The sequence below is a fragment of the Bacillus sp. 5RYD7K genome, assembly GCF_059831465.1.
Genome location: NZ_CP191200.1, coordinates 690,818 through 742,500, shown reverse-complemented (window position 1 = coordinate 742,500; position 51,683 = coordinate 690,818). Strand labels below are relative to the sequence as shown.

65 protein-coding genes, 1 pseudogene and 2 other annotated features (1 of these 68 cut by a window edge) are annotated in these 51,683 nt (G+C 44.8%); all 66 genes and pseudogenes read left to right on the top strand.

All coding sequences use genetic code 11. From position 1 onward, the window contains the following. On the top strand, window positions 1–934 hold the 3' portion of the coding sequence (gene mcsB, locus ACQE26_RS03705) for a protein-arginine kinase McsB (protein WP_003156398.1). Its footprint begins 158 nt before the window's first position; the window shows 934 of its 1,092 coding nt (coding positions 159–1,092); the start codon falls outside the window, past its left edge; its stop codon occupies window positions 932–934. Further along, window positions 931–3,366 (top strand): ATP-dependent protease ATP-binding subunit ClpC, encoded by a 2,436-nt coding sequence (clpC, locus tag ACQE26_RS03700; RefSeq protein ID WP_047477921.1) that lies wholly within the window; start codon window positions 931–933, stop codon window positions 3,364–3,366. The genes mcsB and clpC overlap by 4 nt, the downstream gene beginning before the upstream one ends. Window positions 3,367–3,459: 93 nt before the next feature. Next, window positions 3,460–4,839, top strand: coding sequence for a DNA repair protein RadA (gene radA, locus ACQE26_RS03695; protein ID WP_016935915.1), 1,380 nt, complete (start codon window positions 3,460–3,462; stop codon window positions 4,837–4,839). A gap of 3 nt (window positions 4,840–4,842) precedes the next feature. Beyond that, on the top strand, window positions 4,843–5,925 hold the full coding sequence (gene disA / locus ACQE26_RS03690) for a DNA integrity scanning diadenylate cyclase DisA (protein ID WP_003156401.1): 1,083 nt from the start codon (window positions 4,843–4,845) through the stop codon (window positions 5,923–5,925). Window positions 5,926–6,038: 113 nt separating this feature from the next. Further along, on the top strand, window positions 6,039–7,139 hold the full coding sequence (locus ACQE26_RS03685) for a PIN/TRAM domain-containing protein (protein WP_016935914.1): 1,101 nt from the start codon (window positions 6,039–6,041) through the stop codon (window positions 7,137–7,139). A 13-nt stretch (window positions 7,140–7,152) separates the two neighbouring features. Then, the gene (gene ispD / locus ACQE26_RS03680) at window positions 7,153–7,851 is read left to right on the top strand and encodes a 2-C-methyl-D-erythritol 4-phosphate cytidylyltransferase (protein WP_438421077.1); all 699 of its coding nucleotides are present in this window, start codon (window positions 7,153–7,155) and stop codon (window positions 7,849–7,851) included. Next, window positions 7,844–8,320: a 2-C-methyl-D-erythritol 2,4-cyclodiphosphate synthase gene (gene ispF / locus ACQE26_RS03675; RefSeq protein ID WP_016935912.1), complete on the top strand. Its 477-nt coding sequence runs from the start codon at window positions 7,844–7,846 to the stop codon at window positions 8,318–8,320. The genes ispD and ispF overlap by 8 nt, the downstream gene beginning before the upstream one ends. 91 nt (window positions 8,321–8,411) lie before the next feature. Further along, the gene (gene gltX, locus ACQE26_RS03670) at window positions 8,412–9,863 is read left to right on the top strand and encodes a glutamate--tRNA ligase (RefSeq protein ID WP_438421078.1); all 1,452 of its coding nucleotides are present in this window, start codon (window positions 8,412–8,414) and stop codon (window positions 9,861–9,863) included. 2 nt (window positions 9,864–9,865) lie between these two features. Further along, window positions 9,866–10,099: a binding site (T-box leader), on the top strand. 74 nt (window positions 10,100–10,173) lie between these two features. Next, a complete protein-coding gene (gene cysE / locus ACQE26_RS03665; RefSeq protein ID WP_007410393.1) occupies window positions 10,174–10,827 on the top strand; it encodes a serine O-acetyltransferase in 654 nt (217 codons plus the stop codon). Further along, window positions 10,824–12,224 carry a cysteine--tRNA ligase gene (gene cysS, locus ACQE26_RS03660; RefSeq protein ID WP_016935910.1) on the top strand — a complete coding sequence of 467 codons (1,401 nt, stop codon included), beginning with the start codon at window positions 10,824–10,826 and terminating at the stop codon, window positions 12,222–12,224. Before cysE ends, cysS begins: the two co-directional genes overlap by 4 nt. Before the next feature lie 4 nt (window positions 12,225–12,228). After that, window positions 12,229–12,660, top strand: coding sequence for a Mini-ribonuclease 3 (locus ACQE26_RS03655; protein WP_016935909.1), 432 nt, complete (start codon window positions 12,229–12,231; stop codon window positions 12,658–12,660). Then, window positions 12,644–13,393, top strand: coding sequence for a 23S rRNA (guanosine(2251)-2'-O)-methyltransferase RlmB (gene rlmB, locus ACQE26_RS03650; RefSeq protein ID WP_064777789.1), 750 nt, complete (start codon window positions 12,644–12,646; stop codon window positions 13,391–13,393). Before ACQE26_RS03655 ends, rlmB begins: the two co-directional genes overlap by 17 nt. 6 nt (window positions 13,394–13,399) lie before the next feature. Next, window positions 13,400–13,912, top strand: a complete 513-nt coding sequence (rae1, locus tag ACQE26_RS03645; RefSeq protein ID WP_013350802.1) for a ribosome-dependent mRNA decay endonuclease Rae1/YacP — start codon at window positions 13,400–13,402, stop codon at window positions 13,910–13,912. A 62-nt stretch (window positions 13,913–13,974) separates the two neighbouring features. After that, entirely contained in the window at window positions 13,975–14,631 is a 657-nt protein-coding gene (gene sigH / locus ACQE26_RS03640) for an RNA polymerase sporulation sigma factor SigH (protein WP_003156415.1), read from the top strand. Between the two features lie 89 nt (window positions 14,632–14,720). Next, on the top strand, window positions 14,721–14,870 hold the full coding sequence (gene rpmG, locus ACQE26_RS03635; protein WP_003156421.1) for a 50S ribosomal protein L33: 150 nt from the start codon (window positions 14,721–14,723) through the stop codon (window positions 14,868–14,870). Window positions 14,871–14,902: 32 nt separating this feature from the next. Beyond that, window positions 14,903–15,082 carry a preprotein translocase subunit SecE gene (gene secE, locus ACQE26_RS03630; protein WP_003156422.1) on the top strand — a complete coding sequence of 60 codons (180 nt, stop codon included), beginning with the start codon at window positions 14,903–14,905 and terminating at the stop codon, window positions 15,080–15,082. A 164-nt stretch (window positions 15,083–15,246) separates the two neighbouring features. Next, window positions 15,247–15,780 (top strand): transcription termination/antitermination protein NusG, encoded by a 534-nt coding sequence (gene nusG / locus ACQE26_RS03625; RefSeq protein WP_003156423.1) that lies wholly within the window; start codon window positions 15,247–15,249, stop codon window positions 15,778–15,780. Between the two features lie 167 nt (window positions 15,781–15,947). Beyond that, window positions 15,948–16,373, top strand: coding sequence for a 50S ribosomal protein L11 (rplK, locus tag ACQE26_RS03620; RefSeq protein ID WP_003156430.1), 426 nt, complete (start codon window positions 15,948–15,950; stop codon window positions 16,371–16,373). A 94-nt stretch (window positions 16,374–16,467) separates the two neighbouring features. Then, window positions 16,468–17,166: a 50S ribosomal protein L1 gene (gene rplA, locus ACQE26_RS03615; protein WP_045514073.1), complete on the top strand. Its 699-nt coding sequence runs from the start codon at window positions 16,468–16,470 to the stop codon at window positions 17,164–17,166. Window positions 17,167–17,214: 48 nt separating this feature from the next. Continuing rightward, window positions 17,215–17,357 (top strand) — a sequence feature (ribosomal protein L10 leader region). A gap of 63 nt (window positions 17,358–17,420) precedes the next feature. Continuing rightward, on the top strand, window positions 17,421–17,921 hold the full coding sequence (rplJ, locus tag ACQE26_RS03610) for a 50S ribosomal protein L10 (RefSeq protein ID WP_003156433.1): 501 nt from the start codon (window positions 17,421–17,423) through the stop codon (window positions 17,919–17,921). Between the two features lie 41 nt (window positions 17,922–17,962). Next, window positions 17,963–18,334, top strand: a complete 372-nt coding sequence (rplL, locus tag ACQE26_RS03605) for a 50S ribosomal protein L7/L12 (RefSeq protein ID WP_045927006.1) — start codon at window positions 17,963–17,965, stop codon at window positions 18,332–18,334. A gap of 91 nt (window positions 18,335–18,425) precedes the next feature. Then, window positions 18,426–19,031, top strand: a complete 606-nt coding sequence (locus ACQE26_RS03600) for a class I SAM-dependent methyltransferase (RefSeq protein WP_438421081.1) — start codon at window positions 18,426–18,428, stop codon at window positions 19,029–19,031. A 243-nt stretch (window positions 19,032–19,274) separates the two neighbouring features. Then, entirely contained in the window at window positions 19,275–22,856 is a 3,582-nt protein-coding gene (gene rpoB, locus ACQE26_RS03595) for a DNA-directed RNA polymerase subunit beta (protein ID WP_003156440.1), read from the top strand. Between the two features lie 62 nt (window positions 22,857–22,918). Next, window positions 22,919–26,518: a DNA-directed RNA polymerase subunit beta' gene (gene rpoC, locus ACQE26_RS03590; protein WP_016935905.1), complete on the top strand. Its 3,600-nt coding sequence runs from the start codon at window positions 22,919–22,921 to the stop codon at window positions 26,516–26,518. A gap of 168 nt (window positions 26,519–26,686) precedes the next feature. Beyond that, on the top strand, window positions 26,687–26,935 hold the full coding sequence (locus ACQE26_RS03585; RefSeq protein ID WP_045927004.1) for a 50S ribosomal protein L7ae-like protein: 249 nt from the start codon (window positions 26,687–26,689) through the stop codon (window positions 26,933–26,935). Between the two features lie 115 nt (window positions 26,936–27,050). Beyond that, window positions 27,051–27,467, top strand: a complete 417-nt coding sequence (gene rpsL, locus ACQE26_RS03580) for a 30S ribosomal protein S12 (protein WP_003156445.1) — start codon at window positions 27,051–27,053, stop codon at window positions 27,465–27,467. A gap of 39 nt (window positions 27,468–27,506) precedes the next feature. After that, the gene (rpsG, locus tag ACQE26_RS03575) at window positions 27,507–27,977 is read left to right on the top strand and encodes a 30S ribosomal protein S7 (protein WP_003156447.1); all 471 of its coding nucleotides are present in this window, start codon (window positions 27,507–27,509) and stop codon (window positions 27,975–27,977) included. Window positions 27,978–28,029: 52 nt separating this feature from the next. After that, a complete protein-coding gene (gene fusA / locus ACQE26_RS03570; protein WP_060963747.1) occupies window positions 28,030–30,108 on the top strand; it encodes an elongation factor G in 2,079 nt (692 codons plus the stop codon). 119 nt (window positions 30,109–30,227) lie between these two features. Then, complete coding sequence (tuf, locus tag ACQE26_RS03565; protein WP_003156451.1) at window positions 30,228–31,418, top strand: elongation factor Tu; 1,191 nt, start codon at window positions 30,228–30,230, stop codon at window positions 31,416–31,418. A gap of 103 nt (window positions 31,419–31,521) precedes the next feature. After that, window positions 31,522–32,487 carry an alpha/beta fold hydrolase gene (locus tag ACQE26_RS03560; protein ID WP_500470696.1) on the top strand — a complete coding sequence of 322 codons (966 nt, stop codon included), beginning with the start codon at window positions 31,522–31,524 and terminating at the stop codon, window positions 32,485–32,487. 248 nt (window positions 32,488–32,735) lie between these two features. Next, window positions 32,736–33,044 (top strand): 30S ribosomal protein S10, encoded by a 309-nt coding sequence (rpsJ, locus tag ACQE26_RS03555; protein WP_003156464.1) that lies wholly within the window; start codon window positions 32,736–32,738, stop codon window positions 33,042–33,044. A gap of 39 nt (window positions 33,045–33,083) precedes the next feature. Beyond that, window positions 33,084–33,713 carry a 50S ribosomal protein L3 gene (gene rplC, locus ACQE26_RS03550; protein WP_007410402.1) on the top strand — a complete coding sequence of 210 codons (630 nt, stop codon included), beginning with the start codon at window positions 33,084–33,086 and terminating at the stop codon, window positions 33,711–33,713. A 27-nt stretch (window positions 33,714–33,740) separates the two neighbouring features. Then, a complete protein-coding gene (gene rplD, locus ACQE26_RS03545) occupies window positions 33,741–34,364 on the top strand; it encodes a 50S ribosomal protein L4 (protein WP_016935901.1) in 624 nt (207 codons plus the stop codon). Then, entirely contained in the window at window positions 34,364–34,651 is a 288-nt protein-coding gene (gene rplW, locus ACQE26_RS03540; RefSeq protein WP_003156467.1) for a 50S ribosomal protein L23, read from the top strand. Before rplD ends, rplW begins: the two co-directional genes overlap by 1 nt. A 31-nt stretch (window positions 34,652–34,682) precedes the next feature. Continuing rightward, window positions 34,683–35,516: a 50S ribosomal protein L2 gene (gene rplB, locus ACQE26_RS03535; RefSeq protein WP_003156470.1), complete on the top strand. Its 834-nt coding sequence runs from the start codon at window positions 34,683–34,685 to the stop codon at window positions 35,514–35,516. 57 nt (window positions 35,517–35,573) lie between these two features. After that, window positions 35,574–35,852, top strand: coding sequence for a 30S ribosomal protein S19 (gene rpsS / locus ACQE26_RS03530; protein ID WP_500470693.1), 279 nt, complete (start codon window positions 35,574–35,576; stop codon window positions 35,850–35,852). A 16-nt stretch (window positions 35,853–35,868) separates the two neighbouring features. Continuing rightward, window positions 35,869–36,210, top strand: coding sequence for a 50S ribosomal protein L22 (rplV, locus tag ACQE26_RS03525; protein ID WP_014662532.1), 342 nt, complete (start codon window positions 35,869–35,871; stop codon window positions 36,208–36,210). Between the two features lie 3 nt (window positions 36,211–36,213). After that, window positions 36,214–36,870 carry a 30S ribosomal protein S3 gene (gene rpsC, locus ACQE26_RS03520; protein ID WP_003156476.1) on the top strand — a complete coding sequence of 219 codons (657 nt, stop codon included), beginning with the start codon at window positions 36,214–36,216 and terminating at the stop codon, window positions 36,868–36,870. A gap of 1 nt (window position 36,871) precedes the next feature. Continuing rightward, window positions 36,872–37,306, top strand: a complete 435-nt coding sequence (gene rplP, locus ACQE26_RS03515) for a 50S ribosomal protein L16 (RefSeq protein WP_003156478.1) — start codon at window positions 36,872–36,874, stop codon at window positions 37,304–37,306. Beyond that, window positions 37,296–37,496 carry a 50S ribosomal protein L29 gene (gene rpmC, locus ACQE26_RS03510; RefSeq protein WP_003156482.1) on the top strand — a complete coding sequence of 67 codons (201 nt, stop codon included), beginning with the start codon at window positions 37,296–37,298 and terminating at the stop codon, window positions 37,494–37,496. Before rplP ends, rpmC begins: the two co-directional genes overlap by 11 nt. A gap of 22 nt (window positions 37,497–37,518) precedes the next feature. Next, on the top strand, window positions 37,519–37,782 hold the full coding sequence (gene rpsQ / locus ACQE26_RS03505; RefSeq protein WP_016935900.1) for a 30S ribosomal protein S17: 264 nt from the start codon (window positions 37,519–37,521) through the stop codon (window positions 37,780–37,782). Between the two features lie 40 nt (window positions 37,783–37,822). Next, the gene (gene rplN, locus ACQE26_RS03500) at window positions 37,823–38,191 is read left to right on the top strand and encodes a 50S ribosomal protein L14 (RefSeq protein WP_007410404.1); all 369 of its coding nucleotides are present in this window, start codon (window positions 37,823–37,825) and stop codon (window positions 38,189–38,191) included. Window positions 38,192–38,227: 36 nt separating this feature from the next. Then, window positions 38,228–38,539, top strand: coding sequence for a 50S ribosomal protein L24 (gene rplX / locus ACQE26_RS03495; protein WP_014469620.1), 312 nt, complete (start codon window positions 38,228–38,230; stop codon window positions 38,537–38,539). A gap of 26 nt (window positions 38,540–38,565) precedes the next feature. Next, window positions 38,566–39,105 (top strand): 50S ribosomal protein L5, encoded by a 540-nt coding sequence (gene rplE / locus ACQE26_RS03490; RefSeq protein ID WP_003156487.1) that lies wholly within the window; start codon window positions 38,566–38,568, stop codon window positions 39,103–39,105. Between the two features lie 22 nt (window positions 39,106–39,127). Further along, the gene (gene rpsN, locus ACQE26_RS03485) at window positions 39,128–39,313 is read left to right on the top strand and encodes a 30S ribosomal protein S14 (protein ID WP_003156488.1); all 186 of its coding nucleotides are present in this window, start codon (window positions 39,128–39,130) and stop codon (window positions 39,311–39,313) included. 31 nt (window positions 39,314–39,344) lie between these two features. Continuing rightward, a complete protein-coding gene (gene rpsH, locus ACQE26_RS03480; RefSeq protein ID WP_003156489.1) occupies window positions 39,345–39,743 on the top strand; it encodes a 30S ribosomal protein S8 in 399 nt (132 codons plus the stop codon). Window positions 39,744–39,773: 30 nt separating this feature from the next. Then, window positions 39,774–40,313 carry a 50S ribosomal protein L6 gene (gene rplF / locus ACQE26_RS03475; protein ID WP_060963745.1) on the top strand — a complete coding sequence of 180 codons (540 nt, stop codon included), beginning with the start codon at window positions 39,774–39,776 and terminating at the stop codon, window positions 40,311–40,313. A 33-nt stretch (window positions 40,314–40,346) separates the two neighbouring features. Further along, window positions 40,347–40,709, top strand: a complete 363-nt coding sequence (gene rplR / locus ACQE26_RS03470) for a 50S ribosomal protein L18 (protein ID WP_013350816.1) — start codon at window positions 40,347–40,349, stop codon at window positions 40,707–40,709. A gap of 24 nt (window positions 40,710–40,733) precedes the next feature. Next, window positions 40,734–41,234, top strand: coding sequence for a 30S ribosomal protein S5 (gene rpsE / locus ACQE26_RS03465; protein ID WP_003328273.1), 501 nt, complete (start codon window positions 40,734–40,736; stop codon window positions 41,232–41,234). A 13-nt stretch (window positions 41,235–41,247) separates the two neighbouring features. Then, on the top strand, window positions 41,248–41,427 hold the full coding sequence (rpmD, locus tag ACQE26_RS03460) for a 50S ribosomal protein L30 (RefSeq protein ID WP_003156497.1): 180 nt from the start codon (window positions 41,248–41,250) through the stop codon (window positions 41,425–41,427). Between the two features lie 30 nt (window positions 41,428–41,457). Beyond that, window positions 41,458–41,898 (top strand): 50S ribosomal protein L15, encoded by a 441-nt coding sequence (rplO, locus tag ACQE26_RS03455; RefSeq protein WP_003156499.1) that lies wholly within the window; start codon window positions 41,458–41,460, stop codon window positions 41,896–41,898. A 1-nt stretch (window position 41,899) separates the two neighbouring features. Further along, entirely contained in the window at window positions 41,900–43,195 is a 1,296-nt protein-coding gene (secY, locus tag ACQE26_RS03450; RefSeq protein ID WP_016935898.1) for a preprotein translocase subunit SecY, read from the top strand. Window positions 43,196–43,246: 51 nt separating this feature from the next. Further along, a complete protein-coding gene (locus ACQE26_RS03445; RefSeq protein ID WP_045927001.1) occupies window positions 43,247–43,900 on the top strand; it encodes an adenylate kinase in 654 nt (217 codons plus the stop codon). Continuing rightward, window positions 43,897–44,643 (top strand): type I methionyl aminopeptidase, encoded by a 747-nt coding sequence (gene map / locus ACQE26_RS03440; protein ID WP_003156505.1) that lies wholly within the window; start codon window positions 43,897–43,899, stop codon window positions 44,641–44,643. Before ACQE26_RS03445 ends, map begins: the two co-directional genes overlap by 4 nt. Before the next feature lie 64 nt (window positions 44,644–44,707). After that, a pseudogene (locus ACQE26_RS03435) lies at window positions 44,708–44,990 on the top strand (KOW domain-containing RNA-binding protein). Continuing rightward, on the top strand, window positions 44,968–45,186 hold the full coding sequence (gene infA, locus ACQE26_RS03430; protein ID WP_003156508.1) for a translation initiation factor IF-1: 219 nt from the start codon (window positions 44,968–44,970) through the stop codon (window positions 45,184–45,186). Before ACQE26_RS03435 ends, infA begins: the two are co-directional and overlap by 23 nt. Before the next feature lie 33 nt (window positions 45,187–45,219). After that, window positions 45,220–45,333 (top strand): 50S ribosomal protein L36, encoded by a 114-nt coding sequence (rpmJ, locus tag ACQE26_RS03425; RefSeq protein ID WP_003156543.1) that lies wholly within the window; start codon window positions 45,220–45,222, stop codon window positions 45,331–45,333. Window positions 45,334–45,355: 22 nt separating this feature from the next. Continuing rightward, complete coding sequence (gene rpsM, locus ACQE26_RS03420) at window positions 45,356–45,721, top strand: 30S ribosomal protein S13 (RefSeq protein WP_003156545.1); 366 nt, start codon at window positions 45,356–45,358, stop codon at window positions 45,719–45,721. Between the two features lie 24 nt (window positions 45,722–45,745). Further along, a complete protein-coding gene (gene rpsK, locus ACQE26_RS03415) occupies window positions 45,746–46,141 on the top strand; it encodes a 30S ribosomal protein S11 (RefSeq protein ID WP_003156547.1) in 396 nt (131 codons plus the stop codon). A gap of 176 nt (window positions 46,142–46,317) precedes the next feature. Then, complete coding sequence (locus ACQE26_RS03410; protein ID WP_003156549.1) at window positions 46,318–47,262, top strand: DNA-directed RNA polymerase subunit alpha; 945 nt, start codon at window positions 46,318–46,320, stop codon at window positions 47,260–47,262. A 77-nt stretch (window positions 47,263–47,339) separates the two neighbouring features. After that, window positions 47,340–47,702, top strand: coding sequence for a 50S ribosomal protein L17 (gene rplQ, locus ACQE26_RS03405; RefSeq protein ID WP_003156550.1), 363 nt, complete (start codon window positions 47,340–47,342; stop codon window positions 47,700–47,702). 131 nt (window positions 47,703–47,833) lie between these two features. Further along, window positions 47,834–48,679, top strand: a complete 846-nt coding sequence (locus ACQE26_RS03400; protein WP_500470690.1) for an energy-coupling factor ABC transporter ATP-binding protein — start codon at window positions 47,834–47,836, stop codon at window positions 48,677–48,679. Next, window positions 48,655–49,524 carry an energy-coupling factor ABC transporter ATP-binding protein gene (locus tag ACQE26_RS03395; RefSeq protein ID WP_500470689.1) on the top strand — a complete coding sequence of 290 codons (870 nt, stop codon included), beginning with the start codon at window positions 48,655–48,657 and terminating at the stop codon, window positions 49,522–49,524. Before ACQE26_RS03400 ends, ACQE26_RS03395 begins: the two co-directional genes overlap by 25 nt. Beyond that, window positions 49,521–50,318: an energy-coupling factor transporter transmembrane component T family protein gene (locus ACQE26_RS03390; RefSeq protein ID WP_500470688.1), complete on the top strand. Its 798-nt coding sequence runs from the start codon at window positions 49,521–49,523 to the stop codon at window positions 50,316–50,318. The genes ACQE26_RS03395 and ACQE26_RS03390 overlap by 4 nt, the downstream gene beginning before the upstream one ends. A gap of 12 nt (window positions 50,319–50,330) precedes the next feature. Continuing rightward, entirely contained in the window at window positions 50,331–51,074 is a 744-nt protein-coding gene (gene truA / locus ACQE26_RS03385) for a tRNA pseudouridine(38-40) synthase TruA (RefSeq protein ID WP_016935893.1), read from the top strand. Window positions 51,075–51,233: 159 nt separating this feature from the next. Beyond that, on the top strand, window positions 51,234–51,671 hold the full coding sequence (gene rplM, locus ACQE26_RS03380; RefSeq protein WP_003156556.1) for a 50S ribosomal protein L13: 438 nt from the start codon (window positions 51,234–51,236) through the stop codon (window positions 51,669–51,671). Window positions 51,672–51,683 lie beyond the last annotated feature (12 nt).

Sequence of the window (51,683 nt, the reverse complement as noted above, 5' to 3'; positions counted from 1 at the left end):
TATTCAGCAATTCGAAGATCATTTTTCAGGGAAAGAACTGCCTGATATCGGTCAATTTCATTTAATCAGAATGAGTGAAGCTCAGCCTTTGGAAAAACGGGTGCTGATGGAAAAGCATCTGATCAGCCCGAATTTAACGGAATCACCGTTTGGCGGCTGTCTGCTTTCTGAAAATGAAGAAGTCAGCATTATGTTAAATGAAGAAGATCATATCAGAATTCAATGTCTCTTCCCCGGCTTCCAGCTTCTCAACGCCATAAAAGCGGCAAACCAGGTTGATGACTGGATTGAGGAGAAAGTGGATTACGCTTTTGGAGAGAAGAGAGGATACTTAACAAGCTGTCCTACAAATGTAGGGACGGGACTAAGGGCTTCGGTCATGATGCATTTGCCGGGTCTTGTGCTAACTAGGCAAATGAATCGAATTATACCGGCAATTAACCAATTAGGTTTAGTTGTTAGAGGAATTTACGGGGAAGGCAGCGAAGCATTAGGAAATATCTTTCAAATTTCAAATCAAATTACACTTGGAAAATCAGAACAGGACATCGTCGATGATTTGAATAGTGTGGCTGCCCAGCTGATTGAGCAGGAACGCTCAGCCCGAGAAGCACTTTATCAAACCTCGAAAATTGAATTAGAGGACCGGGTATTCAGATCTTACGGAGTTTTATCCAACTGCCGAATGATTGAATCGAAGGAAACGGCGAAATGCCTTTCTGACGTTCGGCTGGGGATAGACCTGGGGATCATTAAAGGGCTATCAAGCAATATACTTAATGAACTGATGATTTTGACACAGCCCGGTTTTCTCCAGCAATATTCGGGCGGCGCATTACGGCCGAACGAAAGAGACGCGAGAAGAGCGGCTCTTATCAGGGAAAGGCTGCATTTAGAAATGAGTGCAAATAGACAGGAGGATGATTCGATATGATGTTTGGAAGATTTACAGAGCGGGCTCAAAAGGTATTGGCACTGGCACAGGAAGAAGCACTGCGCTTAGGCCATACAAATATCGGAACTGAACATATATTATTGGGGTTAGTCCGTGAAGGTGAAGGGATAGCATTTAAAGCTTTAGAAGCGCTTGGCCTCAATTCAGATAAAATGCAGAAAGAAGTGGAAAGTTTGATTGGCCGAGGACAGGAAAGCACCACCTCTGTCCCTCATTACACGCCTCGAGCCAAAAAGGTAATAGAACTATCAATGGATGAAGCCAGAAAGCTGGGTCATTCTTATGTAGGAACAGAGCACATACTTCTTGGGCTGATTCGTGAAGGTGAGGGAGTCGCCGCGAGAGTTCTGAATAATCTGGGTGTCAGTCTCAATAAGGCGAGACAGCAGGTTCTGCAGCTTCTCGGAAGCAATGAAACAGGGACATCCGGAGCAGGGACAAATAGCAGCGCAAACACGCCGACGCTTGACAGTCTGGCGCGTGATTTAACCGCGATTGCGAGGGAAGACAGCCTTGATCCGGTTATCGGCCGAAGCAAAGAAATTCAGCGTGTTATTGAGGTATTAAGCCGCAGAACAAAGAATAATCCCGTTCTGATTGGAGAACCGGGTGTAGGTAAAACTGCGATTGCTGAAGGTCTCGCACAGCAGATCATCAATAATGAAGTGCCGGAAATTTTACGTGATAAACGCGTAATGACATTAGACATGGGAACGGTTGTAGCCGGCACGAAATACCGCGGAGAATTTGAAGACCGTTTGAAAAAAGTAATGGATGAAATACGTCAGGCCGGCAATATCATTTTATTCATTGACGAATTGCACACACTGATCGGAGCTGGCGGAGCAGAAGGCGCGATTGACGCGTCGAATATTTTAAAACCTTCACTCGCTCGCGGTGAGCTTCAGTGTATCGGTGCGACAACGCTTGATGAATACCGCAAATATATCGAAAAAGACGCAGCTCTGGAGCGCCGCTTCCAGCCGATTCAGGTGGATGAGCCGTCAGTCGATGAAAGCATTCAGATCTTAAAAGGGCTCCGTGACCGCTATGAAGCGCATCACCGCGTATCCATTACCGATGAAGCGATCGAAGCGGCGGTTAAATTGTCTGACCGTTATATTTCTGACCGCTTCCTTCCGGATAAAGCGATCGATTTAATTGACGAAGCCGGTTCAAAAGTGCGTCTCCGTTCCTTCACAACGCCTCCGAACTTAAAAGAGCTTGAGCAGAAACTCGATGAAGTTCGCAAGGAAAAAGACGCTGCCGTTCAAAGCCAGGAGTTTGAAAAAGCGGCTTCTCTTCGTGATACGGAGCAGCGCTTGAGAGAACAGGTGGAAGATACGAAAAAAACGTGGAAAGAAAAACAAGGCCAGGAGAACTCCGAAGTTTCTGTAGAGGATATCGCAATGGTGGTATCCAGCTGGACCGGGGTGCCTGTATCTAAAATCGCGCAAACGGAAACAGATAAGCTTCTCAATATGGAAAGCATTCTGCACTCCCGCGTCATTGGCCAGGATGAAGCCGTTGTAGCCGTTGCGAAGGCTGTCAGACGTGCAAGAGCCGGTTTGAAGGATCCGAAACGTCCGATCGGTTCATTCATCTTCTTAGGCCCTACAGGCGTAGGGAAGACAGAGCTGGCAAGAGCGCTGGCGGAATCTATTTTCGGTGATGAAGAAGCGATGATCAGAGTGGATATGTCCGAATATATGGAGAAACATTCGACTTCACGTCTTGTCGGTTCTCCTCCGGGATATGTCGGCTATGATGAAGGCGGTCAGCTGACGGAAAAAGTGAGAAGAAAACCTTACTCTGTCGTACTGCTTGATGAAATTGAAAAAGCGCATCCTGATGTGTTTAACATTCTCCTGCAAGTGCTTGAAGACGGACGCTTGACTGATTCAAAAGGACGCACTGTTGATTTCCGCAACACGATTCTGATTATGACGTCAAACGTCGGAGCGAGCGAGCTGAAACGCAACAAATATGTGGGCTTCAATGTGCAGGATGAATCACAAAACCATAAAGACATGAAAGACAAAGTTATGGGAGAGCTGAAGCGTGCCTTCAGACCTGAATTTATCAACCGGATTGACGAAATTATCGTCTTCCACTCCCTTGAGAAAAAACATCTTACAGACATCGTGTCGCTTATGTCTGACCAGTTAACAAAACGTCTGAAAGAACAAGATCTCTCTATAGAGCTGACGGATGCTGCAAAAGCAAAAGTAGCAGACGAGGGCGTCGATTTGGAATACGGCGCACGTCCGTTAAGAAGAGCGATTCAAAAGCATGTGGAGGACCGGTTATCAGAAGAGCTTCTCAGAGGCAATATTGATAAAGGCCAGCACATCGTTCTTGATGTTGAAGACGGCGAATTTGTCGTAAAAACAACTGCTAAAACGAACTAATATAGTGACAAACATGAGGCATACGTAAGCAAGTGTATGCCTCACTTTGTTATATAGAGAAATATTCGATAAGGAAGAGGTCTTACAGCATATATGGCTAAATCAAAAACAAAATTCATCTGCCACTCATGCGGTTATGAATCTGCTAAATGGATGGGGAAATGCCCGGGCTGCGGGGCTTGGAATACAATGGTGGAAGAAACCATCAAAAAAGCGCCGGCGAATCGGCGGGCGGCTTTCTCCCACTCCGTTCAAACCGTCCAGAAACCATCACCCATTACATCAATTGAAACATCAGAAGAACCCCGTGTTCAAACCAAGCTCGAAGAATTCAACAGAGTGCTTGGCGGCGGCGTTGTGAAGGGCTCGTTAGTATTAATCGGCGGCGACCCCGGCATCGGGAAATCAACGCTCCTTCTTCAAGTATCCGCACAATTAGCAGACACGGCCGGCAGCGTGCTTTACATTTCCGGGGAAGAATCCGTGAAGCAAACGAAGCTGCGCGCCGACAGGCTTGGAATCAACAGCCAATTGTTACATGTTTTATCTGAAACCGATATGGAGTATATTTCGTCTGCTATACAAGAGATGAAACCCGCATTTGTTGTTGTAGACTCCATTCAGACCGTTTACCAAAGTGACATTACCTCAGCTCCCGGCAGTGTATCACAAGTAAGAGAGTGTACGGCTGAATTGATGAAAATCGCGAAAACAAACGGCATTCCGATTTTTATCGTCGGACACGTCACAAAAGAAGGATCGATCGCTGGGCCAAGATTGCTTGAGCATATGGTCGATACCGTTCTATACTTTGAAGGAGAGCGGCACCATACATTCCGTATTTTGCGGGCTGTAAAAAACCGTTTCGGCTCAACAAATGAAATGGGCATCTTTGAAATGCGGGAAGAGGGGCTTACAGAAGTGCTGAACCCTTCGGAAATTTTCTTGGAGGAGCGTTCTGCCGGGGCTTCGGGTTCGAGTATCGTTGCGTCAATGGAAGGAACGAGACCGATCCTGGTTGAAATTCAGGCGCTCATATCACCGACCAGCTTTGGAAACCCGCGCCGCATGGCCACAGGGATTGACCACAACAGGGTGTCGTTAATCATGGCTGTGCTTGAGAAGCGGGTGGGGCTATTGCTTCAGAATCAAGATGCGTACTTAAAAGTCGCCGGCGGGGTCAAACTGGATGAACCGGCGATTGATTTGGCAGTAGCCGTCAGCATTGCTTCAAGCTTCAGAGATACACCGCCGAATCCTGCAGATTGCTTTATCGGTGAAGTGGGTCTGACAGGAGAAGTCCGCAGGGTGTCAAGAATCGAACAGCGCGTAAAAGAAGCGGCGAAACTCGGCTTCAAGCGTATGGTCATACCTGAGGCGAATGCAGGCGGATGGACAATACCAAAAGGGATTGAGGTTGTCGGAGTAGCAAATGTTGCAGAAGCGCTTCGTACTTCATTAGGAGGATCATAATAGATGGAAAAAGAGAAAAAAGGGGCGAAACAAGAGCTTGACCTGTCTGCAATTCTGCAGTTCGTTGCACCGGGCACGCCGCTCAGAGCCGGGATAGAGAATGTACTTCGGGCAAATACAGGCGGCCTGATTGTTGTCGGATACAATGATAAGGTAAAGCAAGTCGTGGATGGCGGTTTTCATATTAATACATCATTTGCGCCCGCTCACCTATACGAGCTGGCCAAAATGGACGGTGCCATTATTTTAAGCGATTCCGGCCAGAAAATTCTTTATGCGAATACACAGCTTATGCCGGAAGCGACCATTTCTTCTTCAGAAACGGGAATGAGGCACCGTACGGCGGAACGGGTGGCGAAGCAGACCGGCTGTCTCGTCATCGCCATTTCTGAACGCAGAAATGTCATTACGTTATACCAGGACAGCATGAAATACACACTGAAGGACATAGGATTTATTTTAACAAAAGCAAACCAGGCCATTCAAACGCTAGAGAAGTATAAAACCATTTTAGACAAAACGATTACGGCTTTAAACGCTTTAGAGTTTGAGGAGCTCGTGACATTCAGTGACGTGCTGTCCGTTATGCACCGCTATGAAATGGTGCTCCGTATAAAAAATGAAATCAACATGTATATTAAGGAACTCGGAACGGAAGGCCACTTAATCCGTCTGCAGGTGATTGAACTGATTACGGATATGGAAGAAGAAGCGGCTCTTTTCATCAAAGACTATGTGAAAGAAAAAATCAAAGATCCGTTCGTGCTGTTAAAAGAGCTTCAGGATATGTCCAGCTATGATCTGCTTGATGATTCCATTCTGTTTAAGCTGCTTGGATATCCCGCTTCTACCAACCTTGATGATTATGTGCTGCCGAGAGGGTACAGGCTGCTGAATAAAATTCCGCGTCTGCCGATGCCGATTGTTGAAAATGTGGTTGAGGCGTTCGGATTTTTGCCAAGCATAACGGAAGCCACTGTTGAAGAGCTGGATGATGTAGAAGGCATCGGCGAGGTGCGCGCCCAAAAAATCAAAAAAGGTTTAAAACGTCTTCAAGAAAAACACTATATAGATAGACAGCTTTAAGTATCGCTTAAACCTGTCAGAATTCGGGTATATTATTGTTAGTTTTTGTTTATTCTGATATTTGTAGGCTTTGACAGCCTGCTGAAAAATGTTACTTAAAAGGAGGTGGAGGTATGTTAAAACGAATAGTTCAGGCGTTCTTCATTATTGTGGGCGGCGTTGTCGGTATCTTTTTAATACCTGAATTGTTTGTACTGTCAAATATACAGGACATACCTTTAATAACAAACGCATATACGTCTGCTGCAATTGGTGCTATTATCTTTTTTCTCATCAGTATATGGACGACAGAATATGTGATTAATTGGGTGAAATGGATTGAAGATTCTTTGCTGAGAGCTCCGGTGCCGGATCTGTTATTCGGAAGTCTCGGATTGGTTTTTGGACTTATCATCGCATATCTCATTGTAAACGTGATTCCGCTGGACAATATTCCGTACCGTATATTCAGCACCATCATCCCGGTCTTTTTGGCTTTCTTTCTCGGTTATCTGGGCTTTCAGGTCGGATTTAAGAAAAAGGATGAACTGATCGGTCTGTTCTCCATTTCTGCAAGAATGCAGAAGAAAAAGGGAAGTGCCGATGAGGAGCAGGAGGAACAGGAGAAAAGGCTGAAAATCTTGGATACAAGTGTTATTATTGATGGGAGAATTGCAGATATTTGTCAGACGGGCTTTTTAGAAGGCGTCATTGTCATTCCTCAATTTGTGCTTGAGGAATTACAGCATATCGCTGATTCTTCAGATGTTTTAAAACGCAACAGAGGACGCCGCGGACTGGATATTTTGAATCGCATTCAAAAGGAACTGGATATTACGGTTGAAATTTATGAAGGCGACTTCGAAGACATTCAAGAGGTTGACAGCAAGCTTGTCAAACTTGCGAAGCTGACATCCGGTGTCGTTGTGACGAATGATTTTAATTTAAATAAAGTATGTGAGCTTCAGAAGGTTGCGGTACTGAATATTAATGACCTTGCAAACGCGGTGAAGCCGGTTGTGCTCCCGGGTGAAGAAATGAATGTGCAGGTGATTAAGGACGGGAAAGAGCATAATCAAGGTGTGGCTTACTTGGATGACGGAACAATGATCGTTGTGGAAGAAGGCCGCAATTATATAGGGAAACATATTGATGTGCTCGTAACCAGCGTGCTGCAGACAGCGGCGGGGCGAATGATTTTTGCCAAGCCTAAGCTGCTTGAGAAGGCTCTTTAAGAGGGAGTTAATGATGGAGTATGTCGTAGTCATTCCGGCTGCCGGACAAGGGAAACGGATGAAGGCCGGGAAAAATAAGCTGTTCATCGGCTTAAAGGGTGCGCCTGTTATTATACACACACTGCGGGTTTTTGAAAGCCACGCACCTTGTCAGAAAATAATCCTGGTGATAAACGAGAGTGAACGGGAAGATTTTCGTCAGCTGCTTGCCCAGTTTCCGGTCAAAGCGGAAATTGAGCTTGTCACCGGCGGGGCGGAGCGTCAGCATAGTGTATACGAAGGACTGAAAGTGATTGATGAGGAGTCCGTCGTTCTTGTTCATGACGGGGCGCGCCCGTTTGTCACGCATCAGCATATCGATAAACTCGTTGAAACAGCAGAAGAGACGGGAGCGGCTGTCCTGGCTGTTCCTGTGAAAGACACGATAAAACGGGCGGAAGGCTCCCGGGTTGCGGAGACCTTTGACCGTTCAAGCTTGTGGGCCGTTCAAACGCCGCAGGCTTTTCGTCTTTCTTTATTGAAAAAGGCGCATAGGGAAGCGGAAAACAAAGGCTTCTTAGGTACGGATGACGCCAGTCTCGTCGAGCGTCTTGATGGCTATCAGGTGAGTATCGTTGAAGGCAGCTATACCAATATTAAGCTGACAACGCCGGATGATCTGATATCAGCGGAAGCAATCATGAAAGCGGAAAGTGGGAATCATAATGTTTAGAATCGGACAAGGATTTGACGTGCATCAACTAACGGAAGGCCGTCCTCTCATCATCGGCGGAATTGAAATTCCTTATGAAAAAGGGCTGCTCGGGCATTCCGATGCGGATGTATTGCTGCACACGGTTGCAGATGCGTGCCTCGGAGCGGTGGGTGAAGGAGATATCGGCAAGCATTTCCCGGATACTGATCCGGAATTCAAGGATGCGGATTCTTTTAAGCTGCTTCAGCATGTCTGGAACATTGTCAAAGAAAAAGGGTACGTACTCGGAAATATAGACTGCACGATTATTGCGCAAAAGCCGAAAATGGCGCCGCATATTGATGCGATGAGAAAACGAATAGCGGAAGGCCTTGAGGCAGACGTCTCTCAAGTAAATGTAAAAGCGACAACGACAGAAAAGCTCGGGTTTACCGGAAGAGCCGAAGGAATTGCCGCTCAGGCGACCGTTCTGATCCAAAAAGCCTGATCATTATTTTGATGCCCGGTCTATTTGGTGGTAGAATAGATACATATATTCGGCTAGAGGCTACAGATGAGATGAAAGGAAGTATTTGAACATGGGAAATGAAGTACGCGTCCGCTATGCACCGAGTCCGACCGGACATTTGCATATCGGTAACGCCAGAACGGCGCTTTTTAACTATTTATTTGCCCGCAGCCAAGGCGGAAAGTTTATTATCCGGATTGAAGATACGGACAAAAAGCGAAATATCGAAGGCGGAGAGCAAAGCCAGCTTAACTATCTGAAATGGCTCGGCATAGACTGGGATGAAAGTGTGGATGTCGGCGGAGAATACGGCCCGTACCGCCAGTCTGAACGGAATGACATTTACAAAGAGTACTATGAGGCGCTTCTTGAAAAAGGGCTTGCTTATAAATGTTTCTGTACGGAAGAAGAACTTGAGAAAGAACGTGAAGAGCAGATCGCCCGCGGGGAAATGCCGCGCTATTCAGGCAAACACAGAAACCTGACTCAGGAAGAGCAGGAGCAGTTTTTAGCCGAAGGAAGACAGCCGAGCATCCGTTTCCGCGTGCCGGAAGGAAAAATCATCACTTTTAACGATATCGTAAAAGGCGAGATTTCTTTTGAATCAGACGGTATCGGCGACTTCGTCATCGTTAAAAAAGACGGTACACCGACGTATAACTTTGCTGTCGCAATTGACGATTACCTAATGAAAATGACGCACGTGCTCCGCGGTGAGGACCATATTTCAAATACACCGAAACAAATCATGATCTTCCAGGCGTTCGGCTGGGATATTCCTGAATTCGGACATATGACGCTTATCGTGAACGAAAGCCGCAAAAAATTAAGTAAACGTGATGAATCAATTATTCAGTTTATTGAGCAGTATGATGAGCTGGGTTACCTGCCTGAAGCGCTGTTTAACTTTATCGGACTTCTCGGCTGGTCTCCTGTCGGTGAAGAAGAGCTCTTCACAAGAGAACAATTTATTGAAATTTTTGATGTGAATCGTTTATCTAAGTCACCGGCTCTGTTTGATATGCATAAACTGAAATGGGTCAACAACCAATACGTCAAAGCGCTGGATCTTGATCAAGTTGTTGAACTGACCCTGCCTCACCTGCAAAAAGCAGGAAAAGTCGGCACTGAGCTTTCTGCTGAAGAGCAGGAATGGGTGCGTAAGTTAATCTCTCTTTACCATGAGCAATTGAGCTACGGTGCTGAAATTGTCGAGCTGACTGATTTGTTCTTTAAGGATGAGATCGAGTATAATCAAGAGGCAAAAGCCGTTCTGGCAGAAGAACAGGTGCCTGAAGTGCTCAGCGCATTTGCTGCGAAGCTTGAAGAGCTTGAAGAATTCACGCCAGAGCAGATCAAAGCCTCAATTAAAGCCGTTCAGAAAGAAACAGGCCATAAAGGCAAAAAGCTGTTCATGCCGATTCGTGTAGCGGTTACCGGCCAGACGCACGGTCCGGAGCTTCCGCAGGCTATTGAGCTGATCGGCAGAGAAACAGCCGTAAAACGCCTGAAAAGCATTTAAATATACGATTGTTGACAGGGAAGAGTATAAAACAATGACCATTACAGAAAGAATCTTCATCGGCTGAGAGAGATTCATGCGTTATGTTTTAGAAGTGCGCCCTTAAGACCTTTGAAGAACATTTCTGCGGAAATCAGTATTTAAAGGCGGCCGCCGCCGTTACCGGCTTTAAAGTTGGGAAAACAGCGTTTTGTTTTTCAAACAGAGTGGAACCGCGCGGTAAAAGCGTCTCTGTCATGTTTACATGCAGAGGCGCTTTTTTTATAGGCGGAAAAACAGACTGGAGCGGGGAGAGAATGGGGGGAAGCATGTGTTTTTTAAAATGCTAAAAGAAGACATAGATACAGTGTTCGATCAAGATCCGGCAGCAAGAAGCTATTTTGAAGTTGTTTTAACTTATTCTGGTTTACATGCTATATGGGCGCATCGGATTGCACATGCTTTATATAAACGGAGATTTTTCTTCCTTGCGCGCCTGATATCACAGATTGCCCGTTTCTTTACCGGAATTGAAATCCATCCCGGCGCGACCATCGGGAGAAGGTTTTTCATTGATCACGGTATGGGGGTCGTCATAGGGGAAACATGTGAAATCGGCAATAACGTGACGGTATTCCAAGGTGTCACTCTCGGGGGAACGGGAAAAGAAAAGGGAAAGCGGCATCCGACCATTAAAGATGATGCTTTAATTGCAACGGGGGCGAAGGTGCTCGGCTCTATAACAGTCGGGCAAGGCTCTAAAGTAGGGGCCGGCTCCGTTGTGCTGCGTGATGTTCCCGACTTTTCAACCGTTGTCGGCATACCTGGAAAAGTCGTCATTCAGAACGGAAGAAAGATCAAACGCGATCTCAATCACCAAGACTTGCCCGATCCGGTTGCTGACCGGTTAAGAGCATTGGAGCAGCAGATTTTTGAGCTGCAGGCTGAACTGGAAGATAAAAAAGAAAGGATCAACCAAAAATGACCATTACACTTTATAATACATTGACACGGAAAAAGGAAACATTCGTTCCTCTTGAGGAAGGAAAAGTAAAAATGTACGTGTGCGGACCGACTGTATACAACTATATTCATATCGGAAACGCCCGTCCGGCGATTGTTTATGATACCGTACGCAACTATTTGGAGTATAAGGGATACGATGTTCAATACGTATCGAATTTCACAGATGTTGATGACAAATTGATTAAGGCGGCTAATGAGCTCGGCGAGGACGTTCCGACCGTTTCTGAGCGGTTTATTAAAGCTTATTTTGAAGATGTGGGCGCCCTCGGATGCCGGAAAGCGGATCTTCACCCTAGAGTCATGGAGAACATGGACGCCATTATTGAATTTGTCAGCGAGCTGATTAAAAAAGGCTACGCTTATGAATCGGAAGGCGACGTCTATTTCAAAACAAGAGCCTTCGAAGGCTACGGCAAGCTTTCACAGCAATCAATTGATGAACTCAGATCGGGCGCCCGTATCCGTGTCGGTGAGAAGAAAGAGGATGCGCTGGACTTTGCTCTTTGGAAAGCCGCTAAAGACGGAGAAATTTCATGGGATAGCCCTTGGGGAAAAGGCCGCCCGGGCTGGCACATTGAATGCTCCGCAATGGTGAAAAAATATTTGGGTGACGAAATCGATATTCATGCCGGCGGTCAGGACCTGACATTCCCGCACCATGAGAACGAAATCGCCCAATCTGAAGCATTAACAGGCAAGACATTCGCAAAATACTGGCTTCACAACGGTTACATCAATATAGATAATGAAAAAATGTCAAAATCGCTCGGCAACTTTGTTTTGGTGCACGATATCATTAAGCAGTATGACCCGCAGCTTTTGAGATTTTTCATGCTGTCCGTCCATTACCGCCACCCGATCAACTATTCGGAAGAGCTGCTTGAGAAAACAAAAAACGCGTTTAACCGCCTGAAGACGGCCTACAGCAATTTAAACCATCGTTTGATTAGCAGCACGAATCTGACTGACAATGATGATGAATGGCTCGCTAAAATCGAAGAGCACCGCGCTGCATTTGAAGAAGCGATGGATGATGATTTTAATACGGCGAATGCGATTTCCGTTTGGTTTGATTTGGCGAAGCTTGCCAACTACTACATGCAGGAGGACAATACGGCGGATCACGTCATTAAAGCCTTCATCAGCATGTTTGACCGAATCGGATCCGTTCTCGGACTTACGCTCGGCGAAGAAGAGCTTGTCGATGAAGAGATTGAAGAATTGATCGAGAAGAGAAATGAAGCCCGCCGCAATCGCGATTTTGCTTTGTCAGACCAAATTCGCGATCAGCTGAAAAGCATGAATATCATTCTTGAAGATACGGCTCAGGGAACTCGCTGGAAGCGGGGAGAGTAAGCGGATGCTTCAATTTGAACAAATCAAAGATTCAAAGCAGTTAAACGGTCTTGCGCTCGCTTATATGGGTGATGCCATTTTTGAAATATATGTCCGGCATCACCTGCTTAAGCAGGGCCATACGAAACCGAATGACCTTCATAAGAAGGCGAGCCGGATCGTATCGGCAAAATCACAGGCAGACATTCTGTTCCGCCTACAGGAAGAATCCTTTTTCACGGAGGAAGAGGAAGCCGTGGTGAGAAGGGGAAGAAACGCGAAATCAGGGACGACGCCTAAAAACACAGATGTACAGACGTACCGCCATAGTACAGCTTTTGAGGCTTTGCTCGGATATCTTTTTCTTGAGAAAAGAGAAGAAAGACTGAATCAGCTGATTACAGAAGCTATACAAGTCGGGACGTCAGGGAGGAAAACAAATGAGTCAGCAACATGATTACGTCATAGGAAAAAACGCGGTAATTGAGACGTTAAAGTCGGATCGCAAACTCTATAAGTTATGGATGGCGGAAAACACGGTAAAAGGACAGGCGCAGCAAGTGATGGAACTTGCTAAAAAGCGCGGCGTCACCATTCAATTTGTGCCGAGAAAAAAACTCGATCAGATGGTGGAGGGGCAGCATCAGGGAGTTGTCGCTCAGGTGGCGGCATATGAATATGCACAATTAGACGAATTATATAAAAGAGCGGAACAGAGAAACGAACAGCCTTTCTTTCTCATATTGGACGAGCTGGAAGACCCTCATAATCTCGGTTCTATCATGAGAACGGCTGACGCTGTCGGCGCGCACGGCATCGTGATTCCGAAACGCAGAGCGGTCGGACTGACTTCAACAGTCGCAAAAGCATCGACCGGTGCCATTGAACATATTCCCGTCGTGAAGGTGACCAATCTTGCCCGGACACTTGATGAAATGAAGGAGCGGGGCATTTGGGTCGTGGGAACGGATGCATCCGCCCGGGAAGACTACCGCTCTATGGACGGCAAAATGCCTTTGGCGCTCGTTATCGGAAGCGAAGGCAAAGGAATGGGCCGTCTTGTGAAAGAGAAATGTGATTTTCTCATTAAACTTCCGATGGCCGGAAAAGTCACGTCTCTGAATGCATCGGTAGCGGCCGGCCTTCTGATGTATGAAGTCTACCGGAAACGCAATCCTTTAGGGGAATAAAGACAAATGGACATCCTATTAGTAGACGGATACAACATGATCGGAGCTTGGCCGCAGCTAAAGGATTTAAAAGCGAACAGTTTTGAAGAAGCGAGAGATGTGCTGATTCAGAAGATGGCGGAGTATCAGTCGTACACGGGAATCAAAGTCATTGTGGTGTTTGACGCACATCTGGTAAAAGGCATAGAGAAAAAACACACGAATCACAGAGTCGAAGTGATTTTCACACGGGAGAATGAAACGGCGGATGAGCGGATTGAGAAGCTTGCGCAGGCGCTGAATAATATCGCGACACAGATTCATGTCGCAACCTCTGATTACACGGAGCAGTGGGCGATTTTCGGACAAGGGGCTCTCCGCAAATCCGCCCGGGAGCTGCTGAGGGAAGTGGATGCGATAGAACGCCGGATTCAAAGACGGGTTTCAAAGATCACTTCCGAAAAACCCCCGGGTAAAATCGAACTGTCCGAAGAGGTTTTGAAAACGTTTGAAAAGTGGCGGCGCGGCGGCCTGGATTAGGTTGACGCTTTTTCGCCCATTAATGTATAATATTTCTATCTACGTGCGCCGGGGGGATCGCAGTGAATCTACAGAACAGCAAGGGAAAATTCAACAAAGTGCAGTTTTGCCAGTTGGAGGACGAGCAGGTCATTGAAAAGGTTCATGTTGGGGATAGTGATGCGTTAGATTACTTGATTACGAAGTACCGTAATTTTGTACGGGCGAAAGCCAGGTCTTATTTTTTAATAGGGGCCGACAGAGAAGATATTGTACAGGAAGGGATGATAGGCTTATATAAGTCTATCCGAGACTTTAGGGAGGACAAGCTTACTTCATTTAAAGCTTTTGCAGAATTATGCATTACCCGCCAGATTATTACCGCAATAAAGACAGCTACCCGTCAGAAACACATTCCTTTAAATTCTTATGTTTCTTTAGACAAGCCAATTTTTGATGAAGAATCAGACAGAACACTGCTTGATGTCATTTCGGGCGCAAAAACGTTAAACCCTGAAGAAATGATTATTAATCAGGAAGAATTCGATGATATTGAGATGAAAATGGGAGAACTGCTGAGTGATCTGGAGAGAAAGGTGCTTGTTTTGTACTTGGACGGAAGAAGTTACCAAGAAATTTCAGATGACTTAAACCGACACGTAAAATCAATTGATAATGCCCTGCAGCGCGTGAAGCGCAAGCTTGAGAAGTATTTAGAAATAAGAGAAATCAGCCTGTAGCGGGTTTCTATGTCATATTGACAGAATTTTTCTGACTGTGCTATTTTATTAAGATAAATGAATGTCTATTTAGGAAAAGGTGTATCGACATGAGAAAAAAGATTACGCTGGCATGCAAAACATGCGGAAATCGTAATTATACGACAATGAAAAGCTCTGCATCAGCGGCTGAGCGGTTAGAAGTTAAGAAGTACTGCAGCACTTGCAATTCACATACAGCTCATTTAGAAACAAAATAGTGTTCGCTTTTTAAATTGTGGAGGTCTTTTACATGCGCATGATGAGTTTCTTTAAAGATGTTGGGAAAGAAATGAAAAAGGTTAGCTGGCCTAAAGGCAAAGAGTTAACGCGCTATACGATCACGGTGATTTCAACGGTTATCTTTTTTGTTATCTTTTTTGCCCTCCTTGATACAGGAATTTCTCAATTAATTCGTTTAATAGTTGAATAATGATCAGCAATACGTGCTATAATAGATCATAATATCGTTTGCCAAAACCCGTTCAGCGGGTTTTTTATTGTGTTGAAAAAAGGATTCATAGGCTCTGAGCCTATTTTTTGTTTTACACTTCATTTTTAAATGCGGGGAGGGAAGGACTGCAGAGTCCTGATAGAATGGAAAAGAATTGGTATGTTGTTCATACGTATTCCGGTTATGAAAACAAAGTAAAAGCAAACCTTGAAAAACGTGTGGAATCAATGGGAATGCAGGATAAAATTTTCCGCGTGGTCGTTCCTGAAGAAGAAGAGACTGATATTAAGAACGGCAAGAAAAAAGTAGTCAAAAAGAAAGTGTTCCCGGGTTATGTGCTTGTTGAAATCGTCATGACTGATGATTCCTGGTATGTGGTCCGCAACACGCCGGGCGTTACCGGTTTCGTCGGATCAGCCGGTTCAGGCTCAAAGCCGACTCCGCTTCTTCCTGGCGAAGCGGAAACCATTTTAAAACGGATGGGCATGGATGAGCGGAAAACCGACATTGATTTTGAATTGAATGAGACAGTCAAAGTCATAGACGGGCCATTCGCCAACTTTACAGGATCAATTGAAGAGATTGATTATGATAAGAGCAAAGTGAAGGTATTCGTTAACATGTTCGGCCGTGAAACGCCGGTTGAACTGGAATTTACCCAGATCGACAAATTGTAATGTGAAAAAACTTGAAATTGCTATATATTAATGATAATATAGCAAAGGTACGTCTTGGACTAATCCAAGGCAGCTAGCTTGATATTTCGTCATTCATATAAAGAATGAAACCTTGAGTGGGAGGGTTTACCCTATTACCACATCACGGACTTAAGGAGGTGTGTCTCGTGGCTAAAAAAGTAGTAAAAGTTGTAAAATTGCAAATTCCTGCTGGAAAAGCTAACCCAGCGCCGCCAGTTGGACCTGCACTAGGTCAAGCCGGTGTAAATATCATGGGATTCTGTAAGGAGTTTAACGCTCGTACAGCTGACCAAGCTGGTTTAATCATTCCTGTTGAAATTTCGGTTTACGAAGACCGTTCATTTACATTTATTACAAAAACTCCGCCTGCTGCAGTATTGCTTAAAAAAGCAGCTGGAATTGAGTCTGGTTCTGGTGAACCAAACCGTAATAAAGTGGCAACCGTTAAGCGCGATAAGGTTCGCGAAATCGCTGAAACGAAAATGCCTGACTTAAACGCAGCAGACGTTGAAGCGGCAATGCGCATGGTTGAAGGTACTGCCCGCAGTATGGGTATCGTTATCGAGGATTAATTTGTTTCTTGTCGGGTTGCGAGTTTTCACAAGTTCGCAACCCTTATTCGTGGGAGGTTATTCCGCTATAACCACATAAGGAGGAAATTTTAAAATGGCTAAAAAAGGTAAAAAGTACGTTGAAGCTGCGAAGCTTGTAGACCGTGCGAAAGCTTACGACGTCGCTGAAGCAGTGGCGCTTACTAAAAAAACAAACACAGCTAAATTCGACGCTACAGTTGAAGTTGCTTTCCGTTTAGGGGTTGACCCTCGTAAAAACGATCAGCAAATCCGCGGAGCAGTCGTTCTTCCTAACGGAACTGGTAAAACTCAGCGCGTGCTTGTATTCGCTAAAGGCGAAAAAGCAAAAGAAGCTGAAGCTGCCGGTGCAGACTACGTCGGCGATTCTGATTACATCACGAAAATCCAGCAGGGCTGGTTCGAATTCGATGTAATCGTTGCGACTCCTGACATGATGGGTGAAGTCGGTAAAATCGGCCGTGTGCTCGGACCAAAAGGTCTTATGCCAAACCCTAAAACAGGAACTGTTACATTCGAAGTAGAAAAAGCAATCGGCGAAATCAAAGCTGGTAAAGTTGAATACCGCGTTGATAAAGCTGGTAACATCCATGTTCCGATCGGAAAAGTTTCTTTCGAGGATGAAAAACTTGTTGAGAACTTCACAACAATGTATGATACAATCCTGAAAGCAAAACCGGCTGCGGCTAAAGGGGTTTACGTGAAAAACGTTGCCGTTACTTCTACTATGGGCCCTGGTGTCAAAGTAGACGCTTCTACTTTCAACGTAAAATAATATTTGACTTTAGATCAGCATTCTGATATGATTCAAAATGTTGTAAAATATAATATGTCATTTATACCGTAGACAGCAGGGGCCGTTAAGGCTTAATATCCTGCCGAGGTGTATATATATCACAGCTATTACGTTACGTATGCTTGTATATACAGCCTCCATGTCCACATGGAGGCTTTTTATATGAAATCGTCGTCACAGTCGTGATCACCTAGCGGTATAAGTGTTACACAAAATCTACAGGAGGTGTAACCATGAGCAGCGCAATTGATACAAAAAAAGTTGTTGTTGAAGAGATTGCTTCTAAACTGAAAGAAAGCAAATCAACGATCATCGTTGACTACCGCGGACTTAACGTTTCTGAAGTAACTGAACTCCGTAAACAGCTTCGCGAAGCTAACGTAGAGTTCAAAGTGTACAAAAACACAATGACTCGCCGTGCGGTTGAACAAGCTGAACTTGATGGTTTGAATGATGTCTTAACTGGACCGAATGCGATCGCATTCAGTACTGAAGATGTTGTCGCTCCGGCGAAAGTTCTTAACGAGTTCGCGAAAAACCACGAAGCTCTGGAAATCAAAGCGGGCGTTATCGAAGGTAAAGTATCTTCTGTTGAAGAAGTGAAAGCTCTTGCTGAACTTCCTTCACGCGATGGCTTACTTTCTATGTTGCTTAGCGTACTTCAAGCTCCAGTTCGCAACCTTGCACTTGCAGCTAAAGCAGTTGCAGACCAAAAGGAAGAACAAGGCGCTTAATCTGATTTTACCCTAAAATAAAACAAATGGAGGAATTTCAAATGGCTTTAAATATCGAAGAAATCATTGCTTCCGTTAAAGAAGCAACTGTACTTGAATTGAACGACCTAGTAAAAGCAATCGAAGAAGAATTTGGCGTAACTGCTGCTGCTCCTGTAGCTGTAGCTGGCGGAGCTGCTGCTGGCGGCGCTGCTGAAGAGCAAAGCGAATTCGACCTTATCCTTGCTGGTGCAGGTGCTCAGAAAATCAAAGTTATCAAAGTTGTTCGTGAAATCACTGGTCTTGGCTTGAAAGAAGCTAAAGAACTTGTTGACAACACTCCAAAACCACTTAAAGAAGGTATTGCGAAAGAAGAAGCTGAAGAGCTTAAAGCTAAACTTGAAGAAGTTGGCGCTTCTGTAGAAGTTAAGTAATCTTCACTTGCCTGTAGGGGAAGCTCGCTTTTATGAGGCGGGCTTTTTCTTTGCTTTTCTTTAAGCGCCATTAAAAAAGGAGGTTCTAATAATGAGTGGACACTATTATTCAGAAAAACCTTCAGTCAAAAGCGATAAACAGACATGGTCATTTACACTGCGGAACAGATCTTATACATTCACAAGTGACAGCGGCGTTTTCTCAAAAAAGGAAGTTGATTTCGGTTCGCGTGTCTTAATTGAAGCGTTTGAAGAGCCTGAAGTTGATGGTGACTTCCTGGATGCAGGCTGCGGCTACGGCCCGATCGGTCTGTCGCTCGCCGGTGAATTTACAGACCGGACCGTGCACATGATTGACGTGAATGAAAGAGCCGTAGAGCTGTCAAATGAAAATGCAGAAAAAAACGGAATAAAAAACGTTCGGATTTATCAGAGTGATTTATTTTCAAATATTGATTCTGCTCAAACATTTGCTTCTATTATTACAAACCCCCCAATCCGCGCCGGAAAAAAAGTTGTCCATGCCATTTTTGAAAAAAGCGCTGAGCATTTAAGGGCTTCAGGTGAGTTGTGGATCGTTATACAGAAAAAACAGGGCGGGCCTTCTGCCATTGAAAAACTGAAGGAGCTTTTTGACGAAGTTTCCGTCGTTCAAAAAAAGAAAGGCTATTATATCATAAAAGCAAAAAAAGTTTGACTTGAATTTTCAGCTATGTTAATATTGTAAAATGCCAATGTATATATTTTGCATGATATGCTGAATAATCATAGTGCATGTATAAATTATACAAACATGGAAATACTAATAAAATCGGTATTTGTTTTTGGATGTGGTTTTCTTAATTAGAAACCCTTTTTTCTTTTGTCTTGTAAAAGTATTTCTTCATCGTAAGGAATGCTTATTACACATATAATACGCATGATTTGAGGGGTGAATCAGTTGACAGGTCAACTAGTTCAGTATGGACGACACCGCCAGCGCAGAAGCTATGCTCGCATTAGCGAAGTGTTAGAATTACCAAATCTCATTGAAATTCAAACCTCTTCTTATCAGTGGTTTCTTGATGAGGGTCTTAGAGAGATGTTTCAAGACATATCACCAATTGAGGATTTCACTGGTAACCTCTCTCTTGAGTTCATTGACTACAGTTTAGGAGATCCTAAGTATCCCGTTGAAGAGTCAAAAGAACGTGATGTGACTTACTCAGCTCCGCTGAGAGTGAAGGTTCGTTTAATTAACAAAGAAACTGGAGAGGTAAAAGACCAGGATGTCTTCATGGGTGATTTCCCTATTATGACAGATACCGGTACTTTTATCATCAACGGTGCAGAACGTGTTATCGTATCTCAGCTTGTTCGGTCTCCAAGTGTATATTTCAGTGGTAAAGTAGACAAAAACGGTAAAAAAGGTTTTACCGCGACTGTCATTCCAAACCGTGGCGCATGGTTAGAATACGAAACTGATGCGAAAGATGTTGTGTATGTCCGCATTGATCGCACACGTAAGTTGCCGGTTACGGTTCTTTTGCGTGCTCTCGGCTTCGGTTCCGATCAAGAGATTCTCGATCTCATTGGTGAGAACGAATATCTCCGCAATACACTGGATAAGGACAACACTGAAAACAGTGACAAAGCGCTTCTTGAAATCTATGAGCGCCTTCGTCCGGGAGAGCCGCCTACAGTAGAAAACGCAAAAAGTTTGCTGGATTCCCGTTTCTTTGATCCTAAGCGATACGACCTTGCGAATGTAGGACGCTATAAAATTAATAAAAAGCTTCATATCAAGAACCGTCTGTTTAACCAGCGCCTTGCAGAAACACTGGTGGATCCTGAAACAGGTGAAATCCTCGCTGAAAAAGGGCAGATTCTTGACAGAAGAACACTTGATAAAGTACTGCCATACTTAGAAAATGGAATCGGCTTCAGAAAACTTTATCCTAACGGCGGCGTTGTCGAGGATGAAGTGATGCTTCAATCCATTAAAATCTATGCTCCTACTGATGCAGAAGGAGAGCAGACGATCAATGTGATCGGCAATGCTTACATTGAAGAGGCGATTAAAAACATTACGCCTGCTGATATTATTTCTTCTATCAGCTACTTCTTCAACCTCTTGCACGGAGTGGGCGACACTGATGATATCGACCATCTCGGAAACCGCCGCCTGCGTTCTGTAGGAGAGCTCCTGCAAAACCAATTCCGTATCGGTTTAAGCCGGATGGAACGTGTCGTACGTGAAAGAATGTCTATTCAAGACACAAATACAATCACGCCGCAGCAGCTGATTAACATCAGACCTGTTATTGCGTCTATTAAAGAGTTCTTCGGAAGCTCACAGCTTTCTCAATTCATGGATCAGACGAACCCGCTTGCTGAATTGACGCACAAACGCCGTCTGTCAGCTCTCGGACCGGGCGGTTTGACGCGTGAGCGTGCAGGTATGGAAGTACGTGACGTTCACTACTCTCACTACGGCCGTATGTGTCCGATTGAAACGCCTGAGGGCCCGAACATCGGTTTGATTAACTCATTGTCATCATTTGCGAAAGTAAACCGCTTTGGTTTCATTGAGACGCCATACCGCCGCGTTGATCCTGAAACAGGAAAAGTAACGCCTAGAATCGACTACTTGACTGCTGATGAAGAGGATAACTATGTCGTAGCCCAAGCGAACGCTAAGCTGAGCGATGACGGTTCTTTCTTGGATGACAGCATCGTAGCCCGTTTCAGAGGGGAAAACACCGTTGTAGCCCGCAACCGCGTGGATTACATGGACGTATCTCCTAAGCAGGTTGTATCTGCTGCGACAGCATGTATTCCGTTCTTGGAAAACGATGACTCGAACCGCGCCCTCATGGGAGCGAACATGCAGCGTCAGGCTGTGCCTTTGATGCAGCCGGAAGCTCCGATCGTCGGAACGGGTATGGAATACGTATCCGGTAAAGACTCCGGTGCAGCCGTTATTTGTAAACACCCTGGTATCGTTGAACGGGTGGAAGCGAAAAACGTATGGGTGCGCCGCTATGAAGAAATTGACGGCCAAAAAGTAAAAGGCAACCTGGATAAGTACAGCTTGCTGAAATTTGTCCGCTCCAACCAAGGTACGTGCTACAATCAGCGTCCGATCGTCAGTGTCGGCGATGAAGTAGTAAAAGGAGAAATCCTTGCTGACGGCCCTTCAATGGAGCTTGGTGAACTTGCTCTCGGCCGCAACGTAATGGTCGGCTTCATGACATGGGATGGTTACAACTATGAGGACGCCATCATCATGAGTGAACGCCTTGTGAAAGATGATGTATACACATCTATTCACATTGAAGAATATGAATCAGAAGCACGTGATACAAAGCTTGGACCGGAAGAGATCACCCGCGATATTCCAAACGTAGGGGAAGACGCGCTTCGCAACCTTGATGACCGCGGAATTATCCGTATCGGCGCGGAAGTCAACGACGGAGACCTTCTCGTAGGTAAAGTAACGCCTAAAGGTGTAACTGAGCTTACGGCTGAAGAACGCCTTCTGCATGCGATCTTTGGAGAAAAAGCGCGTGAAGTCCGTGATACTTCTCTCCGTGTGCCTCATGGCGGCGGCGGAATTATCCACGACGTAAAAGTCTTCAACCGTGAAGACGGAGACGAACTTCCTCCGGGAGTGAACCAGCTTGTACGCGTATATATCGTTCAGAAACGTAAGATTTCTGAAGGTGATAAAATGGCCGGACGTCACGGAAACAAAGGGGTTATCTCGAAGATTCTTCCTGAAGAAGATATGCCTTACCTTCCTGACGGCACGCCGATCGATATCATGCTTAACCCGCTGGGTGTACCATCACGTATGAATATCGGTCAGGTATTAGAACTTCACATGGGTATGGCTGCCCGCTACCTCGGCATTCACATCGCGTCACCTGTATTTGACGGCGCGCGTGAAGAAGATGTGTGGGAAACACTTGAAGAAGCAGGCATGTCAAGAGACGCTAAAACAGTCCTTTATGACGGCCGTACGGGAGAACCGTTCGACAACCGTGTATCTGTCGGAATCATGTACATGATCAAACTGGCACACATGGTTGATGATAAACTTCATGCCCGTTCTACAGGTCCTTACTCACTTGTTACGCAGCAGCCTCTCGGCGGTAAAGCCCAATTCGGCGGACAGCGTTTCGGTGAGATGGAGGTTTGGGCGCTTGAAGCTTACGGCGCAGCTTACACGCTTCAAGAAATCCTGACTGTGAAGTCCGATGACGTGGTCGGACGTGTGAAAACATATGAAGCCATCGTCAAAGGCGACAATGTTCCAGAGCCTGGTGTTCCGGAATCATTCAAAGTATTGATCAAAGAGCTTCAAAGCTTAGGTATGGACGTGAAAATCCTTTCAGGCGATGAAGAAGAAATAGAAATGAGAGATCTAGAAGACGAGGAAGATGCGAAACAAGCTGACGGCCTTGCATTATCAGGTGATGAAGCGCCGGAAGAAACAGCATCTCCAGACGTTGAACGTGACGCAGTAACGAAAGAATAGTCTGTGATTGATAAAGGCAAGTGACATCGGTTAATCCGAAGATAAAAAGGGAGGTAGGCCCCTTGCTAGATGTGAACAATTTTGAGTATATGAACATCGGTCTTGCTTCACCGGATAAAATCCGTTCATGGTCTTTTGGTGAAGTGAAAAAGCCTGAAACGATAAACTATCGTACATTGAAACCTGAAAAGGACGGACTGTTCTGCGAACGCATTTTCGGACCGACTAAGGACTGGGAATGTCATTGCGGCAAGTACAAGCGGGTTCGTTATAAAGGCGTAGTTTGTGACCGTTGCGGAGTTGAAGTAACGCGGGCTAAAGTCCGTCGTGAGAGAATGGGGCATATTGAACTGGCTGCCCCGGTTTCTCACATTTGGTATTTCAAAGGTATTCCGAGCCGTATGGGTCTTGTATTGGATATGTCACCGCGTGCGCTGGAAGAAGTCATCTACTTTGCTTCTTACGTCGTAACTGACCCGGCCAATACACCGCTCGAAAAGAAACAGCTTTTATCCGAAAAGGAATACCGTGCGTATCTGGATAAGTACGGAAACAAATTCCAAGCCTCTATGGGTGCGGAAGCCATTAATAAACTTCTGCAGGACATCGACCTTGTCAAAGAAGTTGATATGTTAAAAGAAGAGCTGAAAACTTCTCAAGGCCAGCGCCGCACACGTGCGATCAAACGCCTTGAAGTGCTTGAAGCCTTCCGTAATTCAGGAAACAAGCCGTCTTGGATGATTCTCGACGTGCTTCCGGTTATTCCGCCTGAATTAAGACCGATGGTTCAGCTTGACGGCGGACGTTTCGCAACGTCTGACCTGAATGACCTTTACCGTCGTGTCATCAACCGTAACAACCGTTTGAAACGCCTTTTGGACCTTGGTGCGCCAAGCATCATCGTTCAGAACGAAAAACGTATGCTTCAAGAGGCTGTCGATGCTTTAATTGACAACGGCCGCCGCGGACGTCCTGTAACAGGTCCTGGTAACAGACCGTTAAAATCTCTTTCTCACATGCTGAAAGGGAAACAAGGACGTTTCCGTCAAAACCTTCTTGGTAAACGTGTAGACTACTCAGGACGTTCCGTTATCGTCGTAGGTCCGCATCTGAAAATGTATCAGTGCGGATTGCCGAAGGAAATGGCGCTTGAGCTCTTCAAGCCATTCGTTATGAAAGAGCTTGTTGAAAAAGGTCTCGCTCACAACATCAAGAGCGCAAAACGCAAAATCGAACGCGTGCAGCCAGAAGTATGGGATGTACTTGAATCTGTCATTAAGGAGCATCCGGTCTTACTGAACCGTGCCCCTACGCTTCACAGATTAGGAATCCAGGCTTTTGAACCTACGCTTGTTGAAGGACGCGCCATCCGTCTTCACCCGTTAGTATGTACAGCTTATAACGCTGACTTTGACGGTGACCAAATGGCGGTTCACGTACCTTTATCAGCTGAGGCTCAAGCTGAGGCCCGCATTTTGATGCTTGCGGCCCAAAACATCTTGAACCCTAAAGATGGTAAACCGGTTGTTACGCCGTCTCAGGATATGGTATTAGGAAACTACTACCTGACACTTGAGCGCGCCGGAGCAGTCGGCGAGGGTATGGTCTTCAAAAATACGGACGAAGCGCTTCTTGCTTATCAAAACGGTTATGTCCACCTTCATACGAGAGTAGCTGTTGCAGCGAACTCCCTGAAGAATGTGACATTTACGGATGAGCAGCGTTCAAAACTGTTAATTACAACAGTCGGTAAGTTGGTCTTCAATGAAATTCTTCCTGAGTCATTCCCTTACATGAATGAACCTACGAAGAGCAACATTGAAGAGAAAACGCCTGACCGTTTCTTCTTAGATAAAGGTGCTGACGTAAAAGCTGTGATTGCAGAGCAGCCGATCAACGCACCGTTTAAAAAAGGTATTTTGGGTAAAATCATCGCGGAGATCTTTAAACGATTCCATATCACGGAAACGTCTAAGATGCTTGACCGCATGAAAAACCTCGGTTTCAGATATTCAACGAAAGCCGGTATCACGGTAGGGGTTTCTGATATCGTCGTTCTCGATGATAAGCAGGAAATCCTCGAAGAAGCACAAAGCAAAGTTGATAATGTCTTGAAACAGTTCAGACGCGGTTTAATCACCGAAGAAGAACGATATGAAAGAGTCATTTCAATTTGGAGTTCAGCGAAAGATGTTATCCAAGGCAAACTGATGAAATCATTAGACGAAGTCAACCCGATCTACATGATGAGTGACTCAGGAGCCCGTGGTAACGCATCTAACTTTACGCAGCTTGCGGGTATGCGCGGTCTGATGGCCAACCCGGCTGGACGAATCATTGAATTGCCTATCAAATCAAGTTTCCGTGAAGGTCTGACGGTATTGGAGTACTTTATCTCTACTCACGGTGCGCGTAAAGGTCTTGCCGATACCGCCCTGAAAACAGCTGACTCAGGTTACCTTACACGCCGTCTTGTTGATGTTGCGCAGGATGTTATCATTCGTGAAACAGATTGCGGAACTGACCGCGGTATTCTTGCAAAACCGCTTAAAGAGGGCACGGAAATCATCGAGCGTCTGGAAGAGCGTCTGATCGGACGTTTCGCCAGAAAACAGATCAAACATCCTGAGACGGGTGCTGTGCTCATTAACGAAAACGAATTGATCGATGAAGATAAAGCGCTGGAAATCGTTGAAGCCGGAATCGAAGAAGTGTGGATCCGTTCTGCGTTCACATGTAACACTCCTCATGGTGTATGTAAACGATGCTACGGACGAAACCTTGCAACCGGAACTGATGTTGAAGTCGGCGAAGCAGTAGGTATTATCGCTGCCCAATCTATTGGTGAGCCTGGAACACAGTTAACAATGCGTACGTTCCACACAGGCGGGGTTGCCGGAGACGATATCACACAAGGTCTTCCGCGTATCCAAGAGCTTTTCGAAGCGCGTAATCCTAAAGGTCAAGCGACGATTTCTGAGATTGACGGTACAATTGCCGAAATCAATGAAGTCCGCGACAAACAGCAGGAAATTGTTGTTCAAGGCGCTGTTGAGACACGTTCATACACGGCACCTTACAACTCACGCCTGAAAGTGGCTGAGGGTGATCAGATTACCCGCGGTCAAGTACTGACAGAAGGTTCTATCGATCCGAAAGAACTTCTTAAAGTCACTGACCTGACAACGGTTCAAGAATATCTTCTGCATGAGGTTCAGAAGGTTTACCGTATGCAGGGGGTTGAAATCGGCGATAAACACGTAGAAGTAATGGTTCGCCAGATGCTTCGCAAAGTCCGTGTGATCGATGCCGGAGATACTGATGTTCTTCCTGGCACATTGCTTGATATTCACCAATTCACAGAAGCGAACAAAAAAGTGCTGCTTGAAGGCAACCGGCCTGCTACAGGGCGTCCTGTCCTTCTCGGTATCACGAAAGCTTCACTCGAGACAGATTCATTCTTGTCTGCCGCATCATTCCAAGAAACAACACGTGTTCTTACGGATGCTGCGATTAAAGGCAAGCGCGATGAGCTTCTCGGCCTGAAAGAAAATGTTATCATCGGTAAACTGGTTCCGGCCGGTACTGGTATGATGAATTACAGAAAAGTAAAACCTGTTTCAAACGTTCAGCCTTCGGAAGATATGGTTCCGGCTGAATAATGGAAACTGCTGCAGGAAAGGCTGTTTCGACAGCTTTTCCTCAGTATTACAATTATTCTGGCGGCGGACTGCACTAAAAAATGTCATACGATGTTGACATCCGTTCCGCAGAGTGATAATATAACCAAGGTGCTCGAAATAAAACCTGTTACTTTGGAGGATATGTTTATGTCTTATGATAAAGTATCACAGGCCAAATCAATTATTATTGGTACGAAGCAAACAGTGAAAGCTCTGAAACGAGGTTCAGTGAAGGAAGTCGTCGTGGCAAAAGACGCGGATACAGTTCTTACGGCTGGCGTGATCCAGCTTGCAAAGAACCGAGACATCGACGTCTGTATGGTAGATTCCATGAAAAAGCTCGGCAAAGCCTGCGGAATTGAAGTGGGAGCAGCAGCTGTTGCCATTATGTTATAGCGTACTTTTTGTTTTTATATAAGATGCCCATCTTGTGTAAAGACATTGTTTTTTGCCTAATGATGAACCACCTGGGTATGTGGGTTATAAAACGTAATGAAGGGAGGAACATAACATGCCTACAATTAATCAGCTAATTCGCAAGGGACGCGTGAGCAAAGTTGAAAACTCTAAGTCACCTGCACTAAACAAAGGATACAACAGCTTTAAAAAAGAGCACACTAACGTATCTTCTCCACAAAAACGCGGGGTATGTACTCGTGTGGGTACAATGACACCGAAAAAACCGAACTCAGCGCTTCGTAAATATGCTCGTGTTCGTTTGACTAACGGAATCGAGGTTACTGCCTACATTCCTGGTATCGGTCACAACCTGCAAGAGCACAGCGTTGTACTGATCCGCGGCGGACGTGTAAAAGACTTACCGGGGGTACGCTACCACATCGTTCGTGGTGCGCTTGATACTGCCGGAGTTGAAAACCGTGCGCAAGGCCGTTCTAAGTACGGTACGAAACGCCCTAAAGCAAAGTAATTAAATAAATTATTAAAACTATGAAGGGAGGATATTCAGATGCCACGTAAAGGTCCTGTAGCAAAAAGAGATGTTTTACCTGATCCGCTTTACAACTCTAAGCTGGTATCCCGCCTGATCAACAAAATGATGATCGACGGTAAAAAAGGTAAATCTCAAACAATCCTATACAAGTCATTCGATATCATTAAAGAACGCACTGGCAATGATGCAATGGAGGTTTTCGAACAAGCATTGAAAAACATCATGCCTGTACTTGAAGTAAAAGCACGCCGTGTAGGTGGAGCTAACTACCAAGTGCCTGTAGAAGTTCGTCCTGAACGCCGTACAACTCTTGGTCTTCGCTGGTTGGTTAACTATGCGCGTCTTCGCGGAGAAAAAACAATGGAAGAGCGCCTGGCTAACGAAATTCTTGATGCAGCTAACAACACTGGTGCTGCCGTTAAGAAACGTGAAGACACTCACAAGATGGCAGAAGCGAACAAAGCATTTGCTCACTACCGCTGGTAGGATTCATATAATCAAAATAATAATTCCCTAATAAGGAAGGAGAAATTACCCAATGGCAAGAGAGTTCTCCTTAGAAAAAACTCGTAATATCGGGATCATGGCTCACATCGATGCCGGTAAAACGACGACTACAGAACGGATCTTGTTCTACACAGGCCGTATCCACAAAATTGGCGAAACTCACGAAGGTGCTTCGCAAATGGACTGGATGGAGCAGGAACAAGAACGCGGTATCACAATCACTTCTGCAGCAACAACTGCACAGTGGAAAGGTTACCGTGTAAACATCATCGATACACCGGGACACGTGGACTTCACAGTTGAAGTTGAACGTTCACTCCGTGTACTTGATGGTGCGGTTGCCGTACTTGATGCTCAATCAGGTGTTGAGCCTCAGACAGAAACTGTTTGGCGCCAGGCAACAACTTACGGAGTGCCGCGTGTTGTATTTGTCAACAAAATGGACAAAATCGGCGCAGATTTCCTTTACTCTGTAGGAACTTTAAGAGACCGTCTTCAAGCTAACGCTCACGCAATTCAATTGCCGATCGGTGCTGAAGACAACTTCGAAGGTATCATCGACTTAGTAGAAAACGTTGCGTATTTCTACGAAGATGACCTTGGAACTCGTTCAGATGCGAAAGAAATCCCTGAAGAGTACAAAGAACAAGCTGAAGAGCTTCGCAACAGCCTGATTGAAGCTGTAGCTGAGCTTGATGAAGAGCTTATGGAAAAGTACCTTGAAGGTGAAGAAATCACTATCCCTGAACTGAAAGCTGCAATCCGTAAAGGTACACTGAATGTTGAATTCTACCCTGTACTTGTTGGTTCTGCTTTCAAAAACAAAGGTGTTCAGCTTGTACTTGATGCTGTTCTTGACTACCTTCCTGCGCCAACTGATGTTGCTGCAATCAAAGGTGTACGTCCTGATACAGATGAAGAGATCGTTCGTCATTCTTCTGATGAAGAGCCATTCTCTGCACTTGCATTTAAAGTTATGACTGACCCTTATGTCGGTAAGCTGACGTTCTTCCGCGTATATTCCGGTACACTTGATTCCGGTTCATATGTAAAGAACTCTACAAAAGGCAAGCGTGAGCGCGTAGGACGTATCCTTCAAATGCACGCTAACAGCCGTGAAGAGATCTCTACTGTTTACGCTGGAGACATCGCAGCTGCTGTAGGTCTAAAAGATACTTCTACTGGAGATACTCTTTGTGATGAGAAGGATCTTGTAATCCTTGAATCCATGGAATTCCCAGAGCCAGTTATCGACGTAGCGATTGAGCCTAAATCAAAAGCTGACCAAGATAAAATGGGTATCGCTTTAGCAAAACTTGCTGAAGAAGATCCTACATTCCGCACACAAACAAACCCTGAAACGGGTCAAACAATCATCTCTGGTATGGGTGAGCTTCACCTTGATATCATTGTTGATCGTATGAAGCGTGAGTTCAAAGTTGAAGCTAACGTTGGTGCTCCTCAAGTTGCGTACCGTGAGACATTCCGTACCGGTGCAAAAGTTGAAGGTAAATTCGTACGTCAGTCAGGCGGACGCGGTCAGTTCGGTCACGTTTGGATCGAATTTGAACCGAACGAAGAAGGCGCAGGCTTTGAATTCGAAAACGCAATCGTCGGTGGTGTTGTTCCTCGTGAATACATCCCAGCCGTACAAGCAGGTCTTGAAGACTCTCTTGAAAATGGTGTCCTAGCAGGATTCCCGCTAATCGACATCAAGGCGAAACTTTTTGATGGATCTTACCATGATGTTGACTCAAACGAAATGGCGTTTAAAGTCGCTGCTTCTATGGCATTGAAAAATGCAGTCAGCAAATGTAACCCAGTTCTTCTTGAACCAGTCATGAAAGTTGAAGTGGTTATTCCTGAAGAATACATGGGAGACATCATGGGCGATATTACTTCTCGCCGCGGACGCGTAGAAGGTATGGAAGCGCGCGGTAACGCTCAAGTTGTGCGTGCGATGGTACCTCTTGCTGAAATGTTCGGTTACGCTACTGCCCTTCGTTCTAACACGCAAGGTCGCGGTACGTTCACTATGTTCATGGATCACTACGAAGAAGTGCCGAAGAGCATTGCTGAAGAAATTATCAAAAAAAATAAAGGCGAATAATTGATTTTGCCACTTAACTCAAGTATAACTACTATTGTAAGATGAGGAAGTGAAAGCTTGCTTTCACTTTCTATCACTCTATACATCACTAATTAAAAGCTCTTAAGGAGGATTTTAGAATGGCTAAAGAAAAATTCGACCGTTCCAAATCACATGCCAATATCGGTACAATTGGACACGTTGACCATGGTAAAACAACATTAACTGCTGCTATCTCAACAGTACTTCATAAGAAATCTGGTAAAGGTACAGCTATGGCGTACGATCAAATTGATGGTGCTCCAGAAGAACGTGAGCGCGGTATCACAATCTCTACTGCACACGTTGAGTACGAAACTGACACTCGTCACTATGCACACGTTGACTGCCCAGGACACGCTGACTATGTTAAAAACATGATCACTGGTGCTGCGCAAATGGACGGAGCTATCCTTGTAGTATCTGCTGCTGATGGCCCAATGCCGCAAACTCGTGAGCACATCCTTCTTTCTAAAAACGTTGGTGTACCATACATCGTTGTATTCCTTAACAAATGCGACATGGTAGACGACGAAGAGCTTCTTGAGCTTGTTGAAATGGAAGTTCGCGATCTTCTTAGCGAATACGACTTCCCTGGTGACGATGTACCAGTTGTTAAAGGTTCTGCCCTTAAAGCTCTTGAAGGCGACGCTGAGTACGAAGAAAAAATTCTTGAACTTATGGCTGCAGTTGACGAGTACATCCCAACTCCAGAACGCGACACTGAAAAACCATTCATGATGCCAGTTGAGGACGTATTCTCAATCACTGGTCGTGGTACAGTTGCTACTGGCCGTGTAGAACGCGGACAAGTTAAAGTCGGTGACGAAGTTGAAATCATCGGTCTTCAAGAAGAAAACAGCAAAACAACTGTTACAGGTGTTGAAATGTTCCGTAAGCTTCTTGATTACGCTGAAGCTGGAGACAACATCGGTGCACTTCTTCGCGGTGTAGCTCGTGAAGACATCCAACGTGGGCAAGTACTTGCTAAACCAGGTACAATCACTCCACACAGCAAATTCAAAGCTGAAGTTTACGTTCTTTCTAAAGAAGAGGGTGGACGTCATACTCCATTCTTCTCTAACTACCGTCCTCAGTTCTACTTCCGTACAACTGACGTAACTGGTATCATCAATCTTCCAGAAGGCGTAGAAATGGTTATGCCTGGAGATAACACTGAAATGATCGTTGAACTTATCTCTACAATCGCTATCGAAGAAGGAACTCGTTTCTCTATTCGTGAAGGCGGACGTACAGTTGGTTCAGGCGTTGTTTCTACAATCACTGAGTAATCGACTCGTTCATACATGCGGGGTCCCTTATGGGGCCTCGTTTTTTTGTTTCCCGGCTGATTCAATGTATAATAGAGATTATACAAATTTTAGGAGCGGAGCGATGATTGATAACTTCAAGACAAACAAACGGATTTCAATGCTTCAGCAATTGCTGATTAACGATAGCGAACAGACCATTATGATTAATGGCGACGACAGGGATAATCCGCTGCTTTTGTTTTTGCACGGCGGTCCCGGCACCCCTCAAATCGGCTATGCGAGAAAATATCAAAAAAAGCTGGAGAAGCATTTCACTGTTGTGAACTGGGATCAGAGAGGGGCGGGACTCTCGTATTCAAAAGATATTCCGGGATCATCTATGACTTTGGATCAGCTGACGGCCGACACCATTCATTTGACCGAACGTTTATGTAAGCAATTCGGCAGGCAAAAAGTATATATCGCAGGCTATTCGTGGGGATCAGTTTTGGCGCTTCACGTTCTTCAAAAGAGATCTGATTTGTATTATGCGTATATCGGTATCAGTCAAGTGGTTAATATCCAAAAGGAGGAAGCAGAAGCTTACCGGCAGCTGACAGCATGGAGCAGGGAGCGTAAGCACCGCCTGCTGCAAAAGACGCTGGATTTTATCGGTGCACCTCCATGGGACGGACAGATGCAGCGGTCTTTGTTTCTGCTTTGTATCGAGATGAAGGGAGGAGGCTTCACCCACAATCCGATCGGCGCTCTAAAAGCAGGCGGACGAATGCTGTTTGGGGAACCGTACGGTGTGAGAGGGAGCTTTTTGGCTGCGCGGGGACAAATGTTCAGCCTGAAACATCTGTGGGAGGATCTCATTTTCTTTGATGCCGGGAAATCAGTTTCTTCTATTGAAATACCATGCTGTTTTATGTCAGGCAAATTCGATTTGACGGTTCCGGGAACGACATCTTACGAATATTATCAGAAGGTTGAAGCGCCGTATAAAGAATGGCACTGGTTTGAAAACTCAGCCCACTCGCCTCACTTGGAGGAGCCTGACCGCTTTGCCGAAGTTGTCAGCCGATTCGCATCTTTCCATCTCTGAAAGAAAACAGGCATATCCTTGATTAATCAAGACATCACCTGTATAATAATCAAAGTGTGAAAACCACAAGGTTCTTCAAATAAACCTTGCAACATACGTCTATTTTCTGTATAATAGTGTATGTTGGTCTTTGACTGCGATGAAGTGAGAGGTTGCTGACACACCCGGCCGCTTTGCCATGGCAAGGTGATCAGGTTTTTCTCACGGAGAACTGTCTAACGTGATGTAGGCGAAAAGGAGGGAAAATAATGGCAAAACAAAAAATTCGTATTCGTTTAAAAGCATATGATCATAGAATCCTTGATCAATCTGCAGAGAAGATTGTTGAAACGGCAAAACGTTCTGGTGCCAGCGTATCTGGTCCGATTCCGTTGCCAACTGAAAAATCAGTTTACACAATCCTTCGTGCGGTGCACAAATACAAAGATTCTCGTGAGCAATTTGAAATGCGTACACATAAACGTTTAATCGACATTGTGAACCCAACACCACAAACTGTTGATGCTCTCATGCGATTAGACTTACCATCTGGTGTCGATATCGAAATCAAACTTTAATTCAAAAATATAGAATGATCTTAATAGGAGGTGTGACGAATGACCAAAGGAATCTTAGGAAGAAAAATTGGTATGACGCAAGTATTCGCAGAGAACGGTGATCTTATCCCGGTAACTGTTATTGAAGCAGCTCCAAACGTTGTTCTTCAAAAGAAAACAGCTGAAAACGATGGCTATGAAGCGATCCAGCTTGGTTTTGACGATAAGCGTGAAAAGCTTTCAAACAAACCGGAAAAAGGACACGTTGCAAAAGCGGAAACTGCTCCTAAGCGCTTCGTTAAAGAATTACGCGGCGTGGATATGGATGCGTATGAAATTGGTCAGGAAGTCAAGGTTGAAATTTTCTCTGCAGGAGAAATCGTAGATGTAACAGGAGTATCTAAAGGTAAAGGTTTCCAAGGTGCGATCAAGCGCCACGGACAATCTCGCGGACCTATGTCTCACGGTTCACGTTACCACCGTCGTCCTGGTTCAATGGGACCTGTAGATCCTAACCGTGTATTCAAAGGTAAACTATTACCTGGACGCATGGGCGGAGATCAAATCACTGTCCAAAACCTTGAAATCGTAAAAGTTGATGCTGAGCGCAATCTTCTTTTGATTAAAGGTAACGTACCTGGTGCGAGAAAAACTTTAATCACTGTAAAAAGTGCTGTTAAATCTAAATAAGTCTCTTAGGAAAGGAGGAAATTGATCATGCCAAAAGTAGCATTATACAACCAAAACGGTTCTACTGCTGGTGATATCGAATTAAACGCTTCTGTATTTGGAATTGAGCCAAATGAGAGCGTAGTATTCGACGCTATTCTTATGCAAAGAGCTTCCTTACGTCAAGGATCTCACAAAGTAAAAAATCGTTCTGAAGTACGCGGCGGAGGTCGCAAACCATGGCGTCAAAAAGGTACAGGTCGTGCCCGTCAAGGTTCAATCCGTTCACCGCAATGGCGCGGAGGTGGTGTCGTATTCGGCCCAACACCACGCAGCTATTCTTACAAATTACCTAAAAAAGTTCGCCGCTTGGCAATCAAATCAGTATTGTCTTCTAAAGTGAACGACAACAACATTATTGTTCTTGAAGATCTTACTCTTGATACGGTTAAAACAAAAGAAATGACAGCTATCCTTAAAGGATTGTCTGTTGAGAAAAAAGCTTTAATCGTAACTGCGGATGCAAACGAAGCAGTATCTCTTTCTGCACGCAACATCCCTGGAGTTACAGTTGTTCAAGCTAACGGAATCAACGTGTTAGACGTTGTCAACCACGAGAAGCTTCTGATTACAAAAGCTGCGGTTGAAAAAGTAGAGGAGGTGCTTGCATAATGAAAGATCCTCGTGATGTTCTTAAGCGCCCCGTCATTACTGAACGTTCTGCTGATTTAATGACTGAAAAGAAATATACTTTTGAAGTTGATGTAAGAGCTAATAAAACAGAAGTGAAAGATGCAGTTGAAAGTATCTTTGGAGTGAAAGTTGACAAAGTCAACATCATGAACTACAAAGGGAAATCAAAACGTGTCGGCCGCTATACTGGTATGACTAGCCGTCGCAGAAAAGCGATCGTAAAACTTACTGCAGACAGCAAAGAAATCGAAATTTTTGAAGCTTAATTATCTGTAAAAAGAAGGAGGGAAATTCAAAATGGCGATTAAAAAGTATAAACCGACCTCTAACGGACGTCGTGGCATGACAACTTCAGATTTTGCTGAAATCACGACTGACCAGCCGGAAAAATCCTTGCTTGCTCCCCTTCACAAAAAAGGCGGACGTAACAACCAAGGTAAATTGACTGTACGTCACCAAGGTGGCGGACACAAACGCCAATACCGTGTTATCGACTTCAAACGCGATAAAGATGGTATACCTGGACGCGTTGCTACAGTTGAATACGATCCAAACCGTTCAGCTAACATCGCACTAATCAATTATGTAGACGGAGAAAAACGTTACATTCTTGCACCAAAAGGAATTCAAGTAGGTACTGAAATCATGTCCGGCCCTGAAGCTGACATCAAAGTAGGTAATGCACTTCCGCTTATCAACATCCCTGTTGGTACTGTTGTGCATAACATTGAATTAAAACCTGGTAAAGGCGGACAGCTTGTACGTTCAGCTGGTACATCTGCTCAGGTTCTTGGTAAAGAAGGCAAATACGTTCTTGTACGTCTTAACTCTGGTGAAGTTCGCATGATCCTTTCTGCTTGCCGCGCCTCTATCGGTCAAGTAGGTAACGAGCAGCACGAACTTATCAACGTTGGTAAAGCAGGACGCTCTCGCTGGAAAGGCATCCGCCCTACAGTCCGCGGTTCTGTAATGAACCCTAACGATCACCCGCACGGTGGTGGTGAAGGTCGCGCGCCAATCGGACGTAAATCACCAATGTCTCCTTGGGGCAAACCGACTCTTGGATTCAAGACACGTAAGAAAAAGAACAAATCTGATAAATTTATCGTACGTCGTCGTAAAAATAAATAACGGGGTTGTCTACGGTTCATTTCGGACCGTAGTGCAATCACGAAGGGAGGTTCCAAAATGGCTCGCAGCTTGAAAAAAGGACCATTTGTCGATGGACACTTGATGACAAAAATCGAGAAATTAAATGGAACGGACAAGAAACAAGTTGTAAAAACTTGGTCTCGCCGTTCAACTATTTTCCCACAATTTATCGGTCACACAATCGCAGTATATGACGGACGTAAACACGTGCCTGTATTCATTTCTGAAGACATGGTAGGCCACAAGTTGGGCGAATTCGCACCGACTCGTACTTACAAAGGCCACGCCAGTGACGATAAAAAAACAAGACGCTAAGAGAGGAGGCTTTTAAATGCAAGCTAAAGCTGTTGCAAGAACAGTCCGTATTGCTCCTCGTAAAGCACGTCTAGTAATGGACCTGATTCGAGGTAAGCAAGTAGGCGAAGCAGTATCTATCTTGAACCTAACACCGAGAGCTGCTTCTCCAATCATCGAAAAAGTTTTAAAATCTGCTATCGCAAATGCTGAGCACAACTACGAGATGGACGTTAACAATCTGGTTATTTCTCAAGCATTTGTTGACGAAGGCCCAACGTTAAAAAGATTCCGCCCGCGTGCTATGGGACGTGCGAGCCAAATCAACAAACGTACGAGCCACATTACAATCGTTGTATCAGAAAAGAAGGAGGGATAAGTAGTGGGTCAAAAGGTAAATCCAGTCGGTCTTCGTATCGGAGTCATTCGTGATTGGGAATCTAAGTGGTACGCTGGTAAAGATTACGCTGACTTCCTGCACGAAGATTTAAAAATTCGTGAATTCATTAGCAAACGCCTTTCTGACGCTTCTGTTTCTAAAGTAGAAATCGAGCGCGCAGCAAACCGCGTTAACATTACGATCCACACTGCTAAGCCTGGTATGGTAATCGGTAAAGGCGGATCTGAAGTTGAAGCACTTCGTAAAGCCCTTAACAGCCTAACTGGCAAGCGTGTACACATTAACATTCTTGAAATCAAAAGAGCAGATCTTGATGCTCAGCTTGTAGCTGACAACATCGCTCGTCAACTAGAAAACCGTATTTCTTTCCGCCGTGCGCAGAAACAACAAATCCAACGCACTATGCGTGCTGGAGCACAAGGTGTGAAAACAATGGTTTCCGGCCGTCTTGGCGGAGCTGACATCGCTCGTTCTGAATACTACAGTGAAGGAACTGTTCCATTGCACACTTTACGTGCTGACATCGACTATGCAACATCTGAAGCTGACACAACTTACGGTAAGCTCGGTGTAAAAGTCTGGATCTATCGTGGAGAGGTTCTTCCTACTAAGAAGAAAACTGAGGAAGGAGGAAAATAATATGTTATTACCAAAACGCGTTAAATATCGCAGAGAGCATCGCGGAAAAATGCGCGGTCGCGCTAAAGGCGGTACTGAAGTACATTTTGGTGAGTACGGTATCCAGGCTCTTGAAGCTTCTTGGATCACGAACCGTCAAATCGAAGCTGCACGTATTGCGATGACTCGTTACATGAAACGTGGCGGTAAAGTTTGGATTAAAATTTTCCCTTCAAAACCTTACACTGCTAAACCGCTTGAGGTACGGATGGGTTCCGGTAAAGGGGCTCCTGAAGGCTGGGTAGCTGTTGTAAAACCGGGCAAAGTTTTATTTGAGATTTCTGGTGTGTCTGAAGAGGTAGCTCGTGAAGCGCTTCGTCTTGCATCTCACAAATTGCCAATTAAAACGAAGTTCGTAAAACGTGAAGAAATTGGTGGTGAATCAAATGAAAGCTAATGAAATTCGTGACCTTACCACTGCTGAAATTGAACAAAAAGTAAAGTCTCTTAAAGAAGAACTTTTCAATCTTCGCTTTCAATTAGCGACAGGACAACTTGAAAATACTGCTCGCATTCGTGAAGTGCGCAAAGCTATCGCGCGCATGAAAACTGTGATTCGTGAAAGAGAAATTGCTGCTAACAAATAATCACTGAGGGGAGGTCGTGAGCATGAGCGAACGTAACCAACGCAAGGTTTACCAAGGCCGTGTTGTTTCTGACAAAATGGATAAAACCATCACTGTTGTTGTTGAAACATACAAAAAGGATCCTATTTACGGTAAACGCGTAAAATACTCAAAGAAATTAAAAGCACATGATGAAAATAATCAAGCTAAAATCGGAGACATCGTGAAGATCATGGAAACTCGTCCATTATCTGCAACTAAACGTTTTCGTCTAGTAGAAGTTGTCGAAGAAGCTGTTATTATCTAATAAAGTTCGGAATTCTTTTTCCGAAGGGAGGTAACAAATAATGATTCAACAAGAGACTCGTTTAAAAGTTGCTGACAACTCCGGTGCGCGTGAGGTACTTACTATTAAAGTTCTTGGCGGTTCTGGACGTAAAACGGCTAACATTGGTGATGTAATTGTTTGCACGGTTAAACAAGCAACACCAGGAGGCGTTGTCAAAAAAGGTGAAGTCGTAAGAGCTGTTATCGTTCGCACAAAAAGCGGAGCACGCAGAACTGACGGATCATACATCAGCTTCGATGAGAATGCATGTGTTATCATCCGTGACGACAAGAGCCCGCGTGGAACTCGTATCTTCGGACCGGTTGCTCGTGAATTACGTGAAAACAACTTCATGAAAATTGTTTCTCTGGCTCCAGAAGTTATCTAATGAAATAAATGCCTTACTCAAGGAGGTGCGATCAGGATGCATGTGAAAAAAGGCGATAAAGTTATGGTTATCTCTGGTAAAGATAAAGGCAAACAAGGTACGATCCTTGCTGCTTTCCCTAAAAAGGACCGCGTTCTAGTTGAGGGCGTAAACATGGTGAAGAAACACTCTAAACCGACTCAAACAAACCCTCAAGGCGGTATTTCTAATCAAGAGGCGCCAATTCATGTATCAAACGTTATGCCGCTCGATCCTAAAACAGGTGAAGTGACTCGCGTAGGATACAAAGTGGAAGATGGCAAAAAAGTTCGTATTGCTAAAAAATCTGGGCAAGTTTTAGATAAATAGTAATTAAAGGAAGGGAGGTCTATCTCATGAACCGCCTTAAAGAAAAGTACAATAAAGAAATTTCACCTGCTTTAATGACGAAGTTCAACTACGACTCTGTTATGCAGGTGCCGAAAATCGAAAAAATCGTAATCAACATGGGTGTTGGTGATGCTGTTCAAAATGCGAAAGCAATCGACAGTGCTGTTGAAGAATTAACGTTTATCGCAGGTCAAAAACCTGTCGTTACTCGTGCGAAGAAATCAATTGCTGGATTCCGTCTTCGTGAGGGAATGCCTATCGGTGCGAAAGTAACTCTTCGCGGAGAGCGCATGTATGATTTCCTTGATAAACTTATTTCTGTATCTTTACCGCGTGTGCGTGACTTCCGCGGGATTTCTAAGAAATCTTTCGACGGTCGCGGAAACTACACTCTTGGTATCAAAGAACAGTTAATCTTCCCTGAAATTGACTACGATAAAGTAACAAAGGTTCGCGGAATGGACATCGTTATCGTAACGACTGCTAACTCTGACGAAGAGGCTCGTGAGCTATTAACTCAAGTAGGTATGCCGTTCCAGAAATAATCAATGAAAGGGAGGCGAAATCGTGGCTAAAAAGTCAATGATTGCGAAACAACAACGTACACCAAAGTTTAAAGTGCAAGAGTACACTCGCTGTGAACGCTGCGGACGTCCGCACTCAGTCATTCGTAAATTTAAACTTTGCCGTATTTGTTTCCGTGAGCTTGCATATAAAGGACAAATTCCTGGCGTGAAAAAAGCCAGCTGGTAATCCCCAAGAATGGGAAGGAGGTAATTATATAATGGTTATGACAGATCCAATTGCAGATATGCTGACTCGTATTCGCAATGCAAACATGGTACGTCATGAGAAGCTTGAAATTCCTGCTTCTAAATTGAAAAGAGAAATTGCTGACATTTTAAAGCGTGAAGGTTTCATTCGTGACGTTGAGTTCGTAGAAGACAGCAAACAAGGTATCATCCGCGTTTTCTTGAAATACGGACAAAACAACGAGCGCGTTATCACTGGTCTTAAAAGAATCAGCAAACCAGGTTTGCGTGTATACGCTAAATCAAATGAAGTACCTCGCGTACTTAACGGTCTTGGAATTGCGATTATTTCTACATCACAAGGTGTTTTAACGGACAAAGAAGCCCGTGCAAAACAAGCTGGTGGAGAAGTTCTAGCATACGTTTGGTAAGAAGTTTAACAAGAATGGAGGTGTTTTAGTATGTCTCGTGTAGGTAAAAAACTGCTTGAGATCCCATCTGGAGTTACAGTAACGCTGAACGAAGGCAACACTGTAGCTGTAAAAGGACCAAAAGGAGAATTAACTCGTACTTTCCATCCTGATATGGAAATCAAAATTGAGGACAACGTGCTTACAGTCACTCGTCCTTCTGATCATAAAGAGCACCGTGCGTTGCATGGTACGACTCGCAGTCTGCTTGGAAACATGGTTGAAGGCGTATCTAAAGGATTTGAAAGAGGTTTGGAATTAGTCGGTGTCGGTTATCGTGCGGCTAAATCCGGTAACAAACTTGTTTTAAACGTTGGATACTCTCACCCTGTTGAGATGGTTCCTGAAGAGGGCATCGAAATCGAAGTTCCTTCTCAAACAAAAGTAGTTGTAAAAGGTACAGACAAAGAGCGTGTAGGAGCTACTGCTGCTAACATCCGCGCTGTACGTTCTCCAGAGCCTTACAAAGGTAAAGGAATCCGCTACGAAGGTGAAGTTGTTCGCCGTAAAGAAGGTAAATCTGCTAAGTAAGACCGCTTAAAGTGAAGAAAGGAGTGACCAAGGATGATTACGAAAACTAGCAAAAATGCTGCTCGTCAAAAAAGACATGCTCGTGTTCGTGCTAAACTTTCAGGCACAGCTGAAAGACCTCGTCTGAATGTGTTCCGTTCAAACAAACACATTTATGCTCAAATCATCGATGATGTAAATGGCGTTACACTTGTTAGTGCCTCTACTCTCGACAAAGATTTGAACGTGGAAAGCACTGGTGACAGCGCTGCTGCTGCTAAAGTCGGTGAACTCGTTGCGAAACGCGCTTCTGAGAAAGGTGTTTCTGACGTAGTATTTGACCGCGGCGGATACTTATACCATGGACGTGTAAAAGCTCTGGCCGATGCAGCTCGTGAAGCCGGACTGAAATTTTAATAAAAAAAGGAGGGACACATGATTATGCGTCGTATTGACCCAAGCAAATTAGAGTTAGAAGAACGCTTAGTTACGGTTAACCGCGTAGCGAAAGTTGTTAAAGGTGGTCGTCGTTTCCGTTTCGCAGCTCTAGTCGTTGTCGGTGACAAAAACGGTCACGTAGGTTTCGGTACTGGTAAAGCACAAGAAGTACCTGAAGCAATCCGCAAAGCTGTTGAAGATGCGAAAAAGAATTTGATTGAAGTACCAATGGTTGGAACTACGATTCCACACGAAATCATCGGACGTTTCGGTGCAGGCAATATCTTGTTGAAACCTGCTTCTGAAGGTACTGGAGTTATCGCTGGAGGCCCTGTACGTGCGGTACTTGAGCTTGCTGGCGTTGCTGATATCCTTTCTAAGTCTTTAGGTTCTAACACACCGATCAACATGATCCGTGCAACACTTCAAGGTTTAAGTGAGCTTAAACGTGCCGAAGATGTTGCGAAGCTTCGTGGAAAATCTGTAGAAGAACTGTTAGGATAAGGAGGGAACATTAATGGCTAAATTAGAAATTACCCTCAAACGCAGTGTAATCGGTCGCCCGGAAGATCAGCGCGTTACTGTCAGAACACTTGGTTTAAAGAAAACAAACCAAACTGTCGTTCATGAAGATAACGCTGCGATCCGCGGTATGATTAATAAAGTATCTCATCTAGTTTCTGTTAAAGAACAATAAAAATAAATTATAGGCTAAGGAGGTGTCCTAATGAAACTTCATGAATTAAAGCCTTCAGAAGGTTCACGCAAAGTGCGCAATCGCGTAGGTCGTGGTATTGGTTCTGGTAACGGTAAAACAGCTGGTAAAGGTCACAAAGGTCAAAACGCTCGTTCCGGCGGCGGTGTGCGCCCTGGATTCGAGGGGGGACAAATGCCTTTATTCCAACGTCTTCCTAAGCGTGGTTTTACAAACATCAACCGCAAGGAATACGCTATTGTGAACGTAGACAAATTGAACGGTTTTGCGGAAGGAACGGAAGTCACTCCTGAACTTCTTCTTGAGACTGGTGTTATTAGCAAACTAAATGCAGGAGTAAAGATTCTTGGCAACGGTAAATTAGAGAAAAAATTAACTGTAAAAGCCAATAAATTCTCTGCTTCTGCGAAAGAAGCTGTTGAAGCTGCTGGCGGTACAGCTGAGGTGATCTAACTTGTTTAAGACAATCTCCAACTTTATGCGTGTGAGTGATATTCGGAATAAAATCATTTTCACATTACTCATGCTTATCGTCTTTCGCATAGGTGCGTTTATCCCTGTGCCATATGTTAATGCTCAGGCGTTACAGACACAAAGTTCGATGGGGGTTTTTGATCTCCTTAATACATTTGGCGGCGGTGCGCTTTATCAGTTCTCCATCTTTGCGATGGGAATTACGCCTTACATCACTGCTTCGATCATCATTCAGCTGCTTCAGATGGATGTTGTGCCGAAGTTTACCGAGTGGTCTAAGCAAGGTGAAGTCGGCCGCCGTAAATTAGCTCAGTTCACGAGATATTCTACGATTGTGCTTGGTTTTATCCAGGCATTAGGTATGTCTTACGGGTTTAACAACCTGGCAAACGGTATGCTGATTGAGAAATCCGGCATATCGACATATCTGATTATTGCTTTAGTACTCACTGGAGGAACTGCTTTTTTAATGTGGCTGGGAGAACAAATTACTTCCAATGGAGTAGGAAACGGAATTTCGATCATCATCTTCGCGGGGATTGTGGCTAGTATTCCGAAAACTGTTGGGCAGATTTATGAGACTCAATTTGTCGGCAGCAGCGATCAGCTGTTTATTCATATTGTGAAAATCGCCTTACTGGTGATTGCGATTTTGGCCGTAATTGTTGGTGTTATTTTCATTCAGCAGGCCGTACGCAAAATCGCGATTCAATATGCAAAAGGGCAAGGTCGTTCACCTGCTGGCGGAGGCCAGTCAACTCACCTTCCGCTTAAAGTGAATCCGGCAGGGGTTATTCCGGTAATCTTTGCGGTTGCGTTTCTTATAACGCCGCGTACTATCGCGTCATTTTTCGGAACAAACGATGTGACAAAGTGGATTCAAGCCAACTTTGACAATACACATCCGGTGGGCATGACGGTTTATGTCGCATTAATTATCGCCTTTACGTACTTCTATGCTTTTGTGCAGGTAAACCCTGAACAAATGGCAGATAACCTTAAAAAACAGGGTGGCTATATCCCGGGGGTTCGTCCAGGGAAAATGACTCAAGATAGAATTACGAGCATTTTGTATCGACTTACGTTTGTGGGTTCTATATTCTTAGCCGTGATTTCCATTCTTCCTATCTTTTTCATTCAATTCGCTGGATTGCCTCAAAGTGCACAGATTGGCGGAACATCTTTGTTAATTGTCGTGGGGGTAGCCTTGGAGACAATGAAGCAGCTGGAGAGCCAGTTAGTGAAACGTAATTACCGAGGATTTATGAAAAATTAGAGGACTGGTTTTAACCATTCCTCTAAATAAGAGAGGACGGGGGAAATCCGAATGAACTTAGTCTTAATGGGACTTCCTGGAGCCGGTAAAGGCACACAGGGAGAACGAATTGTTGAGGATTATGGGATACCTCATATCTCAACGGGAGATATGTTCCGTGCTGCTATGAAAGAAGAAACACCACTCGGACTCGAAGCAAAGTCTTATATCGATAAAGGCGAGCTCGTACCGGACGAAGTCACAATCGGCATTGTCAAAGAAAGACTCGGCAAAGATGATTGTGAAAGAGGTTTTCTTCTGGACGGATTTCCGCGAACAGTCGCTCAGGCTGAAGCTCTTGAAAACATTCTTGAGGAATACGGCAAGCCGATTGATTATGTCATTAACATTAAAGTAGACAAAGACTCTTTAATGGAACGTTTGACTGGACGCAGAATTTGCAGTGTTTGCGGCACAACCTATCATTTGGTTTTCAATCCGCCGAAAACGCCGGGTGTTTGTGATAAAGACGGAGGAGACCTTTATCAACGGGCAGATGATAATGAGGAAACCGTCTCAAAACGGCTTGAGGTCAACATGAAGCAGACTCAGCCTTTACTGGATTTTTACTCCGGGAAAGGATATCTTGTCAACGTCAATGGCCAGCAGGACATTAATGACGTGTACAAAGATGTGAAAGAGCTTCTTGGAGGATTGAGCAAATGATTATCTGTAAGACCCCTCGTGAGCTTAGCATCATGCGGGAAGCAGGGCGAATCGTGGCTTTGACTCATGAAGAGATGAAAAAGCACATTAAACCAGGCATCTCGACAAAAGAATTGGATCAAATTGCCGAACGTTTTATTGAGAAGCAGGGTGCAATCCCATCTTTTAAGGGGTATAATGGGTTTCGCGGGAGCATCTGTGTATCAGTTAATGAAGAACTCGTTCATGGAATTCCCGGTAAAAGGGTTTTGCGTGACGGTGACATTATCAGCATTGATATCGGTGCTAAATTAAATGGTTATCATGGTGACTCTGCTTGGACATATCCGGTAGGAAACATCAGTGATGATGATAAACGACTGCTGGAAGTGACAGAGGAGTCTTTATATAAAGGCTTGAAGGAAGCAAAACCAGGTGAACGTTTGTCGAATATTTCCCACGCAATACAAACGTATGTCGAAAATGAGCAGTTTTCAGTTGTTAGGGAGTATGTCGGACATGGTGTTGGTCAAGACTTGCATGAGGATCCGCAAATTCCTCATTACGGTCCGCCAAACAAAGGACCTAGGCTGAAGCCTGGTATGGTTCTCGCTATAGAACCGATGGTTAACGCTGGCAGCCGGTATGTGAAAACATTGGCTGATAACTGGACGGTTGTAACGGTAGATGGGAAAAAGTGTGCTCATTTTGAACATACGATTGCGATTACGGAAACGGGTTTTGATATACTGACAAAAGTCTAGATGATGAAATGAATTCCGTGACACATGTTTTTCATTCCGCACCTGGGCAGATTGTAGGTTTACAATTGGTCGGAGGAAAAACCGGCTAGCTGCTGTTATCGGAATGACGATTCATCATCATGTACTAAAGCAGACGGAGAAAAGCGTACATTTCATTCTCCTTAGAAAAAGAATATCAATCATTCACCCTTTATGATTGCGTATCTCCGGAAGTTCAGAACAGTATAAACGAAACAGGGCGTGTGACAAACGGATAACTGAGATTTTCTCTTTTGAAATTTGTCAGAGAGCAAGTTACTGATTTGAAGAAGGGAGAACACTTGAATGGCGAAAGACGATGTAATTGAAGTGGAAGGTACGATAGTCGAAACTCTGCCAAACGCGATGTTCAAAGTTGAACTCGAAAATGGCCATACGGTTTTGGCTCACGTATCTGGTAAAATCCGCATGCACTTCATTCGCATTTTACCTGGAGACAAAGTTACGGTAGAATTATCTCCATATGACTTAACTCGTGGCAGGATTACGTACCGTTACAAATAAAGCACTCCGGAAACTGAAGGAGGTTGGAAACACATGAAAGTGAGACCATCAGTTAAACCAATCTGCGAGAAATGTAAAGTTATTCGCAGAAAAGGAAAAGTAATGGTGATCTGTGAAAATCCAAAGCATAAACAAAAACAAGGATAATTAATAAGGAGGTGCCCAGAGAATGGCTCGTATTGCTGGTGTAGATATCCCACGTGACAAACGTGTTGTTATTTCTTTAACATATGTCTTCGGAATTGGCCGCACAACGGCTCAGCAAGTCTTGAAAGAGGCTGGTGTTTCTGAAGATACTCGTGTGCGTGATCTTACTGAAGAAGAACTTGGTAAAATCCGTGATGTTATTGACAAACTGAAAGTAGAAGGTGACCTTCGCCGTGAAGTTTCTCTTAACATCAAGCGTCTGATCGAAATCGGAAGCTACCGCGGAATCCGCCATCGCAGAGGTTTGCCTGTTCGCGGACAAAACTCTAAAAACAATGCGCGTACTCGTAAAGGTCCGCGTCGTACTGTAGCTAACAAGAAAAAATAAGTAAGTAAGGGAGGTACCTAAACAATGGCTGCTGCTCGTAAACAAAACACGCGTAAACGTCGCGTGAAAAAGAATATTGAGTCAGGAATCGCTCATATTCGTTCAACTTTCAATAACACGATCGTTACGATCACTGATACTCATGGTAATGCTATTTCTTGGTCAAGTGCCGGAGCTCTAGGATTCAGAGGTTCTCGTAAATCTACTCCTTTTGCTGCGCAAATGGCTGCTGAAACAGCTGCTAAAGGTTCAATCGAACACGGACTTAAAACTCTTGAAGTAACTGTTAAAGGACCAGGTTCTGGCCGTGAAGCTGCAATCCGTGCTTTACAAGCTGCCGGACTTGAAGTTACAGCTATCAGAGACGTAACTCCTGTTCCTCATAATGGATGCCGTCCACCAAAACGTCGCCGCGTGTAATTTGTTTGTATAGATTTTGTGTCCCTGTCAATAATGGGTTATGATACAGTTATTTATGAAACGAATGCACCGACTCGTTGCCTGAGCACATACGGGACTAAACAATGGGGAATTTCGGATGGAATCTCATATGATTCTATTCGAGGTTTCGACGTTTTGAAGGAGGGTTTTAAGTAATGATCGAGATTGAAAAACCAAAAATCGAAACGGTTGAAATCAGCGACGATGCCAAATTTGGTAAGTTTGTCGTAGAGCCGCTTGAGCGTGGATATGGTACAACTCTGGGTAACTCCTTACGTCGTATCCTCTTATCCTCACTCCCTGGTGCCGCTGTAACATCGATCCAGATAGATGGTGTACTGCACGAATTCTCGACAATCGAAGGCGTTGTGGAAGATGTTACAACGATAATCTTGCACATTAAAAAGCTTGCATTGAAAATCTACTCTGATGAAGAGAAGACGCTCGAAATTGATGTACAGGGTGAAGGAACTGTCACAGCAGCTGATATTACACACGACAGCGATGTTGAAATCCTTAATCCGGATCTTCATATCGCGACTCTTGGTGAGAATGCGAGTTTCCGAGTTCGCCTTACTGCACAAAGAGGACGTGGGTATACACCTGCTGATTCGAACAAAAGAGACGATCAGCCAATCGGCGTGATTCCGATCGATTCAATCTTTACGCCAGTTTCTCGTTTATCTTATCAGGTAGAAAACACTCGTGTAGGCCAGGTTGCAAACTATGACAAACTTACACTTGATGTTTGGACTGACGGAAGCACTGGACCGAAGGAAGCAATTGCTCTCGGTTCTAAGATTTTAACTGAACACCTTAATATATTCGTTGGTTTAACTGACGAAGCTCAGCATGCTGAAATCATGGTTGAAAAAGAAGAGGATCAAAAGGAAAAAGTTCTTGAAATGACGATTGAGGAACTTGATCTTTCTGTCCGTTCTTACAACTGCTTGAAGCGTGCGGGCATTAACACGGTTCAAGAACTTGCGAACAAGACGGAAGAAGATATGATGAAAGTTCGCAACCTGGGACGCAAATCACTTGAAGAAGTGAAAGCGAAACTAGAAGAACTTGGACTCGGCCTTCGCAAAGACGATTGATCTAGTTTCCATGTGAACTAGGATTTTCGTGTGTTTTTTATTTAGAAACAGCATTCCATTAAAGGAGGGGACATCACATGTCATACAGAAAACTAGGACGTACGAGTTCACAGCGTAAAGCTATGCTTCGTGATCTTACAACAGATTTGATCATCAACGAAAGAATTGAAACAACTGAAACACGTGCGAAAGAACTTCGCTCTGTTGTTGAAAAGATGATCACTCTTGGTAAGCGCGGTGACTTGCATGCTCGTCGTCAAGCTGCTGCATACATTCGCAACGAGGTTGCAAATGAAGAAAATAACCAAGATGCACTTCAAAAATTATTCTCTGACATTGCAACTCGTTACGAGGAGCGCCAAGGCGGATACACACGTATTATGAAGCTTGGTCCTCGCCGTGGTGACGGTGCACCAATGGCAATCATCGAATTGGTTTAATCACATATTTTTGTGTATCTAAAGAAGGGCGGGACAGTTTCTAACTGGATCTATGCCCTTTTTTTAGATACCAGAACTTTTTATTATGAGACAGAAAAGCAGAGCTATAGCTGAGAGGAGGCCAGGCACCCGTGGATCAAAAACAGCTTATATCCGTAAAAGACATCTTATTTCGATACCGCAAAGATGCAGAAAGACCGGCGCTGGACGGTGTGAGTCTGGAGGTATACGAAGGAGAATGGCTTGCTATCGTAGGCCACAACGGTTCAGGGAAGTCGACTTTGGCCAGAGCGCTGAACGGACTGATTTTGCCTGAGGCCGGAGATATTGAAGTCGGCGGCATCAAACTGACTGAAGATACCGTGTGGGATGTGCGAAAAAAAATAGGGATGGTCTTTCAGAATCCCGATAACCAATTTGTCGGAACAACGGTTCGCGATGATGTGGCTTTTGGTTTAGAAAACAATGGTGTTCCGCGCGAAGAAATGATCGAGAGAGTAGATTGGGCTGTCAAACAAGTCAATATGCAGGATTTTCTTGATCAAGAGCCGCACCATCTCTCCGGAGGTCAAAAACAAAGAGTGGCGATCGCAGGGATTATTGCTGCGCGTCCTGATATTATGATTTTGGATGAAGCGACATCCATGCTTGACCCGATCGGGAGAGAAGAAGTCCTTGATACTGTCAGACGCTTAAAAGATCAGGGCATGGCCACCGTCATTTCGATTACACATGACCTGGAAGAAGCCGCAAGGGCGGACAGAATCATTGTAATGAACGGCGGCAGGAAGTATGCAGAAGGCCCGCCTGAAGAGATTTTTAAATTAAATGAAGACTTGGTTCGCATCGGTCTTGATTTGCCTTTCTCATTCCAGCTCAGCCTGCTTTTGAAAGAAAGCGGACTGGCGTTAACGAAAAACCATCTGACTCAGGAAGGGCTGGTGAATGAGCTGTGGACATTAAAATCAAAGATGTAGAACATCGCTATCAAATGAAGACACCGTTTGAACGGCTTGCTCTGTATGATATCAATGCCGTGATAAAAGAGGGCAGCTATGTGGCCGTCATCGGGCATACAGGGTCGGGCAAATCGACGCTCTTACAGCATTTAAACGGTTTGCTGAGACCTACTAAAGGGCAGCTTGAACTCGGCAGCACGATTTTGGCAGCCGGTAAAAAGAATAAAAATCTTAAGACTTTGCGGAAAAAAGTCGGAATCGTTTTCCAATTTCCCGAACATCAGCTGTTTGAGGAGACTGTGCTGAAGGACATCTCATTCGGACCGATGAATTTCGGTGTGAAAAAAGAAGACGCTGAACGAAAGGCGAAAGAGATGCTGGAGCTTGTGGGCCTCCCGGAAGACATTTTGGATCGTTCGCCGTTTGAGCTTAGCGGCGGTCAGATGCGCAGAGTGGCGATTGCGGGCGTTCTCGCGATGGAGCCGGAAGTGCTGGTTTTGGATGAACCGACGGCCGGCCTTGATCCGAGAGGGCGCCAGGGCATTATGGACATGTTCTATGCGCTTCATAAGCGTGGGAACCTGACTACTGTTCTCGTCACCCACAGTATGGAGGATGCCGCCCGCTATGCCGACGAGATGATCGTCATGCATAAAGGAACCATTAAAGCGACGGGAAGTCCGCGCGACTTGTTTGCAAAAGGTGAAGAGATGGCCGAAATGGGTCTGGATCTTCCTGAATCGGTGAAGTTTCAGAGACGGCTTGAGACGGCTCTCGGCGTCAAGTATGAGAAACCCATGCTGACCCTGCAGGATGCCGCCAGCGAAATTAAGGCTTTCTTTCAGGAGGAAAAGGACCAATGATGGACAGCATGATTATCGGAAAGTATGTTCCCGGTTCATCGCTTATTCACCGGTTGGACCCGCGAACAAAACTTGTCAGCATCTTTCTTTTTGTATGTATCGTCTTTTTGGCAAACAACGTGCAGACGTACGCTTTGCTCGGTTTATTTACATTTGGGGTGATCGCCTTAACGCGAGTGCCTTTCAGCTTTTTACTGAAGGGGCTTAAGCCGATTATCTGGATTGTGGCGTTTACGTTTTTACTGCACATCTTCATGACGCATGAAGGGTCTGTCATTTTTCAGCTTGGCTGGTTTAAAGTATATGAGGGCGGACTTATACAGGGGATTTTTATCTCTCTCCGTTTCGTCTATCTCATCTTTATGACGACGCTGCTGACGCTGACGACAACGCCGATTGAAATAACGGATGGAATGGAGCGGCTCTTGAATCCATTTAAAAAGGTGAAGCTGCCCGTACACGAACTCGCGTTAATGATGTCGATTTCGCTGCGCTTTATCCCGACGCTGATGGAAGAGACGGATAAAATCATGAAGGCGCAAATGGCGAGGGGGGCGGATTTTACAAGCGGTCCGGTGAAAGACAGAATCAAAGCTGTTGTTCCGCTGCTTGTTCCGCTGTTTGTCAGCGCCTTTAAACGCGCGGAAGAGCTCGCGGTCGCCATGGAGGCGAGAGGCTACCAGGGCGGTGAGGGGAGAACGAAATACAGAAAGCTTGTCTGGACCGGCAAGGATACCGGAGCTATTCTGCTCATCATCGTATTAGCCGTATTATTGTTTTTCTTAAGAAGTTAGAGGTGCTGCTGAATGAGAATGAAATGTACCATTGCTTATGACGGGCATTTGTTTAACGGATATCAGGTTCAGCCTGGAAAACGGACCGTTCAAAGTGAATTGGAAAAGGCGCTCGCCGTCATCCACAAAACGGACGGCAGGGTGCCTGTCATCTCATCGGGCCGCACTGACAGCGATGTTCATGCTGCCGGGCAGGTCATTCATTTTGATACGCCGCTGTCCATTCCGGCTGAAAAATGGCCGTTTGCGCTCAATGCCCTGCTGCCTGATGATATTGCCGTCAAAACAGCAGAGATTGCGGATGATGGGTTCCATGCACGATTTAGCGCAGTCCAAAAGGAATATCGCTACTTTGTATATACGGAGAAACACCCGGACGTATTTAAACGACATTACGCTTACCATTTTGCATATCAGCTTAATGTGCAGAAAATGAGGGAAGCTTCAAGGCACCTCATCGGGACACATGATTTCACAAGTTTTTGCGCGGCTGATACCGCGGTTCAGGATAAAGTCAGAACAGTTTACGAACTGGATTGGACTGAGACCGGAGACGGCCTGCAAATGCGGATCACCGGAAACGGATTTCTGTATAATATGGTCAGAATCATTGCCGGAACGTTATTGGACACAGGAACTGGAAAATTTTCTCCTGATGATGTAAAAGCAATGCTGGAAGCGAAGGATCGCGAAGCCGCGGGGCGCACCGCACCGGGGCACGGGCTGTATTTATGGAGCGTTTGCTATGACAACTAAACCAGGTGTAACATTTTCTTGACAGAGTCTGCATAAAGTTATAAGATATCATATGGTATGTATTTCAACCCCACGATAAGCCCCGGAACTTATTGTGTTGTGAAATAGAACGTAACAGAAGTTTATTGAAAATGACAGATCATTTAGGAGGGAAATTCAATGCGTACAACACCTATGGCTAACGCAAGTACTATTGAACGCAAGTGGTTAGTTGTTGATGCAGCAGGCAAGACTTTAGGACGTCTTTCTACAGAAGTTGCATCTATCCTTCGCGGAAAACACAAACCGACTTACACACCGCACGTTGATACTGGAGATCATGTGATCATCATCAACGCTGAAAAAATCGAGTTAACTGGTAAAAAGTTAACTGATAAAATCTACTACCGTCACACAATGCACCCAGGCGGTCTGAAATCAAGAACTGCTCTTGAAATGCGTACAAACTACCCTGAGAAAATGCTTGAGCTTGCTATCAAAGGCATGCTTCCAAAAGGTTCTCTAGGTCGTCAAATGTTCAAAAAATTGAACGTATACCGTGGTTCTGAGCATCCACATGAAGCACAAAAACCTGAAGTTTACGAACTTCGCGGTTAATTAAAAAGGAGG

Excerpts from the sequence above, each read along its gene's own strand:
- rplR (WP_013350816.1), top strand. The coding sequence starts at position 40,347 with ATGATTACGAAAACTAGCAAAAATGCTGCTCGTCAAAAAAGACATGCT.
- rplA (WP_045514073.1), top strand. The coding sequence starts at position 16,468 with ATGGCTAAAAAAGGTAAAAAGTACGTTGAAGCTGCGAAGCTTGTAGAC.
- rplW (WP_003156467.1), top strand. The coding sequence starts at position 34,364 with ATGAAAGATCCTCGTGATGTTCTTAAGCGCCCCGTCATTACTGAACGT.
- truA (WP_016935893.1), top strand. The coding sequence starts at position 50,331 with ATGAGAATGAAATGTACCATTGCTTATGACGGGCATTTGTTTAACGGA.
- ACQE26_RS03600 (WP_438421081.1), top strand. The coding sequence starts at position 18,426 with ATGAGTGGACACTATTATTCAGAAAAACCTTCAGTCAAAAGCGATAAA.
- disA (WP_003156401.1), top strand. The coding sequence starts at position 4,843 with ATGGAAAAAGAGAAAAAAGGGGCGAAACAAGAGCTTGACCTGTCTGCA.
- ACQE26_RS03445 (WP_045927001.1), top strand. The coding sequence starts at position 43,247 with ATGAACTTAGTCTTAATGGGACTTCCTGGAGCCGGTAAAGGCACACAG.
- map (WP_003156505.1), top strand. The coding sequence starts at position 43,897 with ATGATTATCTGTAAGACCCCTCGTGAGCTTAGCATCATGCGGGAAGCA.
- rplF (WP_060963745.1), top strand. The coding sequence starts at position 39,774 with ATGTCTCGTGTAGGTAAAAAACTGCTTGAGATCCCATCTGGAGTTACA.
- ACQE26_RS03685 (WP_016935914.1), top strand. The coding sequence starts at position 6,039 with ATGTTAAAACGAATAGTTCAGGCGTTCTTCATTATTGTGGGCGGCGTT.
- rpmC (WP_003156482.1), top strand. The coding sequence starts at position 37,296 with ATGAAAGCTAATGAAATTCGTGACCTTACCACTGCTGAAATTGAACAA.
- tuf (WP_003156451.1), top strand. The coding sequence starts at position 30,228 with ATGGCTAAAGAAAAATTCGACCGTTCCAAATCACATGCCAATATCGGT.
- rplD (WP_016935901.1), top strand. The coding sequence starts at position 33,741 with ATGCCAAAAGTAGCATTATACAACCAAAACGGTTCTACTGCTGGTGAT.
- gltX (WP_438421078.1), top strand. The coding sequence starts at position 8,412 with ATGGGAAATGAAGTACGCGTCCGCTATGCACCGAGTCCGACCGGACAT.
- rplQ (WP_003156550.1), top strand. The coding sequence starts at position 47,340 with ATGTCATACAGAAAACTAGGACGTACGAGTTCACAGCGTAAAGCTATG.
- rplL (WP_045927006.1), top strand. The coding sequence starts at position 17,963 with ATGGCTTTAAATATCGAAGAAATCATTGCTTCCGTTAAAGAAGCAACT.
- rpsS (WP_500470693.1), top strand. The coding sequence starts at position 35,574 with ATGGCTCGCAGCTTGAAAAAAGGACCATTTGTCGATGGACACTTGATG.
- rpsM (WP_003156545.1), top strand. The coding sequence starts at position 45,356 with ATGGCTCGTATTGCTGGTGTAGATATCCCACGTGACAAACGTGTTGTT.
- rpsH (WP_003156489.1), top strand. The coding sequence starts at position 39,345 with ATGGTTATGACAGATCCAATTGCAGATATGCTGACTCGTATTCGCAAT.
- ACQE26_RS03410 (WP_003156549.1), top strand. The coding sequence starts at position 46,318 with ATGATCGAGATTGAAAAACCAAAAATCGAAACGGTTGAAATCAGCGAC.
- rplC (WP_007410402.1), top strand. The coding sequence starts at position 33,084 with ATGACCAAAGGAATCTTAGGAAGAAAAATTGGTATGACGCAAGTATTC.
- clpC (WP_047477921.1), top strand. The coding sequence starts at position 931 with ATGATGTTTGGAAGATTTACAGAGCGGGCTCAAAAGGTATTGGCACTG.
- radA (WP_016935915.1), top strand. The coding sequence starts at position 3,460 with ATGGCTAAATCAAAAACAAAATTCATCTGCCACTCATGCGGTTATGAA.
- cysS (WP_016935910.1), top strand. The coding sequence starts at position 10,824 with ATGACCATTACACTTTATAATACATTGACACGGAAAAAGGAAACATTC.
- fusA (WP_060963747.1), top strand. The coding sequence starts at position 28,030 with ATGGCAAGAGAGTTCTCCTTAGAAAAAACTCGTAATATCGGGATCATG.
- rpmG (WP_003156421.1), top strand. The coding sequence starts at position 14,721 with ATGAGAAAAAAGATTACGCTGGCATGCAAAACATGCGGAAATCGTAAT.
- ACQE26_RS03585 (WP_045927004.1), top strand. The coding sequence starts at position 26,687 with ATGTCTTATGATAAAGTATCACAGGCCAAATCAATTATTATTGGTACG.
- rpsE (WP_003328273.1), top strand. The coding sequence starts at position 40,734 with ATGCGTCGTATTGACCCAAGCAAATTAGAGTTAGAAGAACGCTTAGTT.
- ispF (WP_016935912.1), top strand. The coding sequence starts at position 7,844 with ATGTTTAGAATCGGACAAGGATTTGACGTGCATCAACTAACGGAAGGC.
- infA (WP_003156508.1), top strand. The coding sequence starts at position 44,968 with ATGGCGAAAGACGATGTAATTGAAGTGGAAGGTACGATAGTCGAAACT.
- rpsJ (WP_003156464.1), top strand. The coding sequence starts at position 32,736 with ATGGCAAAACAAAAAATTCGTATTCGTTTAAAAGCATATGATCATAGA.
- rpsK (WP_003156547.1), top strand. The coding sequence starts at position 45,746 with ATGGCTGCTGCTCGTAAACAAAACACGCGTAAACGTCGCGTGAAAAAG.
- ACQE26_RS03560 (WP_500470696.1), top strand. The coding sequence starts at position 31,522 with ATGATTGATAACTTCAAGACAAACAAACGGATTTCAATGCTTCAGCAA.
- rplE (WP_003156487.1), top strand. The coding sequence starts at position 38,566 with ATGAACCGCCTTAAAGAAAAGTACAATAAAGAAATTTCACCTGCTTTA.
- ACQE26_RS03390 (WP_500470688.1), top strand. The coding sequence starts at position 49,521 with ATGATGGACAGCATGATTATCGGAAAGTATGTTCCCGGTTCATCGCTT.
- rpsL (WP_003156445.1), top strand. The coding sequence starts at position 27,051 with ATGCCTACAATTAATCAGCTAATTCGCAAGGGACGCGTGAGCAAAGTT.
- rplM (WP_003156556.1), top strand. The coding sequence starts at position 51,234 with ATGCGTACAACACCTATGGCTAACGCAAGTACTATTGAACGCAAGTGG.
- rpmJ (WP_003156543.1), top strand. The coding sequence starts at position 45,220 with ATGAAAGTGAGACCATCAGTTAAACCAATCTGCGAGAAATGTAAAGTT.
- rplO (WP_003156499.1), top strand. The coding sequence starts at position 41,458 with ATGAAACTTCATGAATTAAAGCCTTCAGAAGGTTCACGCAAAGTGCGC.
- rplP (WP_003156478.1), top strand. The coding sequence starts at position 36,872 with ATGTTATTACCAAAACGCGTTAAATATCGCAGAGAGCATCGCGGAAAA.
- secE (WP_003156422.1), top strand. The coding sequence starts at position 14,903 with ATGCGCATGATGAGTTTCTTTAAAGATGTTGGGAAAGAAATGAAAAAG.
- rpsG (WP_003156447.1), top strand. The coding sequence starts at position 27,507 with ATGCCACGTAAAGGTCCTGTAGCAAAAAGAGATGTTTTACCTGATCCG.
- rplN (WP_007410404.1), top strand. The coding sequence starts at position 37,823 with ATGATTCAACAAGAGACTCGTTTAAAAGTTGCTGACAACTCCGGTGCG.
- rplX (WP_014469620.1), top strand. The coding sequence starts at position 38,228 with ATGCATGTGAAAAAAGGCGATAAAGTTATGGTTATCTCTGGTAAAGAT.
- rplJ (WP_003156433.1), top strand. The coding sequence starts at position 17,421 with ATGAGCAGCGCAATTGATACAAAAAAAGTTGTTGTTGAAGAGATTGCT.
- rpsQ (WP_016935900.1), top strand. The coding sequence starts at position 37,519 with ATGAGCGAACGTAACCAACGCAAGGTTTACCAAGGCCGTGTTGTTTCT.
- rplV (WP_014662532.1), top strand. The coding sequence starts at position 35,869 with ATGCAAGCTAAAGCTGTTGCAAGAACAGTCCGTATTGCTCCTCGTAAA.
- rlmB (WP_064777789.1), top strand. The coding sequence starts at position 12,644 with ATGAGTCAGCAACATGATTACGTCATAGGAAAAAACGCGGTAATTGAG.
- rae1 (WP_013350802.1), top strand. The coding sequence starts at position 13,400 with ATGGACATCCTATTAGTAGACGGATACAACATGATCGGAGCTTGGCCG.
- rpmD (WP_003156497.1), top strand. The coding sequence starts at position 41,248 with ATGGCTAAATTAGAAATTACCCTCAAACGCAGTGTAATCGGTCGCCCG.
- ACQE26_RS03655 (WP_016935909.1), top strand. The coding sequence starts at position 12,229 with ATGCTTCAATTTGAACAAATCAAAGATTCAAAGCAGTTAAACGGTCTT.
- ispD (WP_438421077.1), top strand. The coding sequence starts at position 7,153 with ATGGAGTATGTCGTAGTCATTCCGGCTGCCGGACAAGGGAAACGGATG.
- nusG (WP_003156423.1), top strand. The coding sequence starts at position 15,247 with ATGGAAAAGAATTGGTATGTTGTTCATACGTATTCCGGTTATGAAAAC.
- rplB (WP_003156470.1), top strand. The coding sequence starts at position 34,683 with ATGGCGATTAAAAAGTATAAACCGACCTCTAACGGACGTCGTGGCATG.